General features: G+C 70.1%; 38 protein-coding genes and 3 pseudogenes (2 of these 41 cut by a window edge). 25 read left to right on the plus strand and 16 right to left on the minus strand.

What is annotated here, in order from left to right; genetic code table 11:
* The 4 genes in view from M2271_RS11220 to ccrA are tightly spaced (at most 2 nt apart) and all read left to right on the plus strand, a layout consistent with a single transcriptional unit that may run on beyond the window.
* Positions 1–3,917, plus strand: the 3' portion of a protein-coding gene (locus M2271_RS11220) for a non-ribosomal peptide synthetase (protein WP_280886989.1). The gene continues 3,667 nt to the left of window position 1, outside the view; only the last 3,917 of its 7,584 coding nucleotides appear in the window; its start codon lies beyond the left edge, outside the window; the stop codon is at positions 3,915–3,917.
* Entirely contained in the window at positions 3,910–7,683 is a 3,774-nt protein-coding gene (locus M2271_RS11225) for a beta-ketoacyl synthase N-terminal-like domain-containing protein (RefSeq protein WP_280886990.1), read from the plus strand. Before M2271_RS11220 ends, M2271_RS11225 begins: the two co-directional genes overlap by 8 nt.
* A gap of 2 nt (positions 7,684–7,685) precedes the next feature.
* Positions 7,686–7,856 carry an MbtH family NRPS accessory protein gene (locus M2271_RS11230; RefSeq protein ID WP_280886991.1) on the plus strand — a complete coding sequence of 57 codons (171 nt, stop codon included), beginning with the start codon at positions 7,686–7,688 and terminating at the stop codon, positions 7,854–7,856.
* Positions 7,853–9,097 (plus strand): crotonyl-CoA carboxylase/reductase, encoded by a 1,245-nt coding sequence (gene ccrA / locus M2271_RS11235; RefSeq protein ID WP_280886992.1) that lies wholly within the window; start codon positions 7,853–7,855, stop codon positions 9,095–9,097. Before M2271_RS11230 ends, ccrA begins: the two co-directional genes overlap by 4 nt.
* A gap of 84 nt (positions 9,098–9,181) precedes the next feature.
* Here the strand turns inward: ccrA and M2271_RS11240 are convergent, their stop codons facing one another.
* Positions 9,182–9,835 carry a ScbR family autoregulator-binding transcription factor gene (locus M2271_RS11240; protein ID WP_280886993.1) on the minus strand — a complete coding sequence of 218 codons (654 nt, stop codon included), beginning with the start codon at positions 9,833–9,835 and terminating at the stop codon, positions 9,182–9,184.
* A 143-nt stretch (positions 9,836–9,978) separates the two neighbouring features.
* Between M2271_RS11240 and M2271_RS11245 the strand changes: the two genes are divergently transcribed.
* Positions 9,979–11,073 carry a ScbA/BarX family gamma-butyrolactone biosynthesis protein gene (locus M2271_RS11245; RefSeq protein ID WP_280886994.1) on the plus strand — a complete coding sequence of 365 codons (1,095 nt, stop codon included), beginning with the start codon at positions 9,979–9,981 and terminating at the stop codon, positions 11,071–11,073.
* On the opposite strand, the gene M2271_RS11250 is transcribed toward M2271_RS11245, so the two are convergent.
* Positions 11,043–11,762 (minus strand): TetR/AcrR family transcriptional regulator, encoded by a 720-nt coding sequence (locus M2271_RS11250; protein WP_280886995.1) that lies wholly within the window; start codon positions 11,760–11,762, stop codon positions 11,043–11,045. The genes M2271_RS11245 and M2271_RS11250 overlap by 31 nt on opposite strands.
* A gap of 119 nt (positions 11,763–11,881) precedes the next feature.
* On the opposite strand from M2271_RS11250, the gene M2271_RS11255 reads away from it, so the two are divergent.
* The gene (locus tag M2271_RS11255) at positions 11,882–13,090 is read left to right on the plus strand and encodes an acyl-CoA dehydrogenase family protein (protein WP_280886996.1); all 1,209 of its coding nucleotides are present in this window, start codon (positions 11,882–11,884) and stop codon (positions 13,088–13,090) included.
* 26 nt (positions 13,091–13,116) lie between these two features.
* Here M2271_RS11255 and M2271_RS11260 read toward each other — a convergent pair.
* The 6 genes and pseudogenes from M2271_RS11260 to M2271_RS11285 all read right to left on the minus strand — a co-directional run.
* A pseudogene (locus M2271_RS11260) lies at positions 13,117–13,518 on the minus strand (MerR family transcriptional regulator); the annotation flags it as partial.
* Between the two features lie 60 nt (positions 13,519–13,578).
* Positions 13,579–13,791, minus strand: a complete 213-nt coding sequence (locus M2271_RS11265; RefSeq protein ID WP_280886997.1) for an acyl-CoA carboxylase epsilon subunit — start codon at positions 13,789–13,791, stop codon at positions 13,579–13,581.
* Between the two features lie 8 nt (positions 13,792–13,799).
* Positions 13,800–15,434 carry an acyl-CoA carboxylase subunit beta gene (locus M2271_RS11270; protein WP_280886998.1) on the minus strand — a complete coding sequence of 545 codons (1,635 nt, stop codon included), beginning with the start codon at positions 15,432–15,434 and terminating at the stop codon, positions 13,800–13,802.
* Between the two features lie 290 nt (positions 15,435–15,724).
* Entirely contained in the window at positions 15,725–17,152 is a 1,428-nt protein-coding gene (locus tag M2271_RS11275) for an MFS transporter (protein ID WP_280886999.1), read from the minus strand.
* Positions 17,153–17,258: 106 nt separating this feature from the next.
* A complete protein-coding gene (locus M2271_RS11280; RefSeq protein WP_280887000.1) occupies positions 17,259–17,489 on the minus strand; it encodes a tautomerase family protein in 231 nt (76 codons plus the stop codon).
* Positions 17,490–17,544: 55 nt separating this feature from the next.
* The gene (locus M2271_RS11285; RefSeq protein WP_280887001.1) at positions 17,545–18,351 is read right to left on the minus strand and encodes an SDR family oxidoreductase; all 807 of its coding nucleotides are present in this window, start codon (positions 18,349–18,351) and stop codon (positions 17,545–17,547) included.
* Positions 18,352–18,979: 628 nt separating this feature from the next.
* Between M2271_RS11285 and M2271_RS11290 the strand changes: the two are divergent.
* Positions 18,980–19,550, plus strand: a pseudogene (locus M2271_RS11290) (transposase); the annotation flags it as partial.
* A 114-nt stretch (positions 19,551–19,664) separates the two neighbouring features.
* Here M2271_RS11290 and M2271_RS11295 read toward each other — a convergent pair.
* On the minus strand, positions 19,665–20,267 hold the full coding sequence (locus M2271_RS11295; RefSeq protein WP_280887002.1) for a TetR/AcrR family transcriptional regulator: 603 nt from the start codon (positions 20,265–20,267) through the stop codon (positions 19,665–19,667).
* A 276-nt stretch (positions 20,268–20,543) separates the two neighbouring features.
* Between M2271_RS11295 and M2271_RS11300 the strand changes: the two genes are divergently transcribed.
* From M2271_RS11300 to M2271_RS11320, 5 genes are all read left to right on the plus strand, one after another.
* Entirely contained in the window at positions 20,544–21,362 is an 819-nt protein-coding gene (locus tag M2271_RS11300) for an AfsA-related hotdog domain-containing protein (RefSeq protein ID WP_280887003.1), read from the plus strand.
* Positions 21,363–21,442: 80 nt separating this feature from the next.
* Entirely contained in the window at positions 21,443–22,066 is a 624-nt protein-coding gene (locus M2271_RS11305) for a hypothetical protein (protein WP_280887004.1), read from the plus strand.
* A 168-nt stretch (positions 22,067–22,234) separates the two neighbouring features.
* On the plus strand, positions 22,235–23,191 hold the full coding sequence (locus tag M2271_RS11310; protein WP_280887005.1) for a hypothetical protein: 957 nt from the start codon (positions 22,235–22,237) through the stop codon (positions 23,189–23,191).
* Positions 23,192–23,299: 108 nt separating this feature from the next.
* The gene (locus M2271_RS11315) at positions 23,300–24,436 is read left to right on the plus strand and encodes a ketoacyl-ACP synthase III (protein ID WP_280887006.1); all 1,137 of its coding nucleotides are present in this window, start codon (positions 23,300–23,302) and stop codon (positions 24,434–24,436) included.
* Between the two features lie 104 nt (positions 24,437–24,540).
* On the plus strand, positions 24,541–24,747 hold the full coding sequence (locus M2271_RS11320; protein ID WP_280887007.1) for a hypothetical protein: 207 nt from the start codon (positions 24,541–24,543) through the stop codon (positions 24,745–24,747).
* Positions 24,748–24,816: 69 nt separating this feature from the next.
* On the opposite strand, the gene M2271_RS11325 is transcribed toward M2271_RS11320, so the two are convergent.
* Together M2271_RS11325 and M2271_RS11330 are read right to left on the minus strand one after the other, a co-directional pair.
* Positions 24,817–25,617: an HAD-IB family hydrolase gene (locus tag M2271_RS11325; protein WP_280887008.1), complete on the minus strand. Its 801-nt coding sequence runs from the start codon at positions 25,615–25,617 to the stop codon at positions 24,817–24,819.
* Positions 25,618–25,829: 212 nt separating this feature from the next.
* Complete coding sequence (locus tag M2271_RS11330; protein ID WP_280887009.1) at positions 25,830–26,138, minus strand: hypothetical protein; 309 nt, start codon at positions 26,136–26,138, stop codon at positions 25,830–25,832.
* A gap of 1,199 nt (positions 26,139–27,337) precedes the next feature.
* Between M2271_RS11330 and M2271_RS11335 the strand changes: the two genes are divergently transcribed.
* A complete protein-coding gene (locus M2271_RS11335; protein WP_280887010.1) occupies positions 27,338–28,636 on the plus strand; it encodes a hypothetical protein in 1,299 nt (432 codons plus the stop codon).
* Here M2271_RS11335 and M2271_RS11340 read toward each other — a convergent pair.
* Together M2271_RS11340 and M2271_RS11345 are read right to left on the minus strand one after the other, a co-directional pair.
* Positions 28,522–28,944 (minus strand): type II toxin-antitoxin system VapC family toxin, encoded by a 423-nt coding sequence (locus M2271_RS11340; RefSeq protein ID WP_280887011.1) that lies wholly within the window; start codon positions 28,942–28,944, stop codon positions 28,522–28,524. The two genes, M2271_RS11335 and M2271_RS11340, sit on opposite strands and share 115 nt — an antisense overlap.
* On the minus strand, positions 28,941–29,171 hold the full coding sequence (locus tag M2271_RS11345; RefSeq protein ID WP_280887012.1) for an antitoxin: 231 nt from the start codon (positions 29,169–29,171) through the stop codon (positions 28,941–28,943). Before M2271_RS11345 ends, M2271_RS11340 begins: the two co-directional genes overlap by 4 nt.
* A gap of 155 nt (positions 29,172–29,326) precedes the next feature.
* Here M2271_RS11345 and M2271_RS11350 point away from each other — a divergent pair, with 155 nt between their 5' ends.
* Complete coding sequence (locus tag M2271_RS11350) at positions 29,327–29,509, plus strand: AAA family ATPase (RefSeq protein ID WP_280887013.1); 183 nt, start codon at positions 29,327–29,329, stop codon at positions 29,507–29,509.
* Positions 29,500–30,294 (plus strand): annotated as a pseudogene (locus M2271_RS11355) (3'-5' exonuclease); the annotation flags it as partial. The gene M2271_RS11350 and the pseudogene M2271_RS11355, both read left to right, overlap by 10 nt.
* A 1,022-nt stretch (positions 30,295–31,316) precedes the next feature.
* Here M2271_RS11355 and M2271_RS11360 read toward each other — a convergent pair.
* Positions 31,317–34,634, minus strand: a complete 3,318-nt coding sequence (locus tag M2271_RS11360; protein WP_280887014.1) for a right-handed parallel beta-helix repeat-containing protein — start codon at positions 34,632–34,634, stop codon at positions 31,317–31,319.
* A gap of 277 nt (positions 34,635–34,911) precedes the next feature.
* On the opposite strand from M2271_RS11360, the gene M2271_RS11365 reads away from it, so the two are divergent.
* Positions 34,912–36,126, plus strand: coding sequence for a S8 family serine peptidase (locus M2271_RS11365; RefSeq protein ID WP_280887015.1), 1,215 nt, complete (start codon positions 34,912–34,914; stop codon positions 36,124–36,126).
* Here the strand turns inward: M2271_RS11365 and M2271_RS11370 are convergent.
* Together M2271_RS11370 and eccCa are read right to left on the minus strand one after the other, a co-directional pair.
* A complete protein-coding gene (locus tag M2271_RS11370) occupies positions 36,074–36,925 on the minus strand; it encodes an SDR family oxidoreductase (RefSeq protein WP_280887016.1) in 852 nt (283 codons plus the stop codon). The two genes, M2271_RS11365 and M2271_RS11370, sit on opposite strands and share 53 nt — an antisense overlap.
* Before the next feature lie 349 nt (positions 36,926–37,274).
* Positions 37,275–41,246: a type VII secretion protein EccCa gene (gene eccCa, locus M2271_RS11375; RefSeq protein ID WP_280887038.1), complete on the minus strand. Its 3,972-nt coding sequence runs from the start codon at positions 41,244–41,246 to the stop codon at positions 37,275–37,277.
* Between the two features lie 273 nt (positions 41,247–41,519).
* Here eccCa and eccD point away from each other — a divergent pair, with 273 nt between their 5' ends.
* From eccD to M2271_RS11420, 9 genes are all read left to right on the plus strand, one after another.
* The gene (eccD, locus tag M2271_RS11380) at positions 41,520–42,920 is read left to right on the plus strand and encodes a type VII secretion integral membrane protein EccD (protein ID WP_280887017.1); all 1,401 of its coding nucleotides are present in this window, start codon (positions 41,520–41,522) and stop codon (positions 42,918–42,920) included.
* Positions 42,921–42,941: 21 nt separating this feature from the next.
* Complete coding sequence (eccB, locus tag M2271_RS11385; RefSeq protein ID WP_280887018.1) at positions 42,942–44,390, plus strand: type VII secretion protein EccB; 1,449 nt, start codon at positions 42,942–42,944, stop codon at positions 44,388–44,390.
* A 234-nt stretch (positions 44,391–44,624) separates the two neighbouring features.
* Positions 44,625–44,969, plus strand: a complete 345-nt coding sequence (locus M2271_RS11390; RefSeq protein WP_280887019.1) for a hypothetical protein — start codon at positions 44,625–44,627, stop codon at positions 44,967–44,969.
* Positions 44,970–45,071: 102 nt separating this feature from the next.
* Positions 45,072–45,392 carry a WXG100 family type VII secretion target gene (locus tag M2271_RS11395; RefSeq protein ID WP_280887020.1) on the plus strand — a complete coding sequence of 107 codons (321 nt, stop codon included), beginning with the start codon at positions 45,072–45,074 and terminating at the stop codon, positions 45,390–45,392.
* Positions 45,393–45,483: 91 nt separating this feature from the next.
* Positions 45,484–45,993 carry a type VII secretion system-associated protein gene (locus M2271_RS11400; protein WP_280887021.1) on the plus strand — a complete coding sequence of 170 codons (510 nt, stop codon included), beginning with the start codon at positions 45,484–45,486 and terminating at the stop codon, positions 45,991–45,993.
* Positions 45,994–46,115: 122 nt separating this feature from the next.
* Positions 46,116–49,610 (plus strand): AAWKG family protein, encoded by a 3,495-nt coding sequence (locus M2271_RS11405; protein WP_280887022.1) that lies wholly within the window; start codon positions 46,116–46,118, stop codon positions 49,608–49,610.
* 79 nt (positions 49,611–49,689) lie between these two features.
* The gene (locus M2271_RS11410) at positions 49,690–50,154 is read left to right on the plus strand and encodes a YbaB/EbfC family nucleoid-associated protein (protein ID WP_280887023.1); all 465 of its coding nucleotides are present in this window, start codon (positions 49,690–49,692) and stop codon (positions 50,152–50,154) included.
* Positions 50,155–50,156: 2 nt separating this feature from the next.
* Positions 50,157–50,522, plus strand: coding sequence for a hypothetical protein (locus M2271_RS11415; RefSeq protein ID WP_280887024.1), 366 nt, complete (start codon positions 50,157–50,159; stop codon positions 50,520–50,522).
* Between the two features lie 129 nt (positions 50,523–50,651).
* On the plus strand, positions 50,652–57,671 hold part of the coding region annotated (locus tag M2271_RS11420) for a lonely Cys domain-containing protein (RefSeq protein ID WP_280887025.1) (this coding region is incomplete at its 3' end). The annotated region continues 24,488 nt past the right edge of the window; 7,020 of 31,508 annotated nt are visible.

Genomic DNA, 57,671 nt, shown 5'->3' on the forward strand with positions numbered 1-57,671 from the left:
GGGCCGCCGAGGCGACCGGGTTGCGCGTGGTCGCCGTCTCCGCCCTGCCCCGTACGCCGCAGGGGGCGATCGACCGGGCAGCGCTCGCCTTCCTGCCGCTGGTCGACGACGTACTCGCCGCCGACCTTCAACGGGAACTCACAGCGTTTCCAGGCGTGTTGACGGCCGCCGTCGCGCTCGAGGCGGACGTACCGGCGATGGCGGCGCTGCGGTTCACTACTGCCGCGGCCGCTGTGCCGGCTTTTGAGACGCCGTCACAGGTGGCGCCGGAGGACGGCGCGCCGCCGGCTCTCAGCGAGGGGCCCCCGGTCGCCGAGCCCGTCGTCGCCACGCTCCCCGAGGCGCTGCTGCGGGCTGCGGAGGCGGGGCCGCAGGGCGAGGTCGTGCATGTGCGGGCCGACGGCACGCAGGTGCGCCGGAGTTACGCGAGCCTGTACGGCGAGGCCACCCGGGTGCTGGGCGGTCTGCGCGGCCGGGGGCTCGTGCCCGGCGACGCCGTGATCCTCCAGTGCGAGGACAACGAGGACTTCCTGGCCGCGCTATGGGGCTGCGTCCTCGGCGGCTTCGTCGTCGTACCGCTGACCGTGCCGCATTCGTACGACACCCCGTCCGCGGCCCGCGCCAAGCTTGTCGGCGTCCACGGCATGCTCGGCCGGCCCTGGGTGATCACCTCCGGGCGGCACGAGAGCGCGCTGCGGACGTTCCTCACCACAGAGGAGCCGGTGCGGCTCGCCACCGTCGGCGCGCTGCGCGAGGCCGCCGCCGACACCGCGATCCACCCCGCGCGGCCCACGGACACCGTGCTGATGCTGCTGACCTCCGGCAGCACCGGACTGCCCAAGGCCGTGCGCCTCAGCCACCGCAACATCCTCACCCGCTCCGCCGCCACCGCCGCCGTCAACTCCCTCACCAGTGACGAGACGTCGCTGAACTGGATCCCGATGGACCACGTCACCGGCGTGGTGATGTTCCATCTGAGGGACGTCTATCTGGGCTGCCGCCAGGTACACGCCCCCACCGGTTGGGTGCTCGCCGATCCACTGCGCTGGTTCGACCTCGCCGACCGCTACCGGGTGACCGTCACCTGGGCACCCAACTTCGCCTTCGGCCTGCTCGCGGAGCATGCCCACCGCATGGCGGACCGCACCTGGGACCTGGCGCCGCTGCGCTTCATCACCAACGCGGGCGAGGTCGTCGCCGCCACCACCGCCCGCCGGTTCCTCGAACTGCTCGCCCCGTACGGGCTGCCGGGCACCGCGATGCACCCGGGCTGGGGCATGTCGGAGACGTCCTCCGTCGTCACCGACGCCGTGTTGCCGGCCGAGCCGGTCCCGGGCGAGGGCGCGGTCGTCAGCTGCGGCCTGCCCTACCCCGGGTTCGCGATGCGCGTGGTGGACGACGCCGACCGGATCGTGCCCGAGGGCACCACCGGGCGGCTCCAGGTCCGCGGCACCTCCGTCACCGAGGGCTACCACGACAACCCCGAGCAGAACGCGGAGGCCTTCACCACCGAAGGCTGGTTCGAGACCGGGGACCTGGCCTGTCTGCGCGACGGCGAGCTGTATCTGACCGGCCGCGCCAAGGACGTCATCATCATCAACGGCGTCAACCACCACAGCCACGAGATCGAGGCCGTCGCCGAAGAACTCCCCTTCGTGGAGCGGTCGTTCACCGCCGCCTGTGCCGTTCGCACCGACCCGGGCGCCAGCACCGACTCCCTCGCCCTCTTCGTCCACCTCACCCCCGGCACCGAGGAGGCCGCCGCCCTGCGCGAACTGCGCGGCAAGGTCACCCGCGAGACCGGCGTCGCCCCCGCCCACCTGGTGCCCGTCGAGGCGGACGACATCCCCAAGACCGAGATCGGCAAGATCCAGCGCACCCTGCTGCGCCGACGCTTCGAGGCGGGCGAGTACGACACCGTCGTGCAGAGGGTGGAGCGGCTGCTGGGGACCACCGCGACCGTACCGGACTGGTTTCTGCGGCCGGTGTGGCGACCCGCTCAACTACCGGACGGGGAAGGGCCGGTGGGGGCACTGCTCGTCGTCGCCTGGCCGTCGTCCTCGACCACGGCCGAGCGGCTCGCGGAGAAGTGGCGGGGTGTGGGCGGGCTGTGCACCGTTGTGTCCCCGGGTGAGGCGTTCGTACGCCGTGACGCCGCCGACTACCAGGTGCGTTCCGACGCCGTCGAGGACTGGGGCGTACTCCTGGAGCGGCTGGCAGAGGACGGGCGGACGCCCGATGCGGTGGCCCTGCTGACCGATGACGGCCAACTCGACTCTTCGGAAGTTCTGTTGGTCCTGTCCAAGGCGCTTGCCGTGTGGGCACGCCCCGTCGCCGTCCATCTGGTGACCGCGCACGCCTGGGCCGTGCGCGAGGACGACCGGCCCTCCTGTGCGCACGCCGCCGCGGGCGGACTGCTGAAGAGCCTGCGGGCCGAACTGCCCTGGATGACCGGGCGGCACATCGACCTGGAAGAGCTGGTGGGGTCGGCGGAGCTGGGCGAGCTGGCTGCCGGGCTGCTGGCCGCGGAGCTCCGCAGCCCGGACACCGCGCCCGAGGTCGCGTACCGCGACGGGCGGCGGGAGGTGCGGATGCTGGAGCGCATTACCGGCCCCCTGCCGCCCGCGCCCGCCCAACTCCCAGGCGCACCCGACGGGTTCCACGTCGTCAGCGGTGGCCTCGGCGGCCTGGCCACCGAGATCTGCGCGCACCTCCTGGCCACACCCGGCACCCGCCTCCTGCTGCTCGGCCGCTCGGACGCGAGTGAGCGGTCGGACGCGTACAACCGGCTGCGCGCGCTCGGCCAGGTGCGCTACGAGCGCGCCGACGTCATCGACCAGGAGCAGGTGTACGCCGCGGTCGAACGGGCGGCGCGGGACTGGGGCGCCCCGCTCGCCGGGGTGTTCCACCTGGCCGGCGGCTTCGACCAACGGCCCGCGGTCGAGTACGAGGTGGCCGAGTGGAGGGAGGCGCTGGCCGCCAAGGTCACCGGCGGTCAGGTGCTGGCGCGGCTCGCGGCCGGGCACCCGGGGGCGGCGTTCGTGGCGTTCTCCTCCGTCAACGGCTACTTCGGCGGGGCGCTGAGTGGCGCGTACTCGGCCGCGAACGCCTTCCTCGACGCGCTGGCCGTGCACCAGCGCAGGGTCGTCGGCGTCGATGCGCGCAGCCTGGCCTGGAGCCGCTGGGACGAGCTCGGCATGAGCCGCGGCTACGGTCTGGCCACACTCACCGAGGCCCGCGGCTACCGCACCGTGGAATCGACCGCCGGCCTGCGCAGCCTCCGCGCCGCGCTCGGCATGGCCGAGCCGCACGTCCTGATCGGCGCCGACCCGGGCGCCCTCTGGGTCGGCAGCCATGTCCACGCCCCGGTGCGCCCGCTGTACCGGCTCGCGGCCCGCGTCGCCCTCGCCGACGGCACCGACCTGGGCGCCCTGCACCGAGCCGCCTCCGAGGCCGCGGCACGGATCGGCGCGGGGGACGGATGGGCGCTGCGGTCGGCCGGCACGGCGGTCGCGGACGGGCCCGCCCCGCAGCGCGACGCACCGGATCAGTGCCGGCGAGAGGCCCTGGAGAACGAACTGACCACCATCTGGCGCGAAGTCCTCGCCACGGACCAGGTCGGCCCCCTGGACACCTTCTTCGACCTCGGCGGTACGTCGCTGCTGCTGATCCGCGTGCAGACGCTGATCGGCGAGCGGCTTGGCCACGAGCTCACCGTCGTCGACCTCTTCGACCACCCCACGGTCCGGGCGCTCGCCGCCCATCTGTCCGCCGGCAACGGCGAGTCGGCTCCCGGCCCCACGCCCGATGCCGTGTCCCCCACCCTCCGCCGTGCCCGCGACCGGGCAGCCCGGCACCGCGCCGCTCGCCCTGCCCGCCGCCCCCTGGACACTGAAGGGACCGTCCGTCATGTCTGACTCCCACAACCACCCCATGGCCGATGATGTGGCCGCACCGGAAGCCTTCGACATCGCCGTCGTCGGACTGGCCGGCCGTTTCCCCGGAGCCGCCACGGCCGACGAGTTCTGGCAGCTGCTGGCCGAGGGACGGGAGGCCGTACGGGACGTCACGGACGAGGAATTCCTCGCGGCGGGCGGTGACCCGGCCGACCTCGACGACCCGTCGCTGGTCCGCAAGGTGTCCGCGCCCGACGGCATCGACCTGTTCGACGCCGCCTTCTTCGGCTTCAGCCCGGCCGACGCCGAACTCCTCGACCCGCAGCAGCGGCTGATCCTGGAGTGCGGCTACCACACGCTGGAGGACGCCGGGTACGTCGTACGCCCCGAAGAGACAGTCGTCGGCGTGTACGCGGGGGCCGACGACAGCACGTACTATCCGGCGCACGTCTACCCGCGCTTCGCGGGCAGTCCCTCCTCCGTCGCGCAGACGCACGCCTCCATCAGCAGCTCGATGGGCGCGGTGGCCACCCGGATCTCGTACGAACTCGGCCTGACCGGACCGAGTCTGACCGTCCAGACCACCTGCTCCACCGGACTGGTTACCGTGCACACCGCCTGTCAGGACCTGCTCGGCTTCAAGTGCGACCTCGCGCTGGCCGCCGCGGTCAGCATCAACCCGTCGGGCCCGCTGGGCTACCGGCACGTGCCCGACGGGCCGTTCTCGCCGGACGGCCGGTGCCGTGCCTTCGACGCGGACGCCGAAGGTACCGTCTCCGGCAGCGGCGCCGGCGCCGTCGTACTCAAGCGCCTGGAGGACGCGCTGGCCGACGGCGACCGCATCCGGGCCGTGATCAAGGGCACGGCCGTCAACAACGACGGCCGCCGCAAGGTCGGCTTCACCGCGCCCAGCGTCGAGGGGCAGACCGAGGTCATCCTGGAGGCGCAGGCGGTCGCGGGCGTCGACGCGGACTCCGTGACGTACGTGGAGGCGCACGGCACGGGTACCCGCATCGGCGACCCTATCGAAGTCACCGCGCTGACCCGGGCGTTCCGTGAGTCCACCGACCGGCGGCAGTACTGCGCGCTGGGCTCCGCCAAGACCAACATCGGCCACCTGGGCGCCGCCGCGGGCATCGTGGGCCTCATCAAGACGGTCCTCGCCCTGGAGCACCGGGCCATCCCGCCGAGCCTGCACTTCGACACCCCCAACCCGCTCATCGACTTCGCATCGAGTCCGTTTCGGGTGCCCACGCGGCTGGAGCCCTGGGAGAGCCCGGACGGCCCGCGTCGCGCCGCCGTCAGCGCGTTCGGGGTCGGCGGCACGAACGCCCATGTGGTGGTGGAGGAGGCGCCTGCGACCGTAACCAAGACCAACGCGACGGACGCAAAGGCCAATTGGCAGGTGCTTCCGCTCTCCGCCCGCACCCCCGCCGCCATCACCTCCATGGGCGCCGACCTCGCCGCCCACCTCGACGACCACCCCGCCGTAACCCTCGGCGACATCGCCCACAGTCTGTGGACGGGCCGACCGGAGATGGGGTATCGGCGCGCGGTCGTGGCCACGGACGCCGCGGACGCCGTCCGCGCGCTGAGCGGCGCCCTGCCCGCGGCCGACCACGTGGGGTCCGGCCGTGTCCCAGCCGTCGCGTTCCTGCTGCCGGGCGGCGGCACCCAGTACGTCGGCATGGGCGCCGGCCTCTACCGCGAACTGCCCGTCTACCGCGACGCCATCGACACCTGTGCCCGCATCCTGCGGCCCCACATCGGCCACGATCTGCGCACGGACCTGTACGAGAACACCGAGCCGGGCAGCCCGGAGGCGTTCCTCTCCCTCGTCGCCACCCAGTACGCCCTGGCGAGCACACTGCTGGAGCACGGGGTCTGCCCCGACGCGCTGATCGGGCACTCCCTCGGCGAGTACACCGCGGCCTGCCTGGCCGGGACGCTCTCCCTGGAGCAGATGCTCCCACTGGTCGCCACCCGTCTCCGGCTCATTGTCGCGGCGGGCGGCGCCACCACCAGCGTGGCCCTCGGCGATTACGAGCTGCATGCATACCTCGCCGACGGCCCCGGCGGGGTGTCCCTGGCCGCCGTCAACGGCCCCTGCGCCTGCACGGTCGCCGGACGCGAGGACGCGGTCGCCGCGCTTGAGGCGAGGCTCGCCGCGGACGGCGTCACCTTCCGGCGGCTGCGCATGCCCGCCGCCGCCCACTCGATGATGCTCGACCCCGTCCTGGACACCTTCGCGACCGCCCTGCGCGGCGTCACTTTCCGGCCGCCGCGCATCCGGTACGTCACCAACGTCACCGGCACCTGGATCACCGATGAGCGGGCGACCGACATCGGCCACTGGCTCGCCCACACCCGCGAGACGGTCCGCTACGCCGACGGCATCGCCACCCTGTTCAACCGCGACACCCCGCTGCTGCTGGAGGTCGGCCCCGGCGAGGTCCTCACCACGCTCGCCCGCACCGCACTTCCCGACGCGGCCCCGCGCACCCTGCCCACCCTGCGCCACGCCAAGGCCGAACGCCCCGACCTCCAGGTGTTCGCCGAGACGCTGGGCCGGCTGTGGAGCGCGGGCGTGCCGGTCGACCTGGCGCGGTGGAACGGTACGAGCGGTACGCGCCGCCGGGTGCCCCTGCCGCCGTACCCCTTCGACCGCCGCAGCCACTGGATCCCCGCACCGGGAGCGAGCAGCCGTCCAACCGACCTTCCTGAAAGGGAGGTCGAGGAGGCCTCGCGTGCCCCGCGCCCGCACCTCGCCGTTCCCTTCACCGCCCCGCGCACCGCGGCCGAGCGGGCCGTCGCCGCGCACTGGGAGGATGTCCTCGGCATCACGGGCATCGGCGTCGAGGACAACTTCTTCGACCTCGGCGGCGACTCGATGCGCGCGGTGCTGCTGACCAACAGGCTGCGCACGGCCGGAGTCCTGGACGTGCCGGTCAAGCGGCTGCTGGCCGCGCCGACCATCGCCGCGCTGGTCAGCGACGCGGCCGAGGACGCCTTCGCCCCCGTACTGGCGCTGCGCTCCGGCGGTACCCGGCGCCCGCTGTTCTGCGTGCACCCCAGCATCGGCACCGCCTGGTGCTACACCGCCCTGCTGCCCCGGCTCGGCCCCGACCAGCCGGTGTACGGGCTCCAGGCGTACGGACTCGACGGGCGGCACCCCGTCGCCGAGGACGCGCGGCGGATGGTCGCCGACTACCTCGGGCAGGTGCGCGCCCTCCAGCCGCACGGCCCCTACCGGCTGCTCGGCGGGTCGTACGGCGGAGTCGTCGTGCACGCCATGGCCACCGAACTGCGCCGCCAGGGCGAGGAGGTCGAGCTGCTCGCCATGATGGACTCCCCGCTGCCCGAGTTCCTGGCCTCGGTGCCGGTGCCCGGCCAGGAGGACGCCGAGCGGCAGATCGCGGCGATCCTCCAGGGCGACGGCTCCGAGATGCCGGTCGGCGCCGACGACGTACGCGCCATGGCCCGCGTCTTCGCCAACAACCTGCGCATCTCCCCGGGCTTCGAACTCGGCCGGTTCGACGGCGAGTTGCTCTTCTTCACCGCCGACGACCACGGCTCCGTACCCGAGGGACTGCCCGCGCCCGTCGCCGCCGAGCCGCTCGCCGTGCAGTGGCAGCGGCACCTCGACGGCGCCGTCCACGACCACCAACTGCACTGCGGGCACTACGAGATGACCCGCCCGGAACACATCGCCCGGGTCGGCGACGTACTCGCCGCAGCGCTGCACGCCCTTGATCACCGAGTGCCCGCCCTCGCCGGAAAGGACTGACCGTGCCCGGCCCCTTCGAGCCCACCGACGGCCCCGAGGACACCCACCTGCTGCTCGTCAACGACATCGGACAGCAGAGCCTGTGGCCCGCGTTCGCCGCGATACCGGACGGCTGGACCGTTCAGGCCGTTGAAGCCGCTCACCCCGTTCACCCCGAGGGAGACCCGCGATGACCAAGGAACTCTACGAACTCGGTGACGCTCCGCCGCTCGGCGAGACGCCCAAGCGCATGTACGCCTCCGTGATCCGCCCCGAGCGCTACGGCCGCCCCGCCGACGCGTTCCGCACCGAGGTCGTCGACACCCCGCGGGCGGGCCGCGGCCAGGTGCTGGTCAAGGTGATGGCGGCCGGGGTCAACTACAACAACGTGTGGGCGGCGCTCGGCCACCCCGTCGACGTCGTCGCCGCCCGGCAGCGCCGCGGCGACACCGAGGCCTTCCACATCGGCGGCTCCGACGCCGCCGGTGTGGTGTGGGCGGTGGGCGAGGACGTCCGCACGCTGAAGCCGGGCGACGAGGTAGTCGTGCTCGGCAACCAATGGGACGAGAGCGCCGAGGACATTCGGCTCGGTGCAGACCCGGCGACCTCGTCCACGCAGACGGTGTGGGGGTACGAGGAGAACTTCGGCTCCTTCGCACAGTTCGCCGTCGCCGACGAGTACATGTGCCACCCCAAGCCCCGCCGACTGTCCTGGGCCGCGGCCTCCTGCTACATGGTCACCGCCGCCACCGCCTACCGGCAGCTCTTCGGCTGGCCCCCGCACACCGTGCGCCCCGGTGACCCGGTGCTCATCTGGGGCGGCGCCGGCGGCCTCGGCTGCATGGCCATCCAACTGGTGCGCTGGGCCGGGGGAGTTCCGGTCGCCGTGGTCTCCAGCGACGAGCGCGGCGAGGAGTGCCGGCGCCTCGGCGCCAAGGGCTACATCAACCGGCGGGAGTTCGACCACTGGGGCCGGCTGCCGCACACCGACGACCAGGAGGCGATGGCCCACTGGCTCAAGGGCGCCCGCGCCTTCGGCCGCCGCTTCTGGGAGGTCCTCGGTGAACGCCGGGCGCCGCGGGTGGTGTTGGAGCACTCTGGCGCCGACACCATCCCGACCTCGATGTATGTGTGCGACAACGCGGGCATGGTCGTGATCTGCGGCGGCAGCACCGGCTACAACGGCGACGTCGACCTGCGCTTCCTGTGGATGCGGCAGAAGCGGCTGCAGGGTTCGCACGCGGCCAACGCCCGCCAGGCCCGCGAGATCACCGAGCTCATCGACCAGGGCATCATCGACCCCTGCCTCTCCCTGACCTACGGCTTCGACCACATCGGCGACGCCCACCAGCTCCTGCACGACAACCAGCACCCGCCGGGCAACCTCGCGGTCCTGGTCGGCGCGGCGAACGCGGAGGAAGGGGCGGAGGCTTGAAGACAAAGAGCGAGGGGTGGGCGTCGGACGGACACCCACCCCTCGTCCTTCCTTGACGGAAGGCCAGTCAAGCGTGGTCGGCGGCTACTTGGACCTCCGCGGCACCACGGTCCGCAGGATCTCCTCGACGCGCTCGGCGATGTCGGCCCGGTCGTTCAGCACCCACGAGATGTGCTGGGCGCCGAAGAAGGCGGAGACCAGGACCCGCGCGGTGACCTCCGGGTCGGTGTCGGCGGACACCTGCTCCTCCTCCAGGGCCTGCTTGAACCAGCCGGCCAGCGACTGGGTGTAGCCCAGGTACGGCATCGGCATCTCGGCGCCGATGAGGGAACGCTCTATCTGCAGCCGGGCGCCCGCCTGAACCATGATGTCGTCGCGGAAGGCGAGTGCGGTGCGCACGAGGAGTTCGGCCACGGCGTCGAGCGGTGACAGCTCCGCCTCCTGCACCTCCTGCCCGATCACCTCCAGCAGGTGGTAGAACTCCTCGGCCACGGCCTGGGCGAGGGCCTCCTTGTTCGCGAAGTGGAAGTAGACGGCGCCCTTGGTGACGCCGGCGAGCTCGGCCACGTCCAGGACGGTGACGGCGGGAAAGCCCTTGGTCGCGAACGTCTCGGCCGCCGCGTCGAGCACCTGTCCGCGGGTGCGCACGGCGCGCTCCTGCTTGAGGCCCGTGTCCTTGTGGCGGGGGGCGGTGGCTCGGACGGGCCGGGACCTCCGGGAGCTGCTTTCCGCGATCATGGTGTTGTCCATCCTTGCTGCGCTGACACGATCGATTACTTGAAATATACCTTCGAGAATGTATTCTAAGCCGCGGCTCGATGAGCACAAGCTTCGTGCCGATGTTGCCGTCTGCGTGAATACATTCACTGAGGGGACAGACCATGCATCAGCCTGCCATCATCACTATTTCCGCCGACGCCGCCGAGCGGCTCGACGCGACGATCCCGGCCGCCCGGCGGCCCGACCGCCCGGGGCTCAGCTATCTGCAGCCGGTTCCGCGGCACATGGTCCACCGGGCCGCGATAGCCGAAGTCTTCCTCACTGACGCGGTCCGCACCGGCGAACACAGCTACCTGGTCGCCGCGCAGTGGCCGCGCGACCACGCCCTCTACTCTCCGGGCAGCGACGGCACGAGTGACCCGCTGCTGTTCCTGGAGACGATCCGGCAGTCGCTGGTCTATCTCGCGCACGCCTTCTACGACGTACCGCTCACCCATCGCTTCATAGGCTTCGGCTCGGAGTTCGAGATAACCGACCCGGAGGCGCTGCGCATAGGCGGCGAGCCGGTTCCGGTGGTCCTCGAGGCGCAGTGGCTGTGGGTGGGCAACCGCCCGCCGAACCGTTTCGGCATGCGGCTCGAAGTCGCACTCACTGTCGGCGGACGGATCTGCGGGCGGGGGGCCCTGCATGTCGTCGCGGTGGACGACAAGCGGTACGCGATGCTGCGCGGCCGGGGCGCGAAGCCCGCCGGTGCCGCGGTGCGGGGACCGGCCCCGCGCGCCGTCGAGCGGGTGCACCCCGCGGCGGTCGGCAGGCTCCGCTCCAAGGACAGTGTCCTGGTCCGCGAACAGGGCGACGAGCCCTGGCAGTTGCTCATCGACGTCGAGCACCCGATCTACTTCGACCACCCCAGCGACCATGTGCCGCTGATGGTCACGGCCGAGGGCTTCCGCCAGCTCGGGCATCTGCTGCTGCACCAGGCCGGCCACGGCGGCGTCATCGACCTCGTCCGCTCCACCCCGCACACGCTGCTCGGCATGGAGCTCGACTGCCTGGCCTTCGGCGAGCTGGACGAGCCGATCGACCTCGTGGTGCGGGAGCGGCGCGCGGGCTCCGCGCCCGGCACGGTGCACCTGACGATCGAGGCCGTGCAGGGCGGCAAGGTGCTCACGGCCTGCCGGGCCACCTGGGGCCTCGCCGGCCGGGGCGCGGAGGGGCGGCTCGGTCATGAGGTCGCGGTTCCGCGCTCGGCCTGAGCGGGCTGCGCGGGCCGAACGGCCGGGGAGGGCTGCGCGGGCCGAACGGCCGGGGAGGGCAAGGAAGTTCGGGGGGACTTGGGGGGCTGGGGGGTTTGGGGGGGCCGGGTGGTCTGCGGTTCGGACGGGAAGCCGTCCCACAAGTCGCGCACCCGGTCCGCGAGTCCACGGCGCTCCGCGTCGGGAGCGGTGTAGTAGGCGCCCACCAGGATGACGGTGGCGAGGTCGGCCAGCGAAGCCGTCGGCGGACCGTCGCCCAGCGCGCCCTCGGCCCTGGCGCTCTCCACCGCCTCCGCCGCCAGGCGGCGCAGATCGTCGAGCAGCTTGGGGGGTTGTGGCGCCGCGTGCGCCTCGTCCATCACCAGACGCAGCGCGGCGTTCATCCGTACGTCCGACTCGATCCGCTGGGCCAGCGCACAGAAGAGGGTGCGCAGCCGCTCGCGGGCGGGGAGGTCCTCGCCCCGGGCCTGGGTGACGAGCGTCTCCAGCACCTCGTCCAGATGTCCGGTCAGCGCCTGGGCCAGGTGTTCCTTCGAGGCGAAGTGGCCGTACAGGGCGCCCTTGGTCAGTCCCGTACGGTCCGCCACGTGTTGGAGGTTGGCCCGCGGATAGCCGTACTGGACGAACTCGGCGGCGGCCGCGTCCAGGACCAGTTCATGAGTGCGGCGGGAGCGCGCCTGCTTCGCCATCGCGTGTCCCTTCCGGGGGTGGGTGATCAGAGGGGGGCGGCCAGTACCGAAAAGAATACCTTCTTGAATGCACTTTTTCTGTACGTCGGATCCATCGGTTTCGGACCAGGAGTAGCCGAATGTCACACGCCACCACCCTGCCTACGGCCACCACTCTCTCGACGGCCGCCGAGCACGCTCGACAGGCCGACACGGAACGGAAGCTGGCCGACGAGGTCGTCGCCGCACTCACCACCTCCGGCCTGCCCGGACACTTCGTCCCGCGCCGCTGGGGCGGGGCCGAGGGCGGCTTCGCCGGCCTGCTCGACCAGGTCGCGGCGCTCGCGGAGGGCTGCACCTCGGCCGCCTGGGTCGGCATGCTCTGGGCCGCGCACGGCCGCTTCGCCGCCCAACTGCCCGAGGAGGGGCAGTGGGAGCTGTGGGGCTCCTCGCCCGACGTACGGATCGCGGCCGCGCTGATGCCGCCCGCGGGTTCGGCCGATCCCGTCCCCAACGGATGGGATCTGAGCGGTACGTGGCAGTGCGTCAGCGGAATCGACTTCGCCGACTGGCTGCTGGTCGCCGCCCCGGAGTCGTACGAAGAAGGAAGGCGCATACGGGTGTTCGCCGTGCCGGCCCGTGAAGTGAGCGTCCAGGACACCTGGGACAGCACCGGGCTGCGCGGCACCGGCAGCCATACGGCAGTCGTGCGGGACGCCTTTGTCCCGCACCACCGTTCCTTCCTGCTGGCCGACCTGATGCGCGGCAGCGAGGACCCGGACCTCGACCGGTGCCACACCGCCCCCGCCCAGTTGGCCGGAGGGCTCCTGTTCTGCGCCCCGGCTCTGGGCGCCGCGCGCCGCGCCCTGCGGGTGTGGTCGCGGTGGGCCGCCGCGAAGGCGACCGGCAGCGGCCGCCCGAACCACGACAGCGCGGCGGTGCGCGAGACGCTCGCCTCCGCCTCCGCCCGCATCGACGCGGCCGGGCTGCTGCTGGAACGGGCTGCCCGCCGTGCCGACACCGAACCCGTGACCGAGCTCATGGTCGCCGGTAACCAGCGGGATGCCGCCGTCGCCGCCGACCTGCTGGCCGGAGCGGTGGACCGGCTGTTCCGCACCGGTGGCGCGCACATCCGCGACGGCGGCGGCGAACTCCAGCGCCTGTGGCGCGATGTGCACACCGTCGCCTCGCACGGCGTGCTGCGCTTGGAGCCGGTGGCCGCCGCCTACGCCTCCGTGGCCCTCGCCGGTACGGAAGCGGCAGATGCGGCGGAAGCGGCAGATGCGGCGGAGGCGGCGGACACGGCGGAGGCGGCGGCTCCGGCCAGTGCGGCCTCCCGCCCCAGGTAGAAGTCGATCTTCCAGTCCAGGTAGCGGAGCGTCGAGTCGAAGTTGCGGGACTGTGAGCGCAGCAACTGGCGGTGCGACTCCAGGAGTTCACGGCGGGTGGCGATGGTGGAGTCGCCCGCCCGGTACAGCTCGACGTAGTGGTTCATGTCGGCGGGCGACATCCCGGTACTGCGCAGATGGTTGAGGAACTCCAGCCAGCGCAGGTGCACCGGGCTGTAGGCGCGCTCGCCGTACGGGTCCTCCTCGGCGTCCTCGATCAGGCCCTGGTCCTCGTACCAGCGCAGCGTCTGCGGGTCGAGCCCGCTGAGGCGGACGACTTCGTCAAGGGAGTACGTCTTCGCGTGGGCGTACCCGTGGGCACTCGCGTGCGGGTTCCTGGGGGTGTGTGCAGGGGTGTTCGCGTGCGCGGAGGTTCCGGCTGCGGACATGATGATGGCCCTTCGTTCGGGTGGGGGCGATGGGACTGTGGGGCGGGGCTTCGGCTGGAGTCAGTGCCTCCAGGAGGTGGCGCTGCGGTGCGCGGCGGGTCCGGTCCGGCCCCAGTCGGCCGTGTGCCGGACGGTGTCGGCCGGGTCGTCGGACGCGTCCTGCTGCCGTACGGCGCCGAGGAGGGCCGCGGTCGCCGCGGCGAGCTCCTCCGGGGTCGGCGTGCCGCGCAGGACGCGCAGGACGAGGGTCTCGGCTTCGCTGCGGCTGCTCATACCGGTGCTCATACCGGCTGGTTCCCGTGCTTGCGGGAGGGCAGTTCGGCATGTTTGGCGCGCAGCATCGCCAGTGAGCGGGTGAGGACGGCGCGGGTGTCGCGCGGGTCGATCACATCGTCGACGAGCCCGCGCTCGGCCGCGTAGTAGGGATGCATCAGCTCGGACTTGTACTCCTTGATGCGGCGCGCCCGTACGGCTTCGGGGTCGTCCGCGGCCGCGATCTCCCGGCGGAAGACGACGTTCGCGGCACCCTCGGCACCCATCACGGCGATCTCGTTGGTCGGCCAGGCGAGCGCCAAGTCGGTGCCGATGGAGCGGGAGTCCATGACGATGTAGGCCCCGCCGTACGCCTTGCGCAGCACCAGCGAGATTCGCGGGACGGTGGCGTTGCAGTACGCGTACAGGAGTTTCGCGCCGTGCCGGATGATCCCCTCGTGCTCCTGGCCGACGCCGGGCAGGAAGCCGGGTACGTCCACGAGCGTCACCAGCGGGATGTTGAAGGCGTCGCAGAACTGCACGAAGCGCGCGCCCTTTTCCGACGCGGCGATGTCCAGGACGCCCGCCGTGGCCGCGGGCTGGTTGGCGACGATGCCCACGACATGGCCGTCGAGCCGGGCGAGCGCGCAGACCAGGTTGGCCGCCCAGGTGGGCTGGATCTCGAAGTAGTCGGCGTCGTCGACGACCTCCTCGATGACCCGGTGGATGTCGTACGCCTGGTTCGGCTCGGCCGGGACCAGGTCGAGCAGACAGTCGCAGCGCCGCTCGGGATCGTCGTCGGGCCTTTGCCGGGGCGGGAGTTCACGGTTGTTGGCCGGCAGCAGCGAGAGCAGATGCCGTACGTCCTCCAGGCAGCTCGCCTCGTCGTCGTAGGCCGCAGCGGCCACCCCGGAGACGGAGGCGTGCACATCGGCGCCGCCGAGTCCGTTGTGCGTGACCTGCTCCCCGGTCACCGTCTGGACCACGTCCGGGCCGGTGATGAACATCTGGGAGATGCCGCGCACCATGAACACGAAGTCGGTCAGCGCGGGGGAGTATGCCGCGCCGCCCGCGCACGGGCCGAGCATCACGCTGATCTGCGGGATCACCCCGGACGCCTTGGTGTTGCGCTGGAAGATGCCGCCGTATCCCGCGAGGGCGCTCACGCCCTCCTGGATACGGGCGCCCGCCCCGTCGTTGAGCGACACCAGCGGCGCACCCGCCGCCAGCGCCAGATCCATCACCTTGTGGATCTTGGCGGCGTGGGCCTCGCCGAGAGCACCGCCGAAGATGCGGAAGTCATGGGCGTACGTGAAGACCGTGCGGCCGTGCACGGTGCCCCAGCCGGTGACCACGCCATCCGTGTACGGCCGCTTCGCCTCGAGCCCGAAGCCGGTGGCCCGGTGCCTGCGCAACGGCTCGATCTCGGTGAACGAGCCCTCGTCCAGCAGCAGTTCGATCCGCTCACGGGCGGTCAGCTTGCCCCGCTTGTGCTGCGCTTCGTTCCCGCCGGGGCCGGGCCCCTCGTACGCCTGCTGCCGGATGAGATCCAGCTCGGCGAGGCGGGTGCGGGTGGAGAGGACGGCGGGGGTGTCGTGGGCTTCGGGCACCTCGGGACGTGCGGGTGGAGGGTGAGCGACGGCGCGCTCCTCTATGACGGTCATGCGTGAGGCCTGCCTTCGGGGATCGATGGTGGTCCGTGTTCATCATGACCAAATAAAATTCCTTTGTGAAGGTATTTTATCTTGTCTTTGCCGGGCGGGTTCCGTCAGCGCGGTGGGGGCGGTGTGACGCGCGAAGGTCACAGCGCGAAGGCGGCCTGCCGCACGGCATGCGAAGGCCCCGGGCCGGGGCGAACCCGGACTCGGGGCCTTCGCGTGATGGTCGTGGCGGTGGTCGCCGTTCTGGCGGTTGTGGCGGACGTGGTGGAGGCGGTTGCACCGCCTCGGCCCGCCTAGTCGCCCGCCTTGTGGGTCAGCCGCGGCAGCAGGAACGCCGTGGCGGCGGCCGTGGCGAGGAGCATCGCGACGCTGATGACGAAGCTGGTGTCCATGCCGTGCTGGAAGCGGGAGGTGTCGGCGATCAGGGCGCCGAACGCGGCCACCGCGAGGCAACTGCCCACCTGACGCGAGGTGTTGAGGACCGCGGCCGCGGTGCCCGCCCGCTCGGAGTCGACGTGCTCCAGGATCGCGGCGGTCAGCGACGGCACGGCGAGCCCGCCGCCCAGGCCGATCGGGACCAGGAGGAGGACCGGGATGATGAACGAGGTGTGCGGGGTGACCGTCAGCATGAGCAGCGAGCCGCCCGCCATGATCAGCTGGCCGATCGCCATCGGCACCCGGGCTCCCTTGCGGGCGGCCAGCTTGACGCCCGCCATGTTGACGACCGAGATCAGCGCGCACATCGGGATGAACATCGCGCCGGCACTGACCGGGGACGCGCCCCGCACCTGCTGGAAGTACATGCCGAGCAGGAAGATGGCGCCGTAGAAGACCGCGTTGATGGTGAAGCCGGCCGCGAGGCAGACCAGCACCGTACGGGACTTGAAGAGGCTCAGCGGAACCATCGGCTGCTTGCTGCGCGACTGCGTGGTGACGAAGAGCGCCGCGGCGGCGGCGGCCACCACCAGGGTGCCCAGCACGCTCGTGCTGGCCCAGCCCTCGCGGCCGCCCTCGATCACGGCGTACGTCAGACCGGCCAGACCCACCACCACGGAGAACTGGCCGAGCAGGTCGACCGGGGCCTGGCGGCGCGGGGAGGGGGCGATGCGGGTCAGCAGGGCGAGACCGATCGCGCCCACCGGGAGGTTCAGGTAGAACACGGCGCGCCAGCTCAGACCGCTGGTCAGCATGCCGCCGACCACCGGGCCGATGGCGACGGCCACGGAACCGGCCGCCGTCCAGATCGCGATGGCCCGCGCCCGCTTGCCCGGGTCGGTGTAGGACTGGCGGATCAGCGCGAGCGAGGCCGGCACCATCAGCGCCGCCGCGCCGCCCTGCACCATCCGGGCGCCGATCAGCGTGCCCAGGTTGGGCGCGACACCGCAGGCCAGCGAGGCCACGGTGAAGGCCGCGAGACCCCAGGCGTACGCCCGGCTGGCGCCGACCCGGTCCGAGAACGTACCGGCCGACAGCATGAACGCGGCGAACATCAGGGTGTAGCCGTCCACGATCCACTGCAGGTCCGCCATGGAGCCGCGCAGGCTGCTGGAGATGGCGGGCAGGGCGACGTTGACGACCGAGCCGTCGAGGGAGATGACGAAGAAGGCGAGCAGCGCGGCGGCGAGGACGGTGTGGGGGGAGGTGCGCCGAGGTGCGGGCGGTTCGGTGGCCGGGTCGACCGGGGTCCGGTCGGTCCGCGCGGCCCGGGTGAGGATGGCCATGGGAACTCTCCTTGGAAGAGGGCGAGTTGAGGGTGGGGGAGGTGACGGTTACGCCGGTGGTGCGGGGGTCGGTGGCGGTGCGGGTGCCGGGGTGGGGCGCCTGTGCTCAGGCGTCGACCGGTGCGGCGCGTCGGCGGCTGAGTTCGGCGAACTCCGGGTTGGTGCCGAGGACCCCGCCCTCGCCCCAGCGGTTCTGGGGAATCTCGTTGATGTAGACCGTGATCTTGTCGAGGGGTGCGCCGATGACGCGGTGCACCGTCGCCGTCAGCTCCTCGATGAGCTCCTGGCACTTCTCGTCGGTCTGGTTCGGCCACGTGGTCATGGAGAGGATGGGCATGGCGAAGCTCCTGGTGTCGTACGGGAGTTGAGGTGATGCGAAGAAGAAGGGGGCACTAGAGGCCGGCCGACGCCCCGCCGTCGAGGGTGATCGAGGCGCCTGCGAGGTGCCGGGCGGCGGGGGAGAGGAGGAAGGCGACGAGCTGGGCCACGTCGCTCGGCTCGGCCAGGGTGCCGAGCGGGGTCTGGGCGGCCACCTGGGTGGTGACCTGGTCGGCGGTGGCCCCGGTGCGGTCGCCGAGCGTCTTGGCGATCTCGTCCCACAGCGGGGTGCGGACGGCGCCGGGGTCGACGACGTTGACGCGGATGCCGGAGCGTCCGAGGTCCTTGGAGACGGCCTTCCCGAAGGTCGCGAGGGCGGCGTTGACCGCGCTGTTCACCGGGAAGAGGGGGTCGGGGTCCTTCCGGAAGACCCCGCTGACCAGGACGATCGAGCCGCCGCCGGCCTCGGTCATGGGCCCTTGGACCGCCCGGGTCAGGCGGACCGCGCCCATCAGCTTGCCGTTGAAGGTGGCCTGCCACATGTCGTCGGTGGTCTCGTTCAGCGGGGCGAGCGGGCCGTCGCCCGCGGCGTGCACCAGGCCGTCGATCCGGCCGAGTCCGGCGACCAGTTCCGCGACGGTGGCGTCCACCGAGCGGCTGTCGTTGATGTCCGTCTCGTACGTCACGAGCCGGCCGGCGCCGCCGGTGCGGGCCTCGATCGCCTGCCGGGTCCGCTCCAGGCGGCCCGCGTCCCGGCCCAGCAGCGCCACGGTGGCGTCGGAGCGGGCGAGCTCCTCGACCACGGCCGCACCCATGCCGCCGGTGGCTCCGCTGACGACGATGACGGGGGCTACGGGGGTGGTGGGGGCGTTCGCTTCCACTGTGTCCTCACTTTCCCGGGGGTGGTTCCCGGTTCGTGTGCCCGGGGATGCTTCCCGGTTCGTGGCGTGTGCGGAACAGGCGTACAGGCAGCCGGAGTTGAGGGCCGCTGGACTGCTTCCGCGTATTGCTCCGGTGGACTGGGAAGCGTGTCCGGCCTGGTGATGAAGAAGGTAGCCCGATCCCGAAGCACGCGCAACCATCTAGTTGGTTTTCTGTCGCGGTGGGTGGGCGGGAGAAGGGGAAGGCGCAGGTCGCCGAGGGGATGCGGGCGCGAAAAAAGGGAGCTCGGCAATGCCGAACTCCCTGACTCTCGGGCTTGATTCACCTGATTCTTGCGAGGATGCCCCGGCGTTCACGCCGGGGAGGAATCGCATCCCGTGACGGCGGCGCGGAGCGTCGCCGTGTCCGGTCTCCTGGGGCGCGGAGCGCCCGCAAAGCCGCCGACGGAGCCGGAAAGCGAACGGGTGTGGCCGTGTTCGCTGGTCGGGGTGACTTTGCCGTAGTGGGGGTACGGGTGTGCGCATGTCGCACGTACGGTCTCCTCGTGGAGGCCGGGGCGATCGGGCGGGGCGTGGGCGGGGGAATGTCGTGTCGGTGGTGAAGGGGGCCGGGGACGCCGGGCATGCCCGGTGGTCGCGGTACGACCGGATGATGGCCCGCCGCAAACCGAAGAAGGGGCAGCCCGGATCGAAGGGCTACCGCGAGGCGAAGAAGCTGCGGGCGAAGGCGTACAAGAAGGCCGCCCGGCAGCGGCATGACACCGGCCGCAAGCGGGCGAAGAAGGTGGTCCGCGACCACGACCGCATCGCGGTGGAGGACTTCCGCCCGAAGTTCCTCGCGAGGTCGACGATGGCCCGCAAGGCCGCCGATGCGGCGATCGGCGCCACCAAGCAGGCCCTGGTGGAGATGGCCCGCAAGCACGGCCGGATCGTGCACCTGGTCCACCCCGCGCACACCACGATGGACTGCGCCCGGTGCGGAGCGAGAACCAAGCACGCACTACCTCTCTCGGAACGTACCTACACCTGCGCCGCGTGCGGAACCGTGTCGCCCAGGGATCCTTGACCAGGCCCAGGAGCGCCGGCAGCAGGGTCAGGGTAAGAACTCCGCCCGCGTGATGCTGGCCCGGGCTGGTCTCAACCCGGCTGGTGCTGATGGCGGAAGACCTCCCGGAGCGCCGCTCCGGGAGGCAGCCTGAGCCAGGAATCCCCTCCGCTCACCGGAGGGGAGGATTCAAGGAGAAACTCATCGGTCGTCGCCCGCTCTTCTCGGCGACCTCGCGCCGGGGAGAGCCGTGGGGAGAGCCCGGCCCTCAGACCGACCCCTGCAGCACGTTGTCGATGATGGAGTGCCCGTGGGCGACGATGCTGGCGCGCAGCAGGGCCCAGCCGGACTCCGTGTCGCCGTCGGGGCCCAGCATCAGCCGGCGCTGCTGGGGCACGATGAACGGCCAGGACGCGAGGCCGACGAGGGCGATGAGGACGCGGGCGGCCGCCGTGGGGTCGTCGATGCCGAGGGCGACGCTCAGGGCGGCCGTCTTGTGGACGTAGTAGGCCTCGCGCTCCTTCTCGTCCGGGATCGGGCCGGCGCCGTAGTGCAGACCTTCCCAGGCGAGCAGCCTGACCAGGTCGGACTCGCGGTGGTAGTCGAAGACGTCGCCCACGTAGGCGCGCAGGCCCTCTTCTGTGGTGGGGATGGGGACGACCGCGGACATGTGCGCGTACACCCGGGTCATGACGGCCGCGAACAGGGCTTCCTTGTTGCCGAAGTACGCGTAGATGCGCTGCTTGTTCACTCCGGAGCGCTCGGCGATCCGGTCCACGCGCGCGCCGGCCAGACCGTACTCGGAGAACTCCGCCTGGGCGGCTTCCAGGAGCTTGGCGCGGGTCTGCTGTCCCTTGGGTGTCTCAGCCATGAAGGGAGCCTATCCGAGGATGCAACCAACTGGATAGTTCAGAAAAACCAACTAGATGGTTGCGTCGACATCGAACCTCGTCTACGGTTCTTCACATCGGCCCGCCGCCCCGGAAAACCGGTGCAGGGAACGGGAGTTCACCCTCGTCGCGAGGGGTTCACCCAGGCCCCGTACGCCCTCCGGCGGCAGGATCCGTACGTCAGTGACAGCTGCACCTGCACCTCCCGCCCGCGGCATACCTCCCTGATCGAGGACCGCCCCACCAAGGAGATCCATATGTCAGCCACCACCCGTACCCTGCTGATCGTCGGTAACCGTTTTGTCGGATTCGCCGCACAGGATGACGTCCTCACGGTCACCCAGTTCGTCGAGGAAATGCGGCTGGGGGTGTACTCGTGGGACACACGCCCGATCCAGGTCCGCGCCGGACAGGGCGTCACGGCCGACGACTGGCAGCTGGTGTCCGAGCAGGCCCTGCTCCTCGGCCTCGCGGAACGGCTGGACTTCCACTTCGAGACGCCCGTGCTCGCTGCCCGCGGTGAGGCGCACAAGCATCGAAGCAGCAACATCCTGATAGCCGACCTGCGGCGCGACGGGGAGCTCTTCTCCGCCAACCTGCGGGTGCACAACGACAACGAGCTGCTGCTCGACCACCAGACCGGCGAGCACGTCCAGGGCATGGTCGCGGTCGAGGCCGCCCGGCAGATGTTCCTGGCCGTCAGCGAGCGCTACCACGCCTCGCGCCACCTGAACCGGAAGTACTACTACGTCATCGAGTCGATGAACACCGACTTCGAGAACTTCCTTTTCCCGGTCGACGCCACGATCGAGTACCGCACCGTCAGGGCCGACATCGACAACCCCGACCGCCTCTCCTTCGCCGCCGACATCAGCATCCACCAGGCCGGCCGCCGCGCCTCGGTCACCCACGTCACGTACACCGCCTTCGACTCCCCGGTCATCGAGGCCAAGGAGCACAAGCGCGCACGGTTCGCGGTGGAGCACGTGGCACGGACGGCGGCGGTCGAGACGGCCGTGGGTGCGACGGCCGTGAGTGCGGCGGCCGAGCAGCAGCCCGCGCTCGTCGGCGCCTGAGCGCCAACACCCGTATCCAGCACACGACTTCAGCAACTCCCCTTACGTGCAACTCACTTCACACATCAAGGAGACCCGTCATGTCCGCTGCCCTCATCACCGCCACCGAGCTCGACGTCAAGCCCGAGCAGGTCGAGGCCGCCGCCGCTGCCTGGCAGAAGCACAACGACGCGTCCGGTTTCGAAGGCCGGATCCTCTACCGCGGTCTGGAGACCAACTCCGTCCTGGAGCTCGCGCCGCTGGAGGGCTTCGACCGCATGGAGGAGCTGCGCGCCGACTGGTGGAAGCTGTGGGAGGCCGTCGGCCCGCAGGGCGAGGGCGACTTCCGCCGCCAGATCCTGCAGTTCGTCGAGGCGCCCAAGCCGGCCGCCGGCGCCCTGCCCGACACCCGCTACGTGCAGATGCGTCACGTCGAGGTCGTGCCGCGCGTCTACCGGCAGTACCGCGCCTGGCGCGAGGAGACCATCTTCGACGTCGTGCGCACCTCGGACGAGGTCGAGAGCTTCCAGGCGTTCCACTCGCTGGCCAGCACCGAGCCCGGCGTGATGTTCGTGTCCGGCTTCAACGCCGACCCCGCGAAGTACATGGAGGCCTTCACCTCCCCGCGCTACCAGCAGATCGTCCGCGAGGCGGGCGACACGTACATCACCGGAGGCGACCACGGCCTGTACACCCGCATCTACGAGCGCATCACCGCCGCCTGATCCACCTCCCCGGGGCGCTGTGGTCTCCGTCCTCCCCCGTCCGGGGACCACAGTGCCCGCCTCCCCGCAGCCGGTCGCGGGACCCCCGAAAGGCGTCCCGTGGCCGGCCGTTCGTACCGGCTCGTGCCGCCCGTGCCGGCCGCCCGTACAGGCAAAGGAGCACCGACCATGACCATCGCATCCACATCCGAGGCCGCACTGGAGGCCGCGCCCGTCACCGTCCCGGCCGCCGCGCCCGCCACCGTCCCGGCCGCCGCGCCCGCCCCGTCCACCGCCATGACCCGGACCTACGACCTGAGCATCACCACCCAGGGTCCGCTGTACCCGCCGAGTGAAATTGTCGACGAGAACGGCGACTTCGTCGTCATCGGGCGCATTAACCGACCCGGCCCTCTCGGCACCGTCGTCTCCGAGTGGGGCAGCGCGGTGGTCTCACCGGACAGCCCGCTGCCGCCGCTCGGCCAGAACCTGCCGTACGACATCGTGCGCGAACTCGACTGCGTGGACCCCGTGTCCACCGACGCCGGCACCGAGCTCCACACCCTCCCGCTGCCGCTGCCCTGCAACAACTACCCGATGCTCTTCGCCCCCGAGCAGCGCCCTGACGCACACGAGGTCAAGCGCCCCAGCTACCCGCTGCACGGCGCTCCCATCCCGGACCTGCGCGAGGAGGACGGCCCGAAGGTCCGCGAACCGATCACCCTCGGCCAGTGGGTGAAAGCCCGCGCCCAGCTGGAGGTTCACGTCCCGGCCCACCGGCGCGGCGCCGACTTCAAGTTCGCCTTCACCGGCCTGATCCCCGACAGCCTCTACACCGTCATGTCGCTGCGCGAGCACGACCTCGACCCGGCGGGTCCGACCCGCCCCGGACCGCTTGGCGTGCCCAACGCCTTCATCAGCGACAGCAACGGCATGGCCCACTACCGGGCGACGCTGCCCAACCCGTTCCCGGCGGACTGCACCCCGGGCGCGAACCGGGTGATCAACGTGGTCGTGCTGTGGATGAGCTACCAGCAGAACTATGGCGGCGCCATCGGCCACTTCGGCCTCGGCGGCGACATCCACGCCCAGCTGAAGCTCCGGGGGCCGAGCTTCCGGGAGTTCACGACGATCCCGGCGAACTGACCTGCCCAGGACGCGGTCCACGGCCGTATCGACGTACGCGGCCCACCGCCGTATCGACGCCGCGTTCCGCCGTAACGCATCGAGCCCCGAACCGAGGAGTGAGTCCACATGAGTACCGCCCAGCCCATCGGCATCATCAGCACCGGTTCCTACCTTCCCGCCACCGCCGTCGGCAACGACGAGGTCGGTGCCGCGGCGGGGGTGACCGCAGAATGGATCGAGCACAAGACCGGCATACGACAGCGGCGCCGCGCCGCTGTCCACGAGGCCACCTCCGACCTCGCCGCGGAAGCCGCCCGGCGCGCCATCGAACAGGCAGGCCTGACGCCCGACCGCATCTCGTACGTCGTGGTCGCCACCTCGACGCCCGACCATCCGCAGCCCGCCACCGCCGCCATCGTCCAGCACCTCATCGGCGCGAGCCGCGCCGCCGCCTTCGACGTCAACTCCGTGTGCAGCGGTTTCATGTTCGCGCTGACCGCTGCGGACCGGATGCTGCGTGCGGAGCCGGAGCCGGAGCCGGGGGAGCAGGGGCGCGGGAGCGGGCCGGGCGGCCCGTACGCCGTCGTGATCGGCGCGGACATCTACTCGCGCATCCTGGACCGGAGCGACCGCAAGACGGCCATCCTGTTCGGCGACGGCGCCGGCGCGGTCGTCCTCGGCCCGGTGCCCTCGCACCTTGGCTCCATCACCACCAGCCTGACCACGCGCGGCGATCAGCACGGGCTCATCAGCGTACCGGCGGGCGGCAGCAGGCGCCCGGCGTCGGCGGCTACGCTGGAGGAGGGCGCCCACTACTTCACGATGGACGGGCGGGGCGTGCGCGGGTTCGTGCACGACAACCTGCCCGGAGCCATCCAGGAACTCCTCGCGAAGGCGGGCGTCGGCGGCCGCGAGGTGCGGCACTTCGTGCCGCACCAGGCCAACGGCGTGATGCTTGCCGAGGTCTGGCCCGACCTCGGCCTGGGCGCCGCCCGCATGCACCTGGCGCTCGCCCTCAACGGCAACACCGGGGCGGCCTCCGTGCCCATCACCCTGGACCTCGTCCACCGGCGCGGCCTGTTCGCCGAAGGGGACCTGACCGTGCTGTCCGCGTTCGGCGGGGGCATGTCCGTCGGATCGGCACTGCTGCGCTGGGCGCCGACCCGGCACGCCCGGCCCGCCCCGGTCCGTACGACGGCCGCGGTGGAGGCCCGGATCCCGTACGGGGCGAACCGGGAACCGGCGCTGGCGGGCACCCGATAACGCACCCGCGTGCGGACGAGCGCCGCCCGAGGACAGCCCCGTACGGACAACGAGTAAGGCGAACAGACCCATACACGCGTCAACCAACCCCCGGAGGAGCCGACATGACCATCATGGAGACCGAGCCCATCGCCCCGCTGACCGCACCCCGGCTGTACGTCCTGGCGAACGGAACGCTTGCCTCGGTGCAGGGCGACGGGCGCTGGTACCTGATGAATACGAGCCCCGGCGCGAAAACGCCCGTCCTGCGCCTGGCCGGCGAGACCGACGACCCGGCCCTGGAGCCGCACATCTGCCGGAGCATCGACTGATCCCCGTGCACGCGCTTTGAGGGGCGACGGCCTTGGACCGTCGCCCCTCAAAGCGTGTGGTGCGACTCCTCAGTCGAGCGGCAGTGCGCAGTTCCCCGAGCAACCCTCGGAGTGCTCGTCCCGGCCCATGGACCAGCAGGCCAGCGCGCGGCCGGGGTGGGCGCTCGCGGACTGCTCCCGACGCCGGTCCAGGTACTCCCGTACCGCGGGGTCGTCGCCGACGCCGCGCGGATGGCCGACGCAGTCGAGCATCGGGAAGTCGGACGGATGGTCGCCGACGGCGAAGCAGTCCAGCGGGCTGATCCCGGGGTGCTCAGCGAGCATCCGCAGCACCGCCGACCGCTTGCCCTCGCCGATCACGGGCTCGGGCACCTCGCCGGTATAGACGCCGTTCTCGACGGTCGGCGAGGTGCACAGGAGGTGGACGGCGCCGACCCGTTCGGCGATCGGGTCCAGGCAGGGGGCGAAAGACCCGGAGACGAGGACGACTTCGGCCCCGGCGGCGCGGTGGCGCGCCAGCTCCGCCACGGTGGAGGCGATGAAGAACTTCGGGTCCGCCGCGCCGAGTGCGAACCACACCCGCCCGAGCTGCGCCATCTCCGCCGCGCTCTCGCCGGCGTAGGCGCGGTAGTAGGCGCGGTTGACCTCGGCCCGGGGTGCTCCTGCCGCGGACTGCCGCCGCAACTCCCCGGCGATGCGCTGGTACCGCTTCTCCCCTTCCGCCTCGTGACGGCGTACGAGCTGGAAGCGGAGGAAGTCGAACATGCTCTTGAGGCTGATCAGTGTCTCGTCGACGTCGCAGAAGACCAGGTAGGCGGGACTGTGCACCTCTTCGGTGGCAGCCACTTCAACTGTTGTCGCCAGGCTCATGGACTTGTCCTTCCCTTAGCGGCACGGTTCCGCACCACAGTAAAATTCGTTTGTGAAGGTATCATTTTGAGCAAGGGGGTGCCAGAGGGGGCGAGCGGGAGGCCGAGGCGTCGCCGAGATGCACGGCACGCAGCCGCTCCAGCGCCCGCTTCAGGCGGTGGCCAGGGACGTCCCGCCAGATCGAGTAGCCGACAGGCAGCGCCGCCTGGAAGCTAGGCCAGTCGATTCGGCAGAAGCTCGAGCACGCTCGATCTCCGTGTCGTAGTCGGCCGCGGTGTCAGTTGGCGGCCGAGAGCACGGGCTGCCGCTGTGTCTTCCAGGGGCAGCCCGCCGAAACGCCGCCGGGTCCATTGGATACGGCGGCGTTCGGCGATCGCGTCGATCAGGTGGCGCAGGGCTCGGTTCTCGGCGTGGTTGGCCAGCCAGACCAGGGCTGCTGCCGGGCAGTCGAGGGCGGTGAGCGCGCCGACCACGGGACGGGCGAGAACCCTCAGCAGGCCGAGAACCTTGAGGTAGGGCACGTCCTCCGGCCCACCGAGGCGAGCCAGGTGCGGTGGATCTCATCGGTGGCACGGACCGTGTCCGGATTGGATAGCAGGGGTGCGAGAGTATCCCGCGCACCTGCTTGGGCCTCGCGCCAACCTGGACGTGCACGCAGTTGTGGCGGGTCAGGCACGGGTAGCCACCGTGAGGCAGTCGACCGGCGGGCTTCGACTGGTACAGGCGCAGCGCGTATGCGTACAGGGAGGGCCAAGGGGCGGGGACTCCACCGCCTGCCTGGGCGCTCATCGGGTGGGGTAAGACTCGATTCCATAGGTCATGCTGCGGATCCTGTCACCACTGGTTGGTCGATGGCTAGGGGTTTTAGCTGGTCAGGAACGGACCTGAAGGACGGGCTCGGGAACAGCCGACCGGCGAGGTCTGCACCGGCCACGCTGGAAGGGGCCGTCTCTGGAGCGACCTGCGGGAGACCCGGCACGCGTACGAAGGGGCTGTGGGAGGCCTACAATTTCGGTGACCCTGCTTCTTGCCACCAGTGGGGCCTTCTCGGTGGCCAGCCGGTGGCCGGACGCCTTTGGACGGTGCAGCACCGGGTGGCGCGGGTCAACTTGTTGCACGCGCTCTGATCAGGCACAACGTCACTACGCGGCACGACGAACCACCACGCAACACGATCCCTCACGGTCTCGTAATGCGTAGGTCTCGGGTTCGAATCCCGAAGGCGGCTCTGTGGTGAACCCCAGGTCAGGCATCTGACCTGGGGTTTCTTGTTTCTGTTGACCTTGGAATCCGGGCTAATCGGACACGTGCAGTCTACGCATCGCAACGCGTAGGTTCAAGGTGCAGCTTCTGTAGTGATGTCCAGAGGTGTTGCCCCTGAGCTGGGCTTTTGTGGTGACGGCGGCGTTAGCTGATGAGCTATCAAGGATCAAGTGTGGCCAACGTGCGGCCATGCGTGCAGCAACAGTGCTGGGATGGCCATCAGGAGCCATCTTTCTGGGCTCAGCGCTCACAGATGCCTTGTAGGTAGCCGACAATCAGGCCGAGGGTGCAATCTTGCCAAGCGGGCACCGTGGCCGACAGTGAATCGCCGACCCCGGCCCCGGGGCTGGTGGGCTCGCATGTTGAGGTGTTCGCGAGCCGCTTGACGCGCCGGACACGGTGAGTGATTTGCTTCGGGCATCGTGGCGGCCGTCCCGGGGGTCCGCCTCGACCGTTGATGCACCACTCGCCCAGCACACCGGGTCTGCTGTGGAACGAGCACGGCGACAAGCCCCTCGCCGTCACTGATCCACTGGGACGGACCACGCGGTACGGGTATGACGAGGCGGGGAACACGACCGAGGTCACCCTGCCCGACGGCACGGTGGCGCGGGCCGCGTACAACGCGTTCGGGCTGCCGGCGGAGGTCGTGGAGCCGGGCGGGGCGACCTGGCTGCACACCTACGACGAGCAGGGGAACCTGCTGACGACCGTCGACCCGGTGGGCGCCGAGACCCGGTACGTGTACGAGGCGCAGGGCCGCCCGACGGCGGTCACGAACGCGCTGGGCCACACCCGCACGGTGGCGTACGACGTGGCCGGGCTGGCCGTGGCCCTGACGGACGAGTTGGGCCACACGACGTCGATAGGCCGGGACTCCTTCGGCCGTGTCGTCGAGGTGACCGACCCGCTGGGACACAGCACCCGGCTGGGCTGGACACTGGAGGGCAAGTCCGCCTGGCGCGCATTGGCGGACGGGGCAAGGGAGTCGTGGAGGTGGGACGCGGAGGGCAACCTCCTCAGCCACACCGACTCCGCGGGTAACAGCACGCACCACATGGCCGCCCCCTTCGACGTCACCGCCACTCGCACGGACCCGGACGGCACGACCTGCTCCTTCGCCTACGACACCGAACTGCGCCTGACAGGAGTCACCAACCCCCAGGGGCTGACATGGTCGTACACCTACCACGAGGCGGGCCGCCTGGTCGCGGAGACGGACTTCAACGGGCGCACACTGACATACACACATGGCATGGCGGGCCGGCTGACCTCGCGCACCAACGGCGCGGGAGAGGCTCTGCGCTTCACGCGGGATGCGCTTGGCCGGGTGACCGAAAAGCGGGATGACGCCGGCGACGTGACGACGTATGCATACGCAGCGACCGGACAGATGACCTCAGCGGTGAACCCGGACGCGGAAGTCGTCTTCGAACGCGACGCGCTGGGCCGCACCACGTCCGAGACGGTCAACGGCCACAGGACCACCCCCCGGACGGATCCGCTCCGGCTCAAGGCAAGGGGAGCGCCCGAATCTGATCGGGGCGCGGCGGACGCCAAGGCCAGACCCAGTGCGACAGCTATGGAGCCTCACAGACCGTTCATGGGTTGTGGAACCGCGCGCGTTTGGTGCTGCGGGGGTCAGGTGCTGGATGCCTCGAAGGTCTCGATCGTGCAGCGTGCTGCTCCGCTGCGCTCGATCCTGGCGTCGCTGGTGAGCAGCGGAACACCGAAGCTCTCGGCGAGGGCCACGTAATGCGCGTCGTAGACGGAGAGGTTGTTCGACAGCTCGCGTACGCGCTGCCACAGGACCAGCGTGGGGTGCAGGTCGAGGGCGAGGGCCTGGTAGTCGGTGATCGCCTTCAGGGCCTCCTTTTCCGTGATCTTCGGCTTGCCCCCTCGCCGGCCGCGGGCCAGCCCGAAGGCGGCCGAGGTGATCTCGTAGTCCAGTAGGCCGGGCGCCGCGAGAGTGTCGGCGCGGCCTACTCGCTCACGGATCGCGGTTCCGGTCTTGCCGTGGTCGAGGAGGAAGTGCACGAGGCTGGAGCAGTCAATGACGATCAACGTCGGTCCCGCCCGTCCTCGACGGCGTCGAGGATGTCGGTCGTACTGAGCTCGGTGCGGGTTTCACGCTCCAGGCGTGCGGCCATCTCCGCGAGGGTGGGCTTGACGGCCTCCCGGGAGAGAAGGTCCAGGGCGTACGCCTGGAGCGACTTGCCCGCCTGTGCGGCGCGGACCTTCAGAGCGTTGACTGTGTCGTCCGGGACATCCCGAATCGTGATCGCGGTCATGCCGTCATTTTAGCAGCGGTGCAGGCAATATGCAGTCGTCGCGAGTTGGCGGGCACGGAAGGGGCAGCGGATTCTGTGATCGCCGGACGCGGAACGTCTCTGTGTGTCACCGTGCGATCGCGCTATGGAGCCGCATCCACCCTTTGAGGAGCACGATGCCCGCACCCACCCTTGAGCAGAGCACGGCTGTCGATACCTTCCGGCGTGGGGAGCACCTGGTCCTGCAGGCCGGCGCCGGAACCGGGAAGACGACGACGCTGGCGATGCTCGCGGCCAGTACAACCACATCAGGCCGGTACATCGCGTTCAACAAGTCGATCGCGAACGACGCGGCGTGATGAGCGCCTTCGACGGTACCCAGCTGGCCCTGTCCCAGTCCTTCCGTTTCGGCTCCGCGCTCGCCGAGGAGGCCAACCGGTGGCTGCATATCGTCGACTCGCCGATCCGGCTGACCGGCACCCCGGTGATCAACACCCGCCTCGAACGTGTCGAGGAACCGGACGCGATCCTGTGCCGGTCCAATGTCGGCGCGATGCTCGAAGTCATGCGCCTGCTGGAGGAAGGGCGCCGCGTCGCCCTCGTCGGCGGCGGCGAGGCCCTGCGCGCCCTTGCCCGAGCTGCCCGCGACCTCAAGGCCGGCAAGCGCAGCACCCACCCCGAGCTGATCCTCTTCGATTCCTGGGGCGAGCTGCAGGAGTACGCCGAATACGACCCGTCGGGCCGTGACCTGCTTCCCCTGGTCGATCTTGTCGACGAACACGGCGTCGACGTCATCCTCGACGCGGTGGACAAACTCTCGGTCGAGCAGGGCGCTGAGATCGTGGTCTCCACCGCCCACAAGGCCAAAGGGCGAGAATGGGCCTCCGTCCGCATCGGCGAGGACTTCACCGAGCCGATGGACCAAGAAGAGACGGACGAGAACGGTGACCCCTTGCCCGGAGACATCGACGACGCCGAAGCTCGCCTCGCCTACGTCGCCGTCACCCGCGCCCGCCACCGACTCGACATCGGCGGCCTGGGCTGGATCAACCAGCACCCCGATGGCAACCCCGGCGGAACACATCCGCGCCAAGAGCGCGAAGCTCCCTCTCCCTGGGACACGTTGGGATCCGCTCCGAACTGAGCCGACCGCCGGGGGTGCCTGCCGATCGAGGGCACACCTCCACTCGCTGCCGACGAAGGTGCTTTTGTCGAGGTCGGACAAGCCCTCTCATCTGCCCGTCTTGCGTCGTCAGGAGCTACGCTGACAGCCACGCAGTGCCCTCGCTGACCTCTTCCTGCTGCCTCACCGGTGGACAGCCGGTGGACAGACGCCTTTGGACGGTGCATCACGAAGAAGCACGGGTCAATCTCCAGCACGTGCTCTGACCAGCACAAACGTCACCGGACAGTATGGCGAAGCACTAAGCAACACGATCACTCATGGTCTCGTAATGCGTAGGTCTCGGGTTCGAATCCCGAAGGCGGCTCTGTGAAAGCCTCAGGACTCACTCGCCGTGACCTGGGGCTTTTGCTTTTCCCTGACGTAACTTCTGTTGATGCGTCAGCCCAGAGGCCCCGCCATGCGCTCCCTGGTGGCCGACCGGTGGCCAAACGTGCAATCCGCGTGCAGCGGTGGTTGCCCTCGGCGGGTGCCTCGGAAGGTGATGAGCCGCCAGAGCGTGTATAGCCGGTCCGTCGCGACGAAGTCGAGGAAGACGGCAGTCTGCTCCGGGGTCCAGACCATGACCGGCAATGTCCGCGACCGCGCCGGCGTCGCCCTTCGCGCCGGTGGCCCCGGCGGCTCCGCTCCAGCCGTCGCCGCGTCCGCTGCTCGTGCTCCGCCGGAGGCGCGGTGTCGGGCGATTTGCCCCTACCGGCCGGATGACACCGTGACGAGCACACGCGGCGAGTCAGAAATGCCCGAAGAGACCCCCGCGCCGCCGTCTCAGCTCTGCGCCGTCGAGCACCAGGACCGGCGGCCCTCGCCGTGCTCGCCGTCGCCGGAGAGGCCGACAGCGCGACCGCCCCCGCCCTGCGCACCCAGGCCCAGCGGCTGACCGGCTCCGGACAGATCCGCGTGACGCTGAACCTGGCCGAGGTCACGTTCCGCGACTCATCCGGCTCACAGGAGCCGGCACACCCCGTGGTCCGCGAGGCCGGGGCTCAGCCCCTCACGCGCGGGGCCGCGCTTTGCGGCGGCAGGTCCTCCGGGAGCAGCAGGCGCAGGTCGTCCCGGCTGGGAGCGGGCATTGAGCCGAGGCGGCCGGCCTGCCGGGTCATCATCGTTTCCAGGATCTGGCGGGCCGTGCGGGCGTTACCGAAGGAGCGGTCGCGCGGCAGGCTGTCCAGGTGGATGCGCAGCGCGTCGACCGCTTCCGGCGCGCAGTCGTACCCGTACCCGGCGGCGTGCCCGCTCAGGATGTCGACCATCTCGTCCGTGGTGTAGTTCTCGAACTCCACGGAACGCGAGAACCGTGAGGCGAGGCCGGGGTTGGACGAGAGGAAGCGCTGCATCTCGTCGGTGTATCCGGCGGCGATGACGACGACCTCGTCGCGGTGGTCCTCCATCAGCTTCAGGAGGGTGTCGACGGCCTCGCGGCCGAAGTCGGAGCCGGAGCCCTCGGGGGTGAGCGTGTACGCCTCGTCGACGAACAGCACACCGCCCAGGGCGCTTTCGAACGCCTCCTTGGTGAGCTGCGCCGTGTGGCCCACGTAGCGGCCCACCAGGTCGGCGCGGGCCACCTCGACGAGCTGGCCCTTGGGCAGGACGCCGAGGGAGCGCAGCAGGTCCGCGTAGAGCCGGGCGATCGTGGTCTTTCCGGTACCGGGCGGGCCGGAGAAGATGAGGTGCTGGCTGATCTTCGGCGTGGGCAGTCCGGCGGCCTGGCGCTGTCTGGTGGCGGTGAGCAGGTTGACCAGGGCGGTCACCTCGTTCTTGACCGCCGTCAGACCGATCATGGAGTTGAGCTGGGCGAGCAGTTCCTCGGAGCCCGGTCCGCTGTCGGCCGCGGCGGCGCTGTTCTCCCCCACGTCCTCGGGCAGCAGGAGACTCAGGTCGCTCTCCGCCGGGTTCGTCATGGAGCTGAGCCGGGATGCCTGCCGGTCCACCATCTCCTCGAACACCCTGCGGGCCGCGCGGCCGTTGCCGAACGTGGCGTCGCGCGGCATCCGTTCGTAGTGCTTGGCGAGGGCTTCCAGGGTTCGCGGGTCCAGCTCGTACCGGTGGGTCCCGCACATGTTCTCGGTGATCGTCACCAGCTCGTCGACCGAGTAGTTGGCGAATTCGATGGTGCGGGTGAAGCGGGATGCGAGGCCCGGGTTGGAGGAGAGGAACGTGTCCATGTCGTCGGTGTATCCGGCGGCGATGACGACCACGTCCTCGCGGTGGTCCTCCATCAGTTTCAGGAGGGTGTCGACGGCCTCGCGGCCGAAGTCGGCGCCGGATCCCTTGCTGTCGGAGAGGAGGGTGTACGCCTCGTCGACGAACAGGACACCGCCGAGCGCCTCGTTGAACGCCTCGGTGGTCTTGATGGCCGTGCCGCCGATGACCTGTGCGACGAGGTCGGCGCGGGAGACTTCCACGAGGTGGCCGGAGGGCAGCACTCCCAGGTCCGCGAGGATGCCGCCGTACAGCCGGGCCACGGTGGTCTTGCCGGTGCCGGGCGGGCCCGAGAAGACCAGATGGCGGCTCATCGGCGGTACGGGCATGCCGAGTTGCGCGCGGCGCTGGGCGAGCTGGTTGAGGTTGACGAGAGTCCGCACCTGATGCTTGACGTCGGCGAGACCGACCAGTGTTTCCAGCGACGCCAGGGGGCCTTCGGGGACCTTGTTCTTCTCGCCGCCGGGGCCGGCCGCGCCGGCTCCCTCGAGCAGGGTGTCGCCCCAGGCGTCCGTCACGGCGTTGCCCGCGCTGTTCAGGTCCTCCACCGTGAGCCGTTCGCTCGCGCGGGACTGCCGCATGCCCGCGCCGCGGTTGTCCCGGACGGTGCAGCCGACGACGGAGACCGGCTCGGAGCTGTCGATGCGGATGCCGTCGCCGACGCTGCCGGTGATCTGGCAGGCGTTGAGGGTCGCCCGGCCGCCGTTCGTCACCAGGATGCCGTGGGCGGCGGAGTCCGTGATGTGGGCGCGGAGCACGGACAGTTCGCCGCCGCTCTCCACGCTGATGCCGGATGCCGAGCCGGATTCGATCGAGCAGTCACGGACGGTGCCGAGGCCCTCCGCGCCGACGGAGACGGTGGCTTCGCTCGCGCCGCGCATGACTGTGTCGCGGACCTCGGGGTTGCCGCCCGAGGCGATCCGGAGCGCGGCGCCGCCGGCGCGGTCGATCTCGCTGTGTTCCAGCCGTCCGCGCCCGTCCTCGACCACCTCGACGCCGTGGCTGCCCGGCGCGGTGATCCGCGCGCCGCGCACGAGCGGGTTGGCGCCGGCCCGTATGCGGATCGCGCCGGCGGCCGAGTCCGTGATCACCAGTCCGTCGAACTCCGGCGACGACTCGTCCTCCAGCAGTACGGCCGTGCCCTTGTCGGCGCAGTCGCGGACCATGGTGCTGGTGAGGGTGGGCGAGCTGGACCCGGTCACCCGGATCGCGGGGGCGGCGGCGCTGTCGAATTCGCAGTCCTGGAAGCTGCCGCGGGAGCGTTCGGTGACGGCGAGTCCGTTGCCCTTGGTGCGTGCGGTGCGGCAGCTCAGCAGCTCGGGGTCGGCGTTCGAGGCGAGCATGATTCCGGGGCCCGTGGTGTCCCGGACCGTGACCTGTTCGAGGAACGGGCGGGAGGCGCTGGTGATGTAGACGCCGACCGAGGTGTCGTGCACGGTGGTCCGCACGATGCGGGTGGCGCTGCGGCCCTCCAGGGCTATGGACGGCTTGTCGGTGCCGGAGATGTCGCAGTCCTCCACCTGGCCCTGTGCCTCGTCCGAGGCCAGGATGCCGTTGGCGCGGGCATCGCGCAGACGGCAGTCCCGTACGGTCGTACGGGCTTCCGCGCCGATGACGATGGCGGAGGTGCCGAGGTTCTCGACGAGACAGCCGGCGATGATGCTGCCCGTGGGGGCGGAATCCACGATTCCGGCGCCGGACGGGTTGCTGACCCGGCAGTCACGCATGGCCACGGAGCCCGATTCGCGGGCCAGGACGGCCGTCCAGCCCGAGCCCACGACCGTGCAGCCGTCCATCGCGACCTGGCCGCGCGGCGCGTCGACCACCGGCAGGTCCTCGGTCCCGCCGCGCAGCGTCAGGTCGGTGAGCATCACGGCGTCGGCGACGAGGGAGACCGCGGTGCCGCGGCGCGGGCAGATCTCGGCCGTGCCGGGGCCGCTCTCGGCGACGATGGTGACGCGGGTCTTGACGGTGAGGTTCTCGGGGTAACGGCCGGGACCGACCCGTATCACCGCTCCCGTACGTGCCTTCGCCAGGGCCTCACCGATGGTCCGGAAGCTGTCCGGTTGGTCCGGGCAGACCCTGAGCAACTGGCGTGACACGCTCGATCCTCCTCGTTGTGGTGTCGCCGCCGCGCGCCTCCTCCCTCGCCGGGGCGGGGAGGGGCAGGTAGTCCGGGGATGCCGGGTGCGGCGGTGCGCACGCGGTGAAGGCTACGGGACCGGGGCCGTCATGTTCCAGGAGGGACCGGGGACTTCACCTGCTTGTTGGCGCTGAGTCCTATACAGAGGTATTCGGGCGAGTTGGACCCGTACGCGCCTTTGTCGTATGTACGCGGGTCCCCACCCGTGCGTTCCGCGGTCATCAACGGCGCCTATCATGCGCGCCATGCGCCGTGTTCGTATCTCTCGCCGCCCCCGAACGTCGGCGCTGGCCGCCGTCCTGCTCGTGGCCCTGCCGCTGACCGCCGCCGGAGCCGTGCCCGCCGCGGCCGATCCGGTGGAACTGCCCGTCGTACGGTCCGCGCTGGAGGCGGACGAGCCATGTGCGGGAGCCTCCGCCGAGCACGCCGAGGCCGAGCCGTGGACACACGGGGCTCTGGGGATGGCCAGAGCCCGGCCGCTCTCGCAGGGCGCGGGGACGACGGTCGCGGTGGTGGACACCGGGGTGGCTGAGGACGCGTCCGGCCTGTCCGGGCGGGTCTCGGCGCTCGGGGACGCGGGCCAGGACTGCGTCGGGCACGGCACGTTCGCCGCCGGACTGATCGCGGCGGCGCGCGAAGAGAGCGAGGGCGAGGGGCCGGCGGGGCTGGCGCCCCAGGCCCGGATCCTGGCCGTACGGGGTGCGGACGAGCGCGGTGTCGCCACGGCGGACGGGGTCGCCGCCGGGATACGGGAGGCGGCCGACGGTGGGGCCTCCGTCATCTATGTCGCGCGGGCGCTGCCCACCGGCAAGGCGGTCCTGACGGACGCCGTCGCGTACGCCAAGGGGAAGGACGCCCTGGTGGTCGCTCCGCTCGCCCCGGACTCGATGCCCAGGGACCGGTCCACCGGCGGTACCGTGACGCCGGAGCCCTGGTACTGGCCCGCGGCGGCGCCCGGGGTGCTGGCGGTGACGGATTACGGTCCCGACGGCAAGCGGCCGACCAACGCCCCGGTGGTGCCGGGCGCGGACCTGGCGGCTCCCGGCGACGCGGTGGTGAGTGTCGGGCCCAAGGGGGACGGGCACTTCATCGGCTCGGGTGCCTCGCTCGCCGCCGCGAACGTCGCGGGGGCGGCGGCGCTGGTGCGGGCGCGCTACCCGCGGATGACGGCGGCGGAGGTCTCCCGGCAGCTCACGGAGGCGGCCTACCCGGCGGCGCCGCCGCGGCTGGACCCGTATGCCGCGCTGACCGCCTTGCTGGCAGCCCGTCAGGGGGCCACGCCACGACCCGAGGCGGCGGTGGTCCCGCCCATGGTGTCGTCGGAGCCGCGCACGCGCGCGCTCGTCGTGGGTGGCGTGGGCGGCGCGGTGGTGCTGCTCGTGGCCGCCGGGGCGGCGGTCATCCCGCGGGGACGCGCGCGGGGCTGGCGGCCGGCGGACAGCAGGGGGTAGGGCGCGCGGCGCCCGGGCCGAGCTCAGAAGCTGTTGTCCAGACCCCCGCAGCACTGGTGCTACGCCGCGTACCAGGGGCTCGGACAGGGGTCTCGGAGATGCAGAAGTGCGGCTCGCGCTCCAACGCGTCGTGCCAGGTCTCCTCCGTCACGCCGAAGTTGTCGAGCATGATCTCGGAGCGCATCCACCCGGGCGTCAGCGCCACCGCTGTGGCGCCCCGTGGCTCCAGTTCGCGGCTCAGTGCGAAGGCCATGCGGAGCACCGATGCCTTGGCGAGGTCGTAGAAGAACGAAAGCCGGTAGTTGTCCTGGTTGTACTCGGCCGTGCCGTCGGTCATCTCGACCACCAGCCCGCCCTGGTTGCGCAGGAGCAGGGGCAGGGCGTGGTGGCTGGTGATCGCGTGAGTGTCCACCGCGAGCCGCAGCAACCGCAGCCCTTTGTCGAGGTCGTGCTCCCACACGGGGGCGTCCCAGGCGAAGAGGTGCTCACCGCCCCAGATGTCGTTGACGAGGACATCCAGGCGACTCTGTTCGGCTGCGATGCGGTCCACCAGGCTGCGGACCTCGGAAGGGACGAGGTGGTCGGTGGGGACCGCGATGCCGCGTCCGCCCGCCGCGGTCACCAGGTCGGCGGTGTCCTCGATGGTCTCGGGGCGGTCGTACTCCGATCGCTGCCCCCGGGTGCTGCGGCCGGTGACGTAGACGGTGGCCCCGGCCGCGCCGAGCTCGACCGCGATCCCCCTGCCCGCTCCCCGCGTCGCCCCTGCGACGAGAGCGACCTTGCCCTCCAATGCTGCCATGTGCGTCCTTCCGTATCCGAGTGCCGCTGGGCCCACGCCCGGTCGGACGGTGGCGACATGATGGTTTCGCGGAAACCCGACATCTTCTGTCGCCTTTCCAGTCGCATGTTGCTGAACGCGAGTCGGACTCTTCCGCGGACCCGTCGAGAGCGACTCCGACTGCGTGCCCTGTCGAAGACGGCGTCGCGTTCACGAGCCGGGGGAATCGGCAGCCTGACCGGGTCCGGCCGCCCCCGACTCAGCCGTACGCTCCGATCCGCCGCCCACGGCCGCCAGGCCGGGGACGGGCGGCCCGAGGGGACCCGTCCCCGGCCTCCCGGGGCTGTCGGGGCGTCACGGCGCCCCGACCTCAGAGCGTTTCGTCCTCCAGCACCGCCGTCTGTATCTCTGTCGACTTGCGCCGGGTGACCCGCGTGCCTCGTCCCGGAGGCAGGTTGCGGCCCTTGAGGCTGCCCAGGACGTAGCCCTCCGACGGGGGGCACGACAGCAGCAGGACCGGGGTGTTGACCTCCTGGAGGCGGCGCATGACGGTTTCCCCGAGGCCGCGGCCCGCGCCTCCCGCCGAGCGGGAGACGATCAGGTGCAGACCGACCTCGTAGCCGAGCGCCAGGTGGTTCATCAGCGGGTCGAAGGGCGCGTTCATCGGGCCCGTGCCCAGCATGTCGTAGTCGTCGACCAGGATGAACAGCCTCGGCCCGGTCCACCAGTCGCACAGCCGCATCCGGGACGGTGTGATCTCCGGGCCCGGTGAGCGAGCCGCGACGGCCCTCGCGGCCCCGGAGACCAGGTCCTTCAGCGCGTCCATGGACACCGCGTGCCCCAGGCGGTATTCGTCCGGGATCGCCTCCACCAGCGCGCGGCGGTAGTCCACGAGCATGATCCGGGCCTCCGCGGGCGTGTACCGGTCCATGATGGCCTTGGCCGTCAGCCGCAGCATGTTGGTCTTGCCGCTCTCCGTGTCGCCGACCACGATCATGTGCGGCGTCTCGGAGAAGTCGTGCCACACCGTGGTCAGCCGCTCCTCCTCCAGGCCGATGGCCACCCGGAAGTCGCCCTCCGGCGCCGGCAGTTGGGCGACCGGCAGGCGGGTCGGCAGCATCCGTACCGGCGGGGCCGGCGGGCCCTGCCAGCTCTCCTTGACCGCCGCGACCAGGCCGGCGACGCCGTCGGTCAGATCGTCGGCCGACTCCACGCCGTCGATGCGGGGGAGCGCGGTGAGGTAGTGCAGTTTGGCGTCCCGGGTCAGGCCACGCCCCGGCAGGCGCGGTACGGTCGCCGCGCGGCGCATGTCGATCTCGGAGTCCATCGGGTCACCCATCCGCAGTTCCAGGTGGGTGGCGGCCTGGTCGCGGATCGACGACGTCAGCTCCACCCAGCGGGCGGTGGTGACGATCAGATGGATGCCGTAGTTGAGGCCGCGCGAGGCGATCGAGCCGAACGTCTGGATCTGCCGGTCGAAGTCCTGACGCACCGTCGACCAGCCGTCGATCACCAGGAACACATCGCCGTGCTTCTCGTCGGGGAACTCCCCGGCGGCGCGGCGGCGGCGGAAGGTCGCCATGGAGTCGATGCCGTGGTCGAGGAAGAACCGCTCCCGCATCGCCAGCAGCGTGGTGACCTCGGCGATCGTACGGCTCACCCGCTCCTTGTCCAGGCGCGCGGCGACACCACTCATGTGCGGCAGCCCGGCCAGCCCCGCCAGCGTGCCGCCACCGAAGTCGAGGCAGTAGAACTGCACCTCACGCGGCGTGTGGGTGAGCGCCAACGAGGTCAGGATGGTGCGCACCATCGTGCTCTTGCCGCTCTGCGGGCCACCGGCGATGGCGATGTGCCCGCCCGCGCCCGACAGGTCGACGGTCAGCAGGTCGCGGAGCTGGTCGAAGGGACGGTCGACGATGCCGATGGGGATCTTGAGGTGTCCGCGGCTCGGCGAGCCGACGGTCGTCAGCCCGAGCTCCGGGTCAGGGGTGAGCGGCAGCAGGACCTGGTCCAGCGTCGCCGGCAGGTCCAGCGGCGGCAGCCACACCTGGTGGGCCGGCGGACCGGCGGGGAGGAGCCGTTTCACGGCCACGGACAGCAGCGTGTCGCCGGTCTCGTCCGGCTCCCCCGATGGCTCGGGCTCCGGCGCGTCGGGCAGCTGCCTGGGTACGACGTAACTGTTCGTCCACGGCACGGTCTGGCTGGCCACCCGCGCCTGGTTGGCGCTGCCGCCCCGCTGCTGGTACGGGCCGGAGACGTACGCGGCGCGGAAGCGGGCCAGCGCCTCCACACCGGACTTGAGGAAGCCGCTGCCGGGATGCGGCGGCAGCTGGTAGGCGTCCGGCACGCCCAGGACGCCGCGGCTCTCCATGGCGGAGAACGTACGCAGGCCGATCCGGTAGGAGAGGTGGCTCTCCAGCTGGTGCATACGGCCCTCGTCGAGCCGCTGCGAGGCGAGCAGCAGATGCACGCCGAGGCTTCGGCCGAGCCGGCCGATCATCACGAACAGTTCCATGAACTCGCGGTGCGCGGCGAGCAGTTCACTGAACTCGTCGACGACGACGAACAGGCTGGGCAGAGGTTCCAGCGGGATCCCGGAGGCCCGCGCCTTCTCGTAGTCGAGCGCCGAGGTGTAGTTGCCGGCGGAGCGCAGCAGCTCCTGGCGGCGCATCAGTTCGCCGTGCAGGGCGTCCTGCATACGGGAGACGAGCGCCGCCTCGCCGGCCAGGTTGGTGATGACGGCGGACGTGTGCGGCAGTTCGTCCAGGCCGAGGAAGGTGGCGCCACCCTTGAAGTCGACGAGGACGAAGTTGAGCGTCTCCGAGGAGTTCGTCAGAGCGAGCGCGAGGACGAGCGTGCGCAGCAGCTCGCTCTTGCCGGAGCCGGTGGCGCCGATCAGCATGCCGTGCGGTCCGGTGCCGCCCTGGGCGGACTCCTTGATGTCGAGCTCCACCGGCTGGCCGTCCGCGCCGACCGCGATCGGCACCTTCAGCCGGTTGGGCCCGGTGTGCCGTCGCCACAGCTCGGGCGGGTCGTGGCGGTGCAGGTCGGGGATGCCGAGCAGTGCGGTCAGTTCGACGTTCGTGGCGAGCGGTTCGGCCGAGTCCGAGCTCGTACCCAGGCCCATGCGGTACGGGGCGAGCCGCCGCGCGAGCGCCGTCGAGCCCGTCGGGCCGAAGCCGTCGGGGCGGCCGAGCCGGGTGGTCTGCTCCTTGCGGTCCCGGTCGGTGCGTACCAGCGCGAACGAGTCCTCGGTCACCTCGAAGCGGAGGGTGACCCGGCCGGGCCGCCAGCTGAGCGCTCCGGTGAGGTCCAGTACGACGGCGTTGCGGAAGCCGGGACCGTCCAGGCGGTGGCCGCCCGGGACGCTGCCCCCGTCCACCACGATCACGGTGAACGGCTCCTCCCGCCCGGGGACGGCGTCAGGGTCGAACTGGGGCCTCTCCATGAACTCGGCGCCGAGCAGGTCCTCCAGCTCGTTGAGGGCCGAGACGGTCATCCGGGTCGGGCCCGCGCCGTCGGTGTCGTGCGGGTGGAGGCTGTGTGGGAGCCACTTCGCCCACTCCCAGTCCGCGCGCCGCTCGTCGGAGACACACAGGGCGATCCACACGTCGTCCGGCGAGTGGAATGTGGCGAGTTGGGCGATGATGGCGCGGGCGGTGGAACGTATCAGCTCCTCGTCGCCCCGGAACAGTACCCGGGCCCAGGCCCGCAGATAGATCGCGATGGGCTGCTCGGGCACGGTCCCGTAGGCGCGGATGAAGCTGCGCAGGGCGTGCGCGCTGAGCGGCTCCAGGTCCTCGACGGGGGTGGTCGCACTCGGGGTCAGCTTGAGGCCCAGCTTCTGGTCGCCGACCGCCACCCGGATCTCGCCGAAGTCCTCGTCGCGCGGCCTGCGTTCCCACAGCCGTGTCGTGCCCACCATCGACCACAGGGCGGCCGGCTCGGGGTGGCGCCAGGCCAGCGCCCGCTGCTGGTCGACGACGGCGCCGCGCACCTTGCGCCGGATCTGGGTGAGATAGCGCAGATAGTCCCGCCGCTCGCCCTTGAGGCGCTGCTTGCGTTCGCCGCTGCGCTTCATCATCTGACCGATGAGCATGGCGGCGGAGGCGACCACCATCAGTCCCAGGGCGAGATAGATGAATCCGCCGCTGCCCCTGGTCATGCCGGGTCGCATGAACATGAACATCATGGAAACGGACATGAGCGCCATGGGGAGATACGTCCACACGGCGGTGGTGTCGGGCACGATCTCGGGGAGCGTCGGTGGCTCCTGGAGAGTCAGCTCCCCGTCGGGCATATCCGGGCCGCGGCGTCGGGCCGGGCGGCGGAACAGGACCACACTCAAGGGGCCGTCTCCTTACGGGGCAAAGTGGGAGAGCGGGGGCAGAACGTCACTGACGGGCTTTGACGCCCGCTCGTCCGAAGAGTTCTGTGCCATAGGCCACATCGTCCACGGCAGGCGGCTGATACTACGATCGTCGCTCCGGGCGACAATAACCGGCCCATTGAATTGTTTCCGAACGCGACCGCGAAGTGCGATGTTCGACGACGCGTCATCCAGCGTTCCCCCCCCATTCTCAGAAGTGCCAACGGAGAAGCGTGAGCCATCCCGATGACTGATAATCAGGTGGCCGAGCTGTGCCGTCTGACGGTACGAGCCCCCGCCAAGAGCATCGATCTCGCCGTACCCGCCGACGTTCCCGTCGCGGACCTCCTGCCCGCTGTCCTCGGCTACGGCGGCGACGACCTCGAAGAAGCCGGTATCGACCACGGCGGCTGGATTCTCCAGCGCCTCGGCGGCGAACCACTGGACGAGGAACGCACCCTCGACTCGTACGGGTTGAGGGACGGCGACACCCTCTATCTCAGACCTCGCGACGAGGCGCTGCCCGAGGTGCACCTCGACGACCTGGTGGACGGCATCGCCACCACCATGCGGGAGCACCCGTACGGCTGGAGCCCGAAGGTCAGCCGGCGGCTGCTGCTCGGCGTCGTGGTCGCGGTGCTCGTCGGCGGCATGGGGGTGATCGCGCTGCCGGGTGGCTCCGCGGTCTCCCGGGCCGTGTTCGCCGCCGCCGCCGGGATGCTGCTGCTCGCGGGCGCCGGCGCGGCGAGCCGGGCCGTCGGGGACTCCGGCGCCGGAGCGGTGCTGGGCTTCATGGTGGGGCCGTATCTGGTGCTGGCCGGCTGGCTCCTGCCGGGCGGTCAGCTGAGTGGTCCGCACCTGTACGAGGTGCTGGGCGCGCGGCTGCTCGCCGCCTCCGCGGCCGGGGCGGGCGGCGCGGTGCTCGCGCTGGCGACCGTGGCCTCGTTCGCCGCGCTCTTCATCGGCCTGGCCGTGATCTCGGCGTTCGGCGCGTTTGCCGCGATCCTGATGCTCGCCACTGATCTGGCTCCGGTGCACGCGGCCGGGATCATCGCCGTCATCGCGGTGATCCTCGGCGCGTTCGTGCCCTCGCTGTCGTTCCGCATGTCGGGGATGCGGATGCCTCCGCTGCCGACCAACGCGCGGCAGTTGCAGGAGGGCATCGAGCCGCATCCCACCTCCTCGGTCGCGGCCCGCGCCATCCTCGCCGACGGCTGGATGACGTCGATGTACGGGGCGGTGGGCGTGGTCTGCGCGGGCTGCCTGGCCGTACTGGCCCGAGAGGCCGAACTGGCAGAGACGATCATGACGGTGGCGCTGTCCCTGCTGCTCGTCCTGCACGCTCAGGGCCTGGGCAATGTCTGGCAGCGCCTCTCGCTGGTGATCCCGGGCGTGGGCGGCCTGCTCCTGCTGGTCCTCGTCTATGTACCGGACTACTCGCCGGGAATGCGGCTCGTGTCGGCCGCGGGCCTGCTCGCGTTCACGGCGGGCATCGCCATCGCCTCCTGGACCGTTCCCGGGCGGCGGCTCGTCCCGTACTGGGGGCGCCTCGGGGAAATCCTGCACACGGCCATGGCGATCAGCCTGCTGCCGCTGGGGCTTTGGGTGCTCGGCGTGTACGGCACGCTGCGCGCCATCAACGGCTGAACCGGAGGGAACGAACGCACCATGCAGTCCAAACGTGATCAGGTCCAGGCGCACATGTTCGTCATGGGGCGGCTGACCTCGGGCATGTTGCGCGCCGACCCGGACGCCCCGGAGAGCCCGCAGGGCAGGACCAACCGGGGCGTGGTCATCGGCATCGTGATCGCCGTGCTCCTGTCGGCCGGGTCGTTCGTCCTCGGTCTGCTCAAGCCGGGCGCCAAGGACTCCTGGCGGGAGGCCGGGACGCTCGTCGTCAACAAGGACACCGGCTCCCGCTACCTCTATCTGGACGGCCGGCTGCGGCCGGTGCGGAACTACGCCTCGGCGCGGCTGCTGGCGGGCGCCGACATGAAGGCCTCCGCGGTCGGCTCCGGCTCGCTGAAGGGCACGCCGCACGGGGCGCCCGTCGGCATCGACGGAGCCCCGGACGCGGTGCCCGACGGAGGGGACCTTGACACCGGTGCGTGGCAGGTGTGTTCGGGCAGCGCCACCGGTTCGACGAGTACGGTCCTCGCCGTGGGCACGAAGTCCGATGCCGCGGGCCTGGCCACCTCGAAGACGCTGCTGGTGGCCGGGCCCGACAAGGCGGGCTATCTGGTGTGGCGGGGCAGCAAGCTGCGGCTGGACCCGGACAGCCGTGCCCGGGAGGCTCTCGGTTACGGTTCCACCCCGCTGGTCCCCGTGTCGGGGGCCTTCCTGAACTCCCTGCCGTCCGGGCCTGATCTGACACCGGAGGAGGTACCCGGCAAGGGCGAGGACGGACCGTCACTCGGCGGCCGGGAGAGCCGGGTCGGCGAGGTGTTCCGGGTCACGGTTCCGGGCTCCGCCGAGCGGTACTACCTGCTGCGGAAAGAGGGCCTGACCCCGCTCACCGCAACGGGGGCCGCGCTGGCGCTCGGCGATCCCGACACCCGCGAGAAGGTGTACGAGGGCGGGGCCGCGAAGGTGACGGCCCTGGGCGCGGACGTGTTGAGCGGTCATCTGGCGCCGGGCGCCGGCGAGTCCGCGACCGGCACGGATCTGCCCGAGGCGCCGCCGGAGGCGGTGGGTATCGACGAGGACCGGACCGCGTGCGTACGGGTCGAGTCGGGTGAGCGGGGGCCGCGGATCAGCGTGGCCCTGGTCCAGCCGGGCGCGCTCGGCCCGGTCGCCCAGGCGCCGCCCGAGGGGCTGACGCCGGCGTGTCTGCCGGTCGGCCGGATCACTGTACGGCCGGGCGGGGGCGCCTTGGTGCGCGCTCTCGGCGCGGGCGGGACCAAGGTCGGCGTCACCGTCTATCTGGTGACGGACACCGGCATGAAGTACCGGGTGGGATCGGCTGACGCGCTCGCGGCGCTCGGCTATACGGAGGGTCAGGCACAGGGGCTCCCGTCGCCGTTGCTGGCGATGCTGCCGACGGGCCCCGACCTCACCCCGGAGGCCGCCGTCGTGGGCCGCAGCGGTACGACGGCGCCGCGCTGCGACAAGGAGTGAGCCGTGCGACAGCTCCTCAGGGGGAGGCGGAGTTTTCACCAGGGTGAAATCTCCGCCGGGAACCGTCCAAAGCGCACACTAGTCATGAAGAAAGTGACGTGAGCCATTGAACACGGAACTACCCATTATCTAGGCTCACTTGTCCAGACCAACCGGACGAAGACCTTCCATGTCCGGTCGTGTATGCCGCCAGGGTCCAACGCCCGGCGGCGAAATCTCAGGAGGCACAGGCCCATGGCAGGTCCCAACGGTAGGCAGCTGTCGGAAGACCAGGCGACAGCGAACGGCATCACGGCTCTGGGGAGCGGTTTCGACGGTGTCCAGAGGTGCCGACAGGACGTCGAGAGCATGAAGAACAACCTGGGCTCCGGATACGGCGGCGGCGACGGCGGTGCGTACCAGAAGCTTCTGGAGGCGTGGGACCGACAGGCGGAGGTCATCTCCGTCAACCTCAGGAGCATGATCGAAACGCTGGAGGAGACGCGCAAGGCGAAGGGCATGCAGCAGTCCCAGGCAAGCGAGGCCGTCCAGCAGCAGCACAATCGGGCCGACGCGATTTTCAACGCGTTGCACGGCTGACCCGACCGGTAGCCCACCTGTCGGACAACCCCGGTCAGGGGTTTTCCGTTGAGGTTCCCCCCAACCCATACCTGACGCAGTCGCTGCGAGACGAGGTCGAAGATGCCTGACTTTACCGACGGAAAAATCTACGTCGACTACTCCCACATGAACAACGCCGCCGACGACATGGTCCAGCAGACCAAGGCGATCGACAGCATCCTCGCCAACCTGGACAAGGAACTCCAGGCGCTCAAGGAGTCCTGGGAAGGTGAGGACAAGGACATATACGGCGACAAGCAGACGGCGTGGAACAACGCGGTCGAGGAGATGAAGAGGATCCTCGCCGAGAACTCGGCCCTGCTCACCGACGTCTCGGACAGCTACCAGTACAGCGAGAAGTCCCTGACGCAGCTGTGGGAGACCGTGCGCATCGGCGGCTGACCGCGTAGGCGACACCCCACCCCTTCGGGCGGCCGTCCGCGTGCGATGTCATGCGAGCGGCCGTCCTTCGTGCAAGCAGGAGGAGTACGGCATGGCGGAGAACACACCCACGGTCAATCTGAACAAAGCCTGGCTTGAGAGCTTCATCGAGAAGGATGTGGGCCCGTTCCGGGAGGCGATCAGGTTGATCAGGGAGGACGGGACCGCCCCGGCCGACGACGCCCTGCAGGTGCCGGCGGTGGGGAATCTGCTGGCAGGGAACGGCGCGAAGGCGGCGTCGGGATTTTACGACGGACAGAAGGTTCCGATCGCGATCGGCACGATGGCTGCCGACGAGGGGGGGCGGGTCAACGGCGGTTACCTGGTCAAGTCGTTGAACGCCGTTCTGGAGCAGCTCGACGGCATCCTGAAGAACCAGAGCGAATTGTTCGAGGAGATCGAGGCCAACCTCAGAGACACCATCGCGGAGATGTCCAAGACGCAAGAAGAAAGTCTGGAAAAGATCGACGGAAAGAAGTTCGTCAACTTCTTCGAGGACGTCGACGATGTGCTCTCCGAGGGCAGCGGGAGCAAGGGGGGTGGCGACGACGACGATGACTGATCCTGTCGCGTCCTCCCCGCGAGGCTGCTGAATTTTCTCGTACCAGCCGCGTACCTCTACCCCGTACGCCCCCTGATTCACCCCCCTGCCCCGTACCTCCTCACCGAAAAGGGCATCCCGGCATGGCGCTCGATTCCAGCAAGGTCACCACCGCGCTCACCAGCGCGAACGACAAGTGGGCGGAGGCCATCGGCTTCTTCACGGGATTCGTAGCGCCACCCCGGGCCGATCTCTTCGACACGCTGGTCGGCAATGAAGGTATCCCCCAGATGAAGGTGGAGATATCTGATGTCGGCTATGTCGACTACGTCGACACCGAAGACTTGAACTGGCTGTACGAGAACGCCGGCTACGACATCAACAACACAGACTTCGTTATCCCGTTCTACTCGACGAGCGGCGGTGTGGGGTCGGACGTTTCGATGCACAAGGCGCGCATCACGCTGCTCGGTGAGAAGTCGTCGGGCGGACCGCCGACCGGCGGCTATGTGGAGGGCGGGACCTTCACCAGCAGCATCGACGGACATCTGGGGATGGACGGCAAGCCCACCTGGGACACGACGAAGCTCACGCAGTACAGCTACGGCACCGGACTGGCGCTGGAGAAGCTGCGGAACGACGAGAAGCTCGGCACCCATGGTTTCGCCTGGAACGGCCTCCCCGTGGATGACGCCGCCTCCGTCTCGCTCGGGACCTTCGATGTGGTGGCCGGTTCCTTCGACCGGGTCGCCGAGTTCTTCCTGAACCAGCAGCGGATAGTGGAGGAATGGCAGGGCAGACTCGGCACGGAGGAGAACGACGCATGGCGCGGCAAGGCGGCAGGTGTCTTCTGGGACCTCATTTCTAAAATCAACAAGCAGTACACCGATTACGCGGAGGACATGAGTCCGAACGGGAGTTACTTCTCGAAGCAGGGGAATGAAGTCCGGCAGGCGAAAAAGGATTTCCAGAAGGCGGTGATAGACCTTCACAACGTCTGGATGAACTGGGAACTCATGATGGGAAACCCGCTGCGCTGGCTCAGTGATCTGCTGACGGACGTGATGAAGTATACGTGGGATCACAACATAACGAAGATCGGTTACGAGATCGAGTCTGCCGGGGACAGTTACTACACGAATTATGTGGCGGAAGAGGGATTCGACAACAGGGCCAAAGCGGAACGGCCGGGCGCCGCGCTGATGGACTTCGGCGACCTGAAGGATCTCACCACCTGGGAGGCTATCGGGAACAAATCCATCGAGATGTGGCAACAGTCCGTCAAGGACAATCTTGAGGCCGCCGCGATCGATGCCATGGAATATGTTAAAAACAGCTGGAGCAGCAGCAATTTCGACCTGGGGACCGTCAAGTCCCGAGGCGGAAGTACCCTCAAGGAGGGGTACGACGAAGCCAAGGCCGAACAGCTGGAGGATGACAACAAAAAGAAAGAGGATGATGCGAAAAAGGCTGCTGACGAGGCCGCTAAAAAGCAAGAAGATTTCATGAACTGGCAGAAGGATCAGGCAAGGATCGCGAAGGAGGAAGCGGCGAAGGCGAAGGCCGAGGCGGACGCCAAGGCGGCCGCGCAGGAGGCCAAGGCGGACAAGGAGAAGGCCGAGGCGAAGGCCGAGAGGGAGAAGGAGAAGGCCGAGGCGGACGCCAAGGCGGCCGCGGCGGAGGCGAAGGCGGACGCCAAGGCGGCCGCGGCGGAGGCGAAGCAGGAGGCGAAGGAGAAGGAGCAGGACGCCAAGGAGGCCGCGCAGGAGGCCAAGCAGGAGGCGAAGCAGGCCGAGCAGGAGGCCAAGCAGGAGGCCAAGGAGAAGGAGCAGGAGGCCAAGCAGGCCGAGCAGGAGGCCAAGCAGGACCGCATCCGCACCGAACAGGAGGCCAAGCAGGAGGCCAAGGAGAAGGAGCAGGAGGCCAAGCAGGCCGAGCAGCAGGCGAAAGCGGAGTCCAAGCAGGCCGAGCAGGAGGCCAAGCAGGCCGAGGCGCAGGGGCGTCAGGAGCAGATGCAGATGCTCCAGATGAACCAGGCCAAGGCCCAGCAGGAAGAGGCGAAGAAGGAGCAGGCGAAGAAGGAGGCGGAGCAGGAGGCGAAGCAGGAGGCGAAGGAGGCCGAGCAGGAGGCCAAGCAGGCCGAGCAGGAGGCCAAGCAGGAGGCCAAGGAGAAGGAGCAGGAGGCCAAGCAGGAGGCCAAGGAGAAGGAGCAGGAGGCCAAGCAGGAGGCCAAGGAGAAGGAGGCGGAGGCCAAGCAGGCCGAGCAGGAGGCCAAGCAGGACCGCATCCGCACCGAACAGGAAGACAAGCAGGAAAACCTCCAGGCCGAACAGGAGAAGAAGCAGGCCGAGCAGGAGGCCAAGGCGGAGGCCAAGCAGGCCGAGCAGGAGGCCAAGCAGGAGGCCAAGGAGAAGGAGGCCGAGGCCAAGCAGGAGGAGCTCCAGCAGAAGCAGGAGGCGAAGCAGCAGGAAGCCGAGGCCAAGCAGGAGCAGCTCCAGCAGGAGCAGGAGAAGAAGCAGCAGGAGGCGGAGTCCAAGTTCGACAGGCAGAGCCGGGGGCTCCTGAACGGCGGCGATCTCTCACCCACCGACATCTCCGGCCCGGTCAACGATGGCTCCCTGAACCTCCCCGTCAACGACGGTTCCCTGGACGTCCCCGGCGGCGGCCAGTCGCATCTCGACTCCAACGGCCGGCTGGTGACCGAGTACCCGGACGGCAGCTCCACCACGATCGACCCGATCACGCACAGCTCGACCGTGACGCAACCCGACGGATCGACCGTCTCCGGCCCGCTCAACACCGGTGACCTGCTGCCCAATCCGGACGGCAGCACGACGCAGCTGGACCCGCAGGGCAACGTGGTCACGGAGTACCCGGACGGCACCGTCCAGAAGGTCGACCCGGACACCGGCATCACCACGATCACCAGCCCGGACGGCACGACGAAGTCCGGCTACCTCAACGACCCCGGCAGCTCGCTGCCCGACTACGACTTTCAGCCTTCCGGCTCCGGCTCCCTCAACAGCGGCTCCCTCGGCGGGTACGACTACAACTCACCTTCCTACGACTCCTCCGCCTACGAGGAGGAGCTGTACGACGACACCCCCTACGAGTCGCCCCAGGACATTAACGCGGCGGCGTCCGCCGCGCCGAGCAACAACCGCACCCAACTGAACAGCGGGTCCCTCCCGGGCTTGGGCGGAGCCGGCGCGGGCGGCGCGGGCTCACCCATGGGCGGCGGCATGGGCGGCGCGGGCTCACCCATGGGCGGCGGCATGGGCGGCGGCATGGGCGGTGGCATGGGCGGCGGTATGGGCGGCGGCGCGGGTGGCGGTCAGGACTCGAAGGCCGAGCGCGTCCGCAATGTGATCGACGGTGATGTCGTCAGTAACCGCCGTCCACGGGCGGGCGGCGGCCCCGGCCCCGGGAACCGCGGTTACGCGGACGACGAGGTCAGGGTGGCGGCCAGCGGTAACACCGCCGGTCAGTCCCCGTTCCTCCCGCCGATGGCCGGCGGGGGAGCGCCCGGCCAGACTCAGACCCAGAGCGGTGACCGCGCCCGCGACTCGTGGGTGCCGGAGGACGAGGACGTGTGGGGAACGGACGAGGGCGGCGCGCCGGCGGTGATCGGTCGGTGAACGTGACCGTGCTGACGCCGTATCGGATGTGCAGGATGTGTACGACAGGGGAAACCCGCCCGACAGTTGGAGAGGTCCGATGAGCGAGCCGATGGAGCAGAAGATTTCCCAGGCCATGGCCGATCTGGCGGCCATGCAGGACGCCGTCGCACAGGCCGAGAGCGAACTCAGCCAGGCCACGGCCACCGCGCGGTCGCGTGACCGCGCGGTGGAGGTCACGGTCGGCCCGCAGGGCGAGCTGACGGGGCTGAAGTTTCCGGACGGCAAGCACCAGAGCATGACAGGACCGCAGTTGGCGGCATCCATACTGGAGGCCGCGCAGGATGGACGCGCGCAGATGGCGCGTAAAGTTATGGAGACTTTCGCTCCGCTGACGCAAGGGAGCGGCGGGGTGGAGGGCCTGGGCGTGGACATCGACTGGGAGCGGATGTTCGGTTCGGCACTCGGCGGAGGGTCGGGAAGCGGTATGGGGCGGTCGGCGGGAGACCGTTTGCGGGACGAGATTCACGAGGACACGGACGACACACTTCCGAGGGGACGGTAAGCATGAGTTGGGGTAACTACGAGGCGGATGTCCCCGGTCTTGGGGAGGGTGCCGCCATGATTTCGGGCCTGTCGGCCGAGACTGACAAGGTCGCTGACGATTTCATCTCCGACATGGCGACCTACCGGCGATGGGCCGGCTATTCGGACGATTTCTACCACCAGGTCAACCCGAAGTACCAGGCGAACAACGACATGTGCGTGTCGATGCTCAGGAACATGAGCAGGGCCTACGCGGCGCTCGAGTCGGCCACACTCGGCAACCTGCGGAACATCGAGGGCGCACAGTCCTACGCGCAGGACGCGATCGATCTGCAGCAGTCGAAGCTCGACTCCTCCCCCGATGAGTACGGGGGCGGAAGGCACTAAGTGAAGGAGATCGACTATCCTCCGGATGTCGCGAGGATGCTCTTTGTCCTGATTGGGGAAAAGCCCATTCAGGCCAGGGAAAATTTGGCATGGGAAAGCCAGCATCTTTATCTTTCGCTGCAGAAAGCTGTGGTCAAACTCCGGGAATCGGCGCTGGACAAGATCGCGAAGGCGCGCGATTCCCTGCCTCCGCAGGTAGCTGACCACTACATCTCGGGCCTGACCATGCTGATCGGTGACGGCAGCGGTTCCGATCCCGTGCAGGGGCTGCTCAATCAGCTCGATGATCTCGCCGACGCTCAGGGCATCTACTCCCAGAAGATCCAGGGGTCGAAATGGGAGATCATTTCCGAGATCATCATGCTGATCGCCACACTGGCGTACCTGGCGGCCCTGGCCACGTTCACCGGTGGCGCCTCGTTGTCCCAGATGCTGCTGGCCAAGGCCAGGGGCAGGCTCGCGGTCCTGCTGATCGTCGACCGGCTGCTGCGGCTGACGCACCTCATGCCGACCCTCACGGAGGCGTTCGAGGAGGCCATTCAGACGCTGGCTGTCAGGCTGGCGCAGATCGCTCTGAACACCGGTGGACGCAAGCCGAACGGTGTCGACTGGGCCGATGTCGGAAAGTCCGCCGCGTTCGGTGCGCTCACCGGTGCCTTCATGGGGATTTTCGAGAAGATCCTGACCCCGCTCAAGAACATCTTCAAGAATCTCCTCGACGATGTGTTCATCAAGTTCAACATCAGGCGGGACAGCCCGCTGTTCACGGCGATAGTGAACGGCCCGCCCGAGGCGGTGACGATCTTCGTGGTGTCCGGTGCCGCGGAGGGCGCGGCCGAGGTCATCATCAACGGGGCCTTCGACGGCAATTGGGCATTCAAGTGGGAGACGTTCGTCGGCTCCGGTTCCAGCGCTGTCCTCGAGGCCGGCGCGTCGCTCGGTCTCGGGGCCGCGGGCCTGGTGGCCTACAACAAGTATTTCAACACCGATCTGCTCGACAAGATCAATGCCCTGCCGAAGCCCGGTGACACCCTGGGAGGCGGTCCGGGGCCGTCCAAGTCCTCGCGTTCTTCCACCTCTTCTTCGAACTCTCCGGATCCGCTGAACGGCAGCGGGGATTTCAAGCCCGGTAACTCTTCCCTCTTCACTTCCGGCCCCCCGGCCCCGGGCAAGACGTCCTCCAGCGGCTTCCCCGAGGGCGTCGATCCCTTCCGCGACGGCCCCGGCATCACCACGCCCCCGCCGCTCAGGCCGAACCCGCTGCCCATCAGCTCCTACGACGACGGGGCGGACACGCCCAGCCGCTTCACGACGACGGATGACGACTCGACGAACCGGCTGCCGGACGGCACGAACGGTACGGACGGTACGGACACGACGAACGCGGGATTCCCGCGGCCGTCGTCCGCGTACACGCCGAACTCCTCGTCCTTGACCGACACCACGCCCCTGTCCTCGGGGTCGGCGTCAAACGGGTCCCTGACCGGGCCCAACTCCGTGCCTTCGTCGCGTACGTCCAACTCCCCGTACGCACCGGACACCGACCTTCTGCCCGACGCCGATCCCGGTCTCGACTCCGTATCCGACCTCGACGCGGCGAACAATCCGGCGAACAGCCTGCCCGGGTCGCTCGCGGACAGCCCCTCAGGGCTGACGGGCGGCTCGAAGTCGACCACATCCCAGGGAACGTACGACACGGACAGCAGGTCCGACACCGACAGCGTGTACGACGCCGACGAGTCGGACAGCGTCTACGACTCGGACGCCACGGACTACACGGACTACACGGACTACACGGACGACGCGGACGCGCGGACCGGCCTGGAGGGCAAGGCGAGCAACCCGGACGGGATGCCTGACCTCCAGAACGATTCCTCCGGACAGGACGTGCCCGGACGGGGCAACGCCGTCCGGAACACCGGAGCGTCGGGCGCGCAGGACGGCACGGACCAGTACCTGCCCGGTCAGCAATCCGAATCCGACCCCGAATCCGATGCTGTCGCGGCCCCTACCCCCGTGGTCACCTCGGCCGGCCCCACCCCAGCGGTCGACGCGGGAACAGGCAGGACCACCGGCCCACAGAACACCCCCCAGACACTCGGCAGCCAAGGTAACCAGGGCACGCAGGGCAGCCAAGGCGCGCAGGGCAACCAGGGTGCGCAGGATCAGTCGGGCAGCCGGCCGGGCCAGTCCCAGCAGGGCCGTCCGGACCAGCCCGGCGCGCGCACGCAGCCGGAGCAGTTGGACGAGGCCGAACTCACCGACGATGCGGAGGAGTTGGCCGGGCCGCCGGCCGGGAACTCCCGTCCCGACGACGTCATCGCGGGCCTGGCCGGGTCCGGGGAAAGCAACGGTGCCCTCCCCGAGGGCACGACCGCACCCCCGCCCCCGCCCCCGCCCCCGCCTCTGCCGGGCAGCCCGGACGCGGCCGCCCCGGGGCTGCGCACGTCCTCCTCCGACGCCTCCCAGCTGTTCGAGGGGCAACCCGCGCCGCCGACCCGCCCCCAAGCGGCCGAGACCGGCATACCCGACACGACCACACTCACCGGCGACAACACACCGCCCGGAAGCGACACACCGCCCGGCACCGGCACACTGGCCGGCACCGGTATACCGCTCGTAACCGGCACACAGGTCGGCACCGGTATACCGGTCGGCGACGGCGTGCCCGCCGGGCAGGACATGTCCCTACCCACCGCGCGGACTCCGGAGCCGGCCGTGCCGGTGGCCGATCCGGTGCGGCCGGAGCAGTGGCGGCCAGGGCTCACGGACGCCCCGGCGATGCCGTTGCGGACCGAACGGTTCGACCCGGACCGTGACCCCGGGAGGGGAAGTCTGGGACCGGGGCTGCTGGACGGCCGGGACACGCTGATCCGTATGTGGGTCCAGCGGATCCAGGCCGACGACCCCAAGCGCCGCTGGGTACGCAACGTGTCCGTGCACCTGCCGGTGAAGTTCGGGGAGGGCTTCGACCCGGGCGACCTGGGCGCGTTCCAGAAGCGGATACAAACACGCCTGGACACCCACCTCAACAACGGTCTGCGGCTGCCCCGTTCCGGCGACCAGCTGCACATCAACCTCGTCCTCACCCCCGCCCCGGACCATGCCGAGGCCGTGGAACTGAGCAGGACGCTCCACCCCGGCGGCTCCGACCAGCTGCATCTGCGTCTCCACGCGCCGGACCCCGCGGACTCCCCCGAAGAGGCCGCGGAGAAGCAGACGCGGGACGACGCGACCGTCCTGCACGAATCGCTCCACTACGCCGGACTGCGGGACCGGAGCACGTCGGGCGAGTCGCTGTTCCGCCGTCTGCTGCGGCAGAGCGACAGCTACGGCCTGATGGCCGACCCCACCCGCCTGCCCGACCCGGCAGGCCCGGCCGTCCCCCTCCACTACCTGACGACCATCGAGAGCGTCATCGACACCGGCACGGCGGTGCGTGACCACCCGCTGTCCGCACGTGGAACGCTGCCTCCGGCCGCCAGCATCGACAACCTCGCGCAGGCCCTGCGGATGCTGGCGCCCGCCGACTCGCCACCGGTCCACCCGCCCTCGCGGGCCGACGGGAACACCGTCGTGGCACCGGACATGGCGGATTCCGAGGCTGTCGCGGAGCCGGCCGCCCCTGTCCGGACCACGTCCACCACGCCTGGCGACGACACTGTGCCCGGTACGGTCGCCGAGATCTCCGAGCCTGCCGAGAGCCCCACGATTTCCGACGACACCGTGCTCGGTACGGTCGCCGGCACCGACACTTCCCCCGACACCAAGACCGGCACCGACACTTCCCCCGACATCAAGACCGACACCGACATTTCCACCGACACCGACACCCCCGCGCCCCTCGGCGATCAGCAGACGCAGTCGGACCCGGCTGTCGTCCCGGCGGTCCCCGGGAAGAGGTGGATCCACTCCACTCTCGACCAGAGCCGCCCTCCCCTCCTGGCGCGTGACATGGCTCCCCCGGGAACCGGCCCCCGCCCGAAGGCCCGGTTCGAGGACGACGACTCCAGCATCCCCGCCTACATCGACGACCTCCAGTCACTCCTGCCGGACAACCTCCCCGAACACGTACGCCGGCAACTCCTCGCCAGCCCCCTCACCTTCGGGCAGAGCCAGGTCGTCCTGCGCGGCATCGGGCAGGTGACCGCGGCCATCGACGCCGAGCTGCAGGCCCGGCCGACCGCACGCCCCTCCGACAGCGACTCCGAGCTGATATCCGATATCTGGCACGTACTCCGGAACCGGCCGAAGGCCGTCGCGACGGACCGGGGCCGCCCGTTCACGTACGTCAACGCGGACGGTGAGATCCGCGTCCTGCACCTCACTGCCCGCCACTACGGCCAGTGGGAGCAGTTCAAGGACGACTTCGGCGATCCCGCGAAGATCGACAGCATGTACCGGGCCAACGCGACGCTCGGGCAGACCAAGAACATGCAGTCCACCACCCAGGTGGGGCTCGGCACGTCGCTGGGCCCGGTGGGCGCCGATCCGTTCAGCGCCTTCGGCCGTGTCGCCCTGCGGTTCGGTTTCATCAACAAGGTCGGTTATTCACTCAACGACCAGCACGTGAACCAGATGGAGTCCCGTTCCTTGGACGGCTCCCGCGCGTACCTGGACCACGTCCACTACGCGATACGTGTCACCGACGGCATGGGGCGGCTGGTGACGGGATCCGCGGCCAACCCCGGCGAGCGGGTGGAATTCGGGTTCGCCGTTCGCCACGGGATGCTGGTGCGCCTGCCCGACAGCGTGACGAAGATGTCGAAGCCGGGCCGGATCCCCCGGTCGCTGCAGCTGAACCGGAACTCGAACTACCGGTCCGTCAACATCGAGGGGTTCGGCCCCGTCGCGCTGATCCGTGACTGGGCGGCCGGGCGGATCGGCGTCCTGCCGGGCAGCACCGCCTACCGTGAGCTGGACACGCTCTTCTCGAGCGAGAGCTTCCAGCGGCACGGCGGCATGATGTGGAACAGCCGGTTCACCAGCCCGCCGCTGTTCGCCGACGACCGGCACAAGACACCGCTGGGCGTCTTCGTGGTGGAGCAGGTGGTACCCGAGTCGGCGAAGCTCGTCGGAGAATCGGCGCTGTACGAGCTGCGGGACATCAACAAGTGGAACGTCCGCAGCGAGAGGAACCGGGCGAAGGGCACCAACCTGGGGTTGGACGCCGTCCTCGGGCCCTCGTTCAACTTCTTCGACCCGCGCAACGCGGACTTCGACCTGCGGTTCCAGTCCGGGCCGGCCTTCCGTTACCAGTTGGCCAAGCTCCGCTCGACCGGTCTCGGCGGCAGTGGAGCCAGCAAGATAGTGGCGCAGCTCAAGCACCAGAGAACCGCCCTCTACCTGGTCAAGAAGTCGGTCTATGTGCGGCTGAGTGGCGACAGTGGCACGCCGATACGGTTCCACACCTGGAGCCTGGACCGGATGGCCAGCTCCGAGGCGCGGCGACTGGCCGGGTGGGACGACGGGATGACGGTGACCCCGCGCCCCGGCCTGCCGGCTCCCTTCGCCCCGGCCTACCTCACCCAGGACCGGCCTCGGACCCTGGGCATGTTCAGGGTGGTGGACTTCGCCTTCTCGAACGGCGGACGGACCCGCGACGCGGGCGACGGCACCGGCCGCACGCTGCTGGAGGCGTTCGCCGACCAGCTGGTGGCAGCCGTCGCCGCAAAGTATCCGGGGGCGGTGGCGCCGCTGGAGCAGCTGATACCCCCCGAGGCGAAGAGCTGGAGCGCGCGCGTCAAAGCGCTCCAGGAACCGGGCGAGATGCTACGGAAGGCTCTCACCCGGTCCGCACCCACGCAGTGGCGCAATGCCAGGCATTACCAGATCGCGCTCTCCAACACGCTGGAGATCATGGGCATGCTCGCCCAGCAGGGCATCTCCGCGAACCTTGAGGCGCTGACCACGATCGGCATGCGGATCCGGTTCGTCGACCCGGGCCGGATCGGGCAGGGCTACCGCTACACCTGGGTGCACGGAGACCTGACCAACCGGCGGTACGAGGGCAAACGGATCGACCAGGGGCTGCGCTTCGGCACCCAGGGCGCCGAAAAGCTGGACGGCCAGGTGAGCTGGAAGCGTGGCGCGGAGTTCGGGGTGGAGGGCACCCTCTCGGGCCGCAGCAACAGCGTGGACGACTCGGGCTTCCGCCGTCAGGTGCTCGGCCTCACGATAGGCGCGCGCAAGGGGTGGCAGCAGGACGCGGAGATCGGCTTCGGCTCGACGGCCGGCAACGAGATGCTGTCGGTGACCAACAAGCCTTCCCACCGGTACCGCTTCGACATCACACTGACCGCGAGCGAGGGCGGCTACTGGCGGCCCCGCGGCCTGATACGGGGCATCGGGCTCGGTCTGCCCGGGCTGATCGTCCGGGGGCAGCCGCAGGACATTCTCATCGGACCCGCGCGCGGTGGCGGCCCGTTGACCGGGCAGGTGCTGATCAGCATCCCGGAGCTGCACGCTCCTGCCGAGGACCCGCACGCCGACGGGGCGCTCAACCCCTACCTGGCCCCCGAGCCGCCCGTCCGGTCCATGGACAGCGACGAGGCTCTCGAACTGGCGACGGGCGACATCATCACGCCCGGTGCCGCCGCGCTGCTCGCCGGGCGGGGTTCGCAGGCGTTCCGGGATTTCCGGATGCACCCGTTCGCGATCGTGAGCATGATGCCGTCGGCCGTACTGGTAGCCGGGGTCGGCCAGGCCATGAGCGACGCGTCGGGCGCGGCCTGGCAGCTGGTGCAGGAGGGTGCCCCCACCAGGGAGGCGGTTGTCCGCACCTTCCAGCCCCAGTACATGACATCGGGCTTCGACCAGAGCTCGGGACCCCTGGGCATGGCGGGCAGCGGCCTGATGGCCAAGGGGCCGTACGGAACGCTGTGGGCGAGTTTCCGGTACGTGACGACGGTGGACGGCCTGCGCGCCCTCACCCCCTCGGTCCCCATGGACACCGAGCTGACGTTCGGCGGCACCCGGCAGGCGTCCGGCAAGTTGGGCAAGAGCCGCAGCCTCGTCTTCGGCGGCCAACTGGCCTTCTCCTCCACCCACACTCCCGGCTCCGGCATGCTGGGCAGCTACGGGCTCGTCGCCAACCCCTTGTCGAAGACGAGCGCGGCGAGCAGGACCGTCAGCCGGACCGTCTCCACC

This window comes from Streptomyces sp. LBL, assembly GCF_029893585.1.
Classification (GTDB): Bacteria; Actinomycetota; Actinomycetes; order Streptomycetales; family Streptomycetaceae; genus Streptomyces.

Excerpts from the sequence above, each read along its gene's own strand:
- M2271_RS11225 (WP_280886990.1), top strand. The coding sequence starts at position 3,910 with ATGTCTGACTCCCACAACCACCCCATGGCCGATGATGTGGCCGCACCG.
- ccrA (WP_280886992.1), top strand. The coding sequence starts at position 7,853 with ATGACCAAGGAACTCTACGAACTCGGTGACGCTCCGCCGCTCGGCGAG.
- M2271_RS11240 (WP_280886993.1), bottom strand. The coding sequence starts at position 9,835 with ATGATCGCGGAAAGCAGCTCCCGGAGGTCCCGGCCCGTCCGAGCCACC.
- M2271_RS11245 (WP_280886994.1), top strand. The coding sequence starts at position 9,979 with ATGCATCAGCCTGCCATCATCACTATTTCCGCCGACGCCGCCGAGCGG.
- M2271_RS11250 (WP_280886995.1), bottom strand. The coding sequence starts at position 11,762 with ATGGCGAAGCAGGCGCGCTCCCGCCGCACTCATGAACTGGTCCTGGAC.
- M2271_RS11255 (WP_280886996.1), top strand. The coding sequence starts at position 11,882 with ATGTCACACGCCACCACCCTGCCTACGGCCACCACTCTCTCGACGGCC.
- M2271_RS11265 (WP_280886997.1), bottom strand. The coding sequence starts at position 13,791 with ATGAGCAGCCGCAGCGAAGCCGAGACCCTCGTCCTGCGCGTCCTGCGC.
- M2271_RS11270 (WP_280886998.1), bottom strand. The coding sequence starts at position 15,434 with ATGACCGTCATAGAGGAGCGCGCCGTCGCTCACCCTCCACCCGCACGT.
- M2271_RS11275 (WP_280886999.1), bottom strand. The coding sequence starts at position 17,152 with ATGGCCATCCTCACCCGGGCCGCGCGGACCGACCGGACCCCGGTCGAC.
- M2271_RS11280 (WP_280887000.1), bottom strand. The coding sequence starts at position 17,489 with ATGCCCATCCTCTCCATGACCACGTGGCCGAACCAGACCGACGAGAAG.
- M2271_RS11295 (WP_280887002.1), bottom strand. The coding sequence starts at position 20,267 with ATGGCTGAGACACCCAAGGGACAGCAGACCCGCGCCAAGCTCCTGGAA.
- M2271_RS11300 (WP_280887003.1), top strand. The coding sequence starts at position 20,544 with ATGTCAGCCACCACCCGTACCCTGCTGATCGTCGGTAACCGTTTTGTC.
- M2271_RS11305 (WP_280887004.1), top strand. The coding sequence starts at position 21,443 with ATGTCCGCTGCCCTCATCACCGCCACCGAGCTCGACGTCAAGCCCGAG.
- M2271_RS11310 (WP_280887005.1), top strand. The coding sequence starts at position 22,235 with ATGACCATCGCATCCACATCCGAGGCCGCACTGGAGGCCGCGCCCGTC.
- M2271_RS11315 (WP_280887006.1), top strand. The coding sequence starts at position 23,300 with ATGAGTACCGCCCAGCCCATCGGCATCATCAGCACCGGTTCCTACCTT.
- M2271_RS11320 (WP_280887007.1), top strand. The coding sequence starts at position 24,541 with ATGACCATCATGGAGACCGAGCCCATCGCCCCGCTGACCGCACCCCGG.
- M2271_RS11325 (WP_280887008.1), bottom strand. The coding sequence starts at position 25,617 with ATGAGCCTGGCGACAACAGTTGAAGTGGCTGCCACCGAAGAGGTGCAC.
- M2271_RS11335 (WP_280887010.1), top strand. The coding sequence starts at position 27,338 with ATGCACCACTCGCCCAGCACACCGGGTCTGCTGTGGAACGAGCACGGC.
- M2271_RS11345 (WP_280887012.1), bottom strand. The coding sequence starts at position 29,171 with ATGACCGCGATCACGATTCGGGATGTCCCGGACGACACAGTCAACGCT.
- M2271_RS11350 (WP_280887013.1), top strand. The coding sequence starts at position 29,327 with ATGCCCGCACCCACCCTTGAGCAGAGCACGGCTGTCGATACCTTCCGG.
- M2271_RS11365 (WP_280887015.1), top strand. The coding sequence starts at position 34,912 with ATGCGCGCCATGCGCCGTGTTCGTATCTCTCGCCGCCCCCGAACGTCG.
- M2271_RS11370 (WP_280887016.1), bottom strand. The coding sequence starts at position 36,925 with ATGGCAGCATTGGAGGGCAAGGTCGCTCTCGTCGCAGGGGCGACGCGG.
- eccD (WP_280887017.1), top strand. The coding sequence starts at position 41,520 with ATGACTGATAATCAGGTGGCCGAGCTGTGCCGTCTGACGGTACGAGCC.
- eccB (WP_280887018.1), top strand. The coding sequence starts at position 42,942 with ATGCAGTCCAAACGTGATCAGGTCCAGGCGCACATGTTCGTCATGGGG.
- M2271_RS11390 (WP_280887019.1), top strand. The coding sequence starts at position 44,625 with ATGGCAGGTCCCAACGGTAGGCAGCTGTCGGAAGACCAGGCGACAGCG.
- M2271_RS11395 (WP_280887020.1), top strand. The coding sequence starts at position 45,072 with ATGCCTGACTTTACCGACGGAAAAATCTACGTCGACTACTCCCACATG.
- M2271_RS11400 (WP_280887021.1), top strand. The coding sequence starts at position 45,484 with ATGGCGGAGAACACACCCACGGTCAATCTGAACAAAGCCTGGCTTGAG.
- M2271_RS11405 (WP_280887022.1), top strand. The coding sequence starts at position 46,116 with ATGGCGCTCGATTCCAGCAAGGTCACCACCGCGCTCACCAGCGCGAAC.
- M2271_RS11410 (WP_280887023.1), top strand. The coding sequence starts at position 49,690 with ATGAGCGAGCCGATGGAGCAGAAGATTTCCCAGGCCATGGCCGATCTG.
- M2271_RS11415 (WP_280887024.1), top strand. The coding sequence starts at position 50,157 with ATGAGTTGGGGTAACTACGAGGCGGATGTCCCCGGTCTTGGGGAGGGT.